General features: G+C 67.1%; 51 protein-coding genes and 1 pseudogene (1 of these 52 running past the window's edge). 34 read left to right on the forward strand and 18 right to left on the reverse strand.

Annotated elements, in window-relative coordinates; translation table 11 throughout:
* The first annotated feature begins 2 nt into the window (after window positions 1-2).
* The 6 genes from ABZU75_RS00005 to ABZU75_RS00030 all read left to right on the forward strand — a co-directional run bounded on the left by ABZU75_RS00005 (window position 3) and on the right by ABZU75_RS00030 (window position 8,250).
* Window positions 3-830, forward strand: a complete 828-nt coding sequence (locus tag ABZU75_RS00005) for an IS982 family transposase (RefSeq protein ID WP_355547202.1) — start codon at window positions 3-5, stop codon at window positions 828-830.
* Window positions 831-1,111: 281 nt separating this feature from the next.
* Window positions 1,112-2,362, forward strand: coding sequence for a serine/threonine-protein kinase (locus ABZU75_RS00010; protein WP_355547205.1), 1,251 nt, complete (start codon window positions 1,112-1,114; stop codon window positions 2,360-2,362).
* Between the two features lie 387 nt (window positions 2,363-2,749).
* The gene (locus ABZU75_RS00015; RefSeq protein WP_355547208.1) at window positions 2,750-3,337 is read left to right on the forward strand and encodes an RNA polymerase sigma factor; all 588 of its coding nucleotides are present in this window, start codon (window positions 2,750-2,752) and stop codon (window positions 3,335-3,337) included.
* Window positions 3,334-4,278 (forward strand): CU044_5270 family protein, encoded by a 945-nt coding sequence (locus ABZU75_RS00020; protein ID WP_355547211.1) that lies wholly within the window; start codon window positions 3,334-3,336, stop codon window positions 4,276-4,278. Before ABZU75_RS00015 ends, ABZU75_RS00020 begins: the two co-directional genes overlap by 4 nt.
* 277 nt (window positions 4,279-4,555) lie before the next feature.
* The gene (locus ABZU75_RS00025; RefSeq protein ID WP_355547214.1) at window positions 4,556-6,388 is read left to right on the forward strand and encodes an ABC transporter ATP-binding protein; all 1,833 of its coding nucleotides are present in this window, start codon (window positions 4,556-4,558) and stop codon (window positions 6,386-6,388) included.
* Window positions 6,388-8,250, forward strand: coding sequence for an ABC transporter ATP-binding protein (locus tag ABZU75_RS00030; protein WP_355547217.1), 1,863 nt, complete (start codon window positions 6,388-6,390; stop codon window positions 8,248-8,250). The genes ABZU75_RS00025 and ABZU75_RS00030 overlap by 1 nt, the downstream gene beginning before the upstream one ends.
* A 69-nt stretch (window positions 8,251-8,319) precedes the next feature.
* On the opposite strand, the gene ABZU75_RS00035 is transcribed toward ABZU75_RS00030, so the two are convergent.
* Window positions 8,320-9,249, reverse strand: a complete 930-nt coding sequence (locus tag ABZU75_RS00035) for a superoxide dismutase (RefSeq protein WP_355547220.1) — start codon at window positions 9,247-9,249, stop codon at window positions 8,320-8,322.
* 211 nt (window positions 9,250-9,460) lie between these two features.
* Here ABZU75_RS00035 and ABZU75_RS00040 point away from each other — a divergent pair, with 211 nt between their 5' ends.
* Window positions 9,461-9,949, forward strand: coding sequence for an aldo/keto reductase (locus ABZU75_RS00040; RefSeq protein ID WP_355547223.1), 489 nt, complete (start codon window positions 9,461-9,463; stop codon window positions 9,947-9,949).
* 27 nt (window positions 9,950-9,976) lie between these two features.
* Here the strand turns inward: ABZU75_RS00040 and ABZU75_RS00045 are convergent, their stop codons facing one another.
* Window positions 9,977-10,426, reverse strand: coding sequence for a MarR family transcriptional regulator (locus ABZU75_RS00045; RefSeq protein ID WP_355547226.1), 450 nt, complete (start codon window positions 10,424-10,426; stop codon window positions 9,977-9,979).
* A 69-nt stretch (window positions 10,427-10,495) separates the two neighbouring features.
* On the opposite strand from ABZU75_RS00045, the gene ABZU75_RS00050 reads away from it, so the two are divergent.
* The 5 genes from ABZU75_RS00050 (at window position 10,496) to ABZU75_RS00070 (ending at window position 14,447) form a co-directional block, all read left to right on the forward strand.
* Window positions 10,496-10,966: a MarR family transcriptional regulator gene (locus tag ABZU75_RS00050; RefSeq protein ID WP_355547229.1), complete on the forward strand. Its 471-nt coding sequence runs from the start codon at window positions 10,496-10,498 to the stop codon at window positions 10,964-10,966.
* 163 nt (window positions 10,967-11,129) lie between these two features.
* Complete coding sequence (locus tag ABZU75_RS00055) at window positions 11,130-11,930, forward strand: tetratricopeptide repeat protein (protein WP_355547232.1); 801 nt, start codon at window positions 11,130-11,132, stop codon at window positions 11,928-11,930.
* Window positions 11,931-12,123: 193 nt separating this feature from the next.
* Window positions 12,124-12,696 (forward strand): hypothetical protein, encoded by a 573-nt coding sequence (locus ABZU75_RS00060; protein WP_355547235.1) that lies wholly within the window; start codon window positions 12,124-12,126, stop codon window positions 12,694-12,696.
* 175 nt (window positions 12,697-12,871) lie between these two features.
* Window positions 12,872-13,675 (forward strand): GNAT family N-acetyltransferase, encoded by an 804-nt coding sequence (locus tag ABZU75_RS00065; RefSeq protein ID WP_355547238.1) that lies wholly within the window; start codon window positions 12,872-12,874, stop codon window positions 13,673-13,675.
* A 148-nt stretch (window positions 13,676-13,823) separates the two neighbouring features.
* Window positions 13,824-14,447, forward strand: a complete 624-nt coding sequence (locus tag ABZU75_RS00070; protein WP_355547241.1) for a DUF1707 domain-containing protein — start codon at window positions 13,824-13,826, stop codon at window positions 14,445-14,447.
* Between the two features lie 105 nt (window positions 14,448-14,552).
* Here the strand turns inward: ABZU75_RS00070 and ABZU75_RS00075 are convergent, their stop codons facing one another.
* Together ABZU75_RS00075 and ABZU75_RS00080 are read right to left on the reverse strand one after the other, a co-directional pair.
* Window positions 14,553-15,200, reverse strand: coding sequence for a DUF6461 domain-containing protein (locus tag ABZU75_RS00075; RefSeq protein ID WP_355547244.1), 648 nt, complete (start codon window positions 15,198-15,200; stop codon window positions 14,553-14,555).
* 358 nt (window positions 15,201-15,558) lie between these two features.
* Entirely contained in the window at window positions 15,559-16,353 is a 795-nt protein-coding gene (locus ABZU75_RS00080; RefSeq protein ID WP_355547247.1) for an MOSC N-terminal beta barrel domain-containing protein, read from the reverse strand.
* A 478-nt stretch (window positions 16,354-16,831) separates the two neighbouring features.
* On the opposite strand from ABZU75_RS00080, the gene ABZU75_RS00085 reads away from it, so the two are divergent.
* Genes ABZU75_RS00085 through ABZU75_RS00095 form a run of 3 tightly spaced genes read left to right on the forward strand, consistent with a single transcriptional unit; the run spans window position 16,832 to window position 18,201 of the window.
* The gene (locus ABZU75_RS00085) at window positions 16,832-17,227 is read left to right on the forward strand and encodes a metalloregulator ArsR/SmtB family transcription factor (RefSeq protein WP_355547251.1); all 396 of its coding nucleotides are present in this window, start codon (window positions 16,832-16,834) and stop codon (window positions 17,225-17,227) included.
* Window positions 17,160-17,642 carry an SRPBCC family protein gene (locus ABZU75_RS00090; RefSeq protein WP_355547254.1) on the forward strand — a complete coding sequence of 161 codons (483 nt, stop codon included), beginning with the start codon at window positions 17,160-17,162 and terminating at the stop codon, window positions 17,640-17,642. Before ABZU75_RS00085 ends, ABZU75_RS00090 begins: the two co-directional genes overlap by 68 nt.
* A complete protein-coding gene (locus ABZU75_RS00095; protein ID WP_355547257.1) occupies window positions 17,629-18,201 on the forward strand; it encodes a maleylpyruvate isomerase family mycothiol-dependent enzyme in 573 nt (190 codons plus the stop codon). The genes ABZU75_RS00090 and ABZU75_RS00095 overlap by 14 nt, the downstream gene beginning before the upstream one ends.
* A 103-nt stretch (window positions 18,202-18,304) precedes the next feature.
* Here ABZU75_RS00095 and ABZU75_RS00100 read toward each other — a convergent pair whose 3' ends face one another.
* From ABZU75_RS00100 to ABZU75_RS00110, 3 genes and pseudogenes are all read right to left on the reverse strand, one after another.
* Window positions 18,305-18,400 carry a DUF418 domain-containing protein gene (locus tag ABZU75_RS00100; RefSeq protein WP_355547260.1) on the reverse strand — a complete coding sequence of 32 codons (96 nt, stop codon included), beginning with the start codon at window positions 18,398-18,400 and terminating at the stop codon, window positions 18,305-18,307.
* A 73-nt stretch (window positions 18,401-18,473) separates the two neighbouring features.
* A pseudogene (locus tag ABZU75_RS00105) lies at window positions 18,474-18,587 on the reverse strand (DUF418 domain-containing protein); the annotation flags it as partial.
* Window positions 18,588-18,612: 25 nt separating this feature from the next.
* Entirely contained in the window at window positions 18,613-19,494 is an 882-nt protein-coding gene (locus ABZU75_RS00110) for a hypothetical protein (protein ID WP_355547263.1), read from the reverse strand.
* Window positions 19,495-19,755: 261 nt separating this feature from the next.
* On the opposite strand from ABZU75_RS00110, the gene ABZU75_RS00115 reads away from it, so the two are divergent.
* Window positions 19,756-19,947, forward strand: coding sequence for a hypothetical protein (locus tag ABZU75_RS00115; protein WP_355547266.1), 192 nt, complete (start codon window positions 19,756-19,758; stop codon window positions 19,945-19,947).
* Window positions 19,948-20,025: 78 nt separating this feature from the next.
* Entirely contained in the window at window positions 20,026-20,631 is a 606-nt protein-coding gene (locus ABZU75_RS00120) for a response regulator transcription factor (RefSeq protein WP_355547269.1), read from the forward strand.
* Here ABZU75_RS00120 and ABZU75_RS00125 read toward each other — a convergent pair.
* On the reverse strand, window positions 20,600-22,705 hold the full coding sequence (locus tag ABZU75_RS00125; RefSeq protein ID WP_355547272.1) for a histidine kinase: 2,106 nt from the start codon (window positions 22,703-22,705) through the stop codon (window positions 20,600-20,602). The genes ABZU75_RS00120 and ABZU75_RS00125 overlap by 32 nt on opposite strands.
* A gap of 175 nt (window positions 22,706-22,880) precedes the next feature.
* Between ABZU75_RS00125 and ABZU75_RS00130 the strand changes: the two genes are divergently transcribed.
* Both ABZU75_RS00130 and ABZU75_RS00135 read left to right on the forward strand, forming a co-directional pair.
* Window positions 22,881-24,038 (forward strand): epoxide hydrolase family protein, encoded by a 1,158-nt coding sequence (locus ABZU75_RS00130; RefSeq protein WP_355547275.1) that lies wholly within the window; start codon window positions 22,881-22,883, stop codon window positions 24,036-24,038.
* A gap of 163 nt (window positions 24,039-24,201) precedes the next feature.
* Window positions 24,202-25,449 (forward strand): alkyl sulfatase dimerization domain-containing protein, encoded by a 1,248-nt coding sequence (locus ABZU75_RS00135; RefSeq protein ID WP_355547278.1) that lies wholly within the window; start codon window positions 24,202-24,204, stop codon window positions 25,447-25,449.
* Between the two features lie 87 nt (window positions 25,450-25,536).
* Here the strand turns inward: ABZU75_RS00135 and ABZU75_RS00140 are convergent, their stop codons facing one another.
* The 4 genes from ABZU75_RS00140 to ABZU75_RS00155 form a co-directional block, all read right to left on the reverse strand.
* On the reverse strand, window positions 25,537-27,048 hold the full coding sequence (locus ABZU75_RS00140) for an NAD(P)/FAD-dependent oxidoreductase (RefSeq protein ID WP_355547281.1): 1,512 nt from the start codon (window positions 27,046-27,048) through the stop codon (window positions 25,537-25,539).
* A 65-nt stretch (window positions 27,049-27,113) separates the two neighbouring features.
* Complete coding sequence (locus tag ABZU75_RS00145) at window positions 27,114-27,878, reverse strand: amino acid ABC transporter ATP-binding protein (protein ID WP_350925526.1); 765 nt, start codon at window positions 27,876-27,878, stop codon at window positions 27,114-27,116.
* Entirely contained in the window at window positions 27,875-28,819 is a 945-nt protein-coding gene (locus tag ABZU75_RS00150; protein ID WP_355547285.1) for an amino acid ABC transporter permease, read from the reverse strand. Before ABZU75_RS00150 ends, ABZU75_RS00145 begins: the two co-directional genes overlap by 4 nt.
* Window positions 28,820-28,845: 26 nt before the next feature.
* Window positions 28,846-29,703, reverse strand: coding sequence for a transporter substrate-binding domain-containing protein (locus ABZU75_RS00155; protein ID WP_355547288.1), 858 nt, complete (start codon window positions 29,701-29,703; stop codon window positions 28,846-28,848).
* Between the two features lie 166 nt (window positions 29,704-29,869).
* On the opposite strand from ABZU75_RS00155, the gene ABZU75_RS00160 reads away from it, so the two are divergent.
* Both ABZU75_RS00160 and ABZU75_RS00165 read left to right on the forward strand, forming a co-directional pair.
* A complete protein-coding gene (locus ABZU75_RS00160; protein ID WP_355547291.1) occupies window positions 29,870-31,489 on the forward strand; it encodes a helix-turn-helix domain-containing protein in 1,620 nt (539 codons plus the stop codon).
* A gap of 542 nt (window positions 31,490-32,031) precedes the next feature.
* Window positions 32,032-32,700, forward strand: coding sequence for a GNAT family N-acetyltransferase (locus ABZU75_RS00165; RefSeq protein ID WP_355547294.1), 669 nt, complete (start codon window positions 32,032-32,034; stop codon window positions 32,698-32,700).
* 158 nt (window positions 32,701-32,858) lie between these two features.
* On the opposite strand, the gene ABZU75_RS00170 is transcribed toward ABZU75_RS00165, so the two are convergent.
* Window positions 32,859-33,878 carry a cysteine synthase family protein gene (locus ABZU75_RS00170; RefSeq protein WP_355547297.1) on the reverse strand — a complete coding sequence of 340 codons (1,020 nt, stop codon included), beginning with the start codon at window positions 33,876-33,878 and terminating at the stop codon, window positions 32,859-32,861.
* Between the two features lie 63 nt (window positions 33,879-33,941).
* Here ABZU75_RS00170 and ABZU75_RS00175 point away from each other — a divergent pair, with 63 nt between their 5' ends.
* Window positions 33,942-34,619 (forward strand): helix-turn-helix domain-containing protein, encoded by a 678-nt coding sequence (locus tag ABZU75_RS00175; protein WP_355547300.1) that lies wholly within the window; start codon window positions 33,942-33,944, stop codon window positions 34,617-34,619.
* 105 nt (window positions 34,620-34,724) lie between these two features.
* Here ABZU75_RS00175 and ABZU75_RS00180 read toward each other — a convergent pair whose 3' ends face one another.
* The gene (locus tag ABZU75_RS00180; protein WP_355547303.1) at window positions 34,725-35,153 is read right to left on the reverse strand and encodes a VOC family protein; all 429 of its coding nucleotides are present in this window, start codon (window positions 35,151-35,153) and stop codon (window positions 34,725-34,727) included.
* Between the two features lie 724 nt (window positions 35,154-35,877).
* Between ABZU75_RS00180 and ABZU75_RS00185 the strand changes: the two genes are divergently transcribed.
* Both ABZU75_RS00185 and ABZU75_RS00190 read left to right on the forward strand, forming a co-directional pair.
* Window positions 35,878-36,621, forward strand: coding sequence for a dienelactone hydrolase family protein (locus tag ABZU75_RS00185; protein ID WP_355547305.1), 744 nt, complete (start codon window positions 35,878-35,880; stop codon window positions 36,619-36,621).
* A 14-nt stretch (window positions 36,622-36,635) separates the two neighbouring features.
* Complete coding sequence (locus ABZU75_RS00190) at window positions 36,636-36,908, forward strand: DUF6295 family protein (protein WP_355547307.1); 273 nt, start codon at window positions 36,636-36,638, stop codon at window positions 36,906-36,908.
* A gap of 36 nt (window positions 36,909-36,944) precedes the next feature.
* Here ABZU75_RS00190 and ABZU75_RS00195 read toward each other — a convergent pair whose 3' ends face one another.
* Both ABZU75_RS00195 and ABZU75_RS00200 read right to left on the reverse strand, forming a co-directional pair.
* Entirely contained in the window at window positions 36,945-37,478 is a 534-nt protein-coding gene (locus ABZU75_RS00195; protein WP_355547310.1) for a dihydrofolate reductase family protein, read from the reverse strand.
* Window positions 37,479-37,552: 74 nt separating this feature from the next.
* Window positions 37,553-38,755, reverse strand: a complete 1,203-nt coding sequence (locus ABZU75_RS00200) for an FAD-dependent monooxygenase (protein WP_355547313.1) — start codon at window positions 38,753-38,755, stop codon at window positions 37,553-37,555.
* A 141-nt stretch (window positions 38,756-38,896) separates the two neighbouring features.
* Between ABZU75_RS00200 and ABZU75_RS00205 the strand changes: the two genes are divergently transcribed.
* Window positions 38,897-39,844: a TetR/AcrR family transcriptional regulator C-terminal domain-containing protein gene (locus ABZU75_RS00205; protein WP_355547315.1), complete on the forward strand. Its 948-nt coding sequence runs from the start codon at window positions 38,897-38,899 to the stop codon at window positions 39,842-39,844.
* Window positions 39,845-40,101: 257 nt separating this feature from the next.
* On the opposite strand, the gene ABZU75_RS00210 is transcribed toward ABZU75_RS00205, so the two are convergent.
* A complete protein-coding gene (locus tag ABZU75_RS00210) occupies window positions 40,102-40,548 on the reverse strand; it encodes a hypothetical protein (RefSeq protein ID WP_350925467.1) in 447 nt (148 codons plus the stop codon).
* A 221-nt stretch (window positions 40,549-40,769) separates the two neighbouring features.
* Between ABZU75_RS00210 and ABZU75_RS00215 the strand changes: the two genes are divergently transcribed.
* Entirely contained in the window at window positions 40,770-41,186 is a 417-nt protein-coding gene (locus ABZU75_RS00215; protein ID WP_355547319.1) for a hypothetical protein, read from the forward strand.
* Window positions 41,187-41,200: 14 nt separating this feature from the next.
* On the opposite strand, the gene ABZU75_RS00220 is transcribed toward ABZU75_RS00215, so the two are convergent.
* Window positions 41,201-43,369, reverse strand: coding sequence for a transglycosylase domain-containing protein (locus ABZU75_RS00220; protein WP_355547322.1), 2,169 nt, complete (start codon window positions 43,367-43,369; stop codon window positions 41,201-41,203).
* Window positions 43,370-43,921: 552 nt separating this feature from the next.
* Here ABZU75_RS00220 and ABZU75_RS00225 point away from each other — a divergent pair.
* The 8 genes from ABZU75_RS00225 to ABZU75_RS00260 all read left to right on the forward strand — a co-directional run.
* The gene (locus ABZU75_RS00225) at window positions 43,922-44,269 is read left to right on the forward strand and encodes a hypothetical protein (protein ID WP_355547325.1); all 348 of its coding nucleotides are present in this window, start codon (window positions 43,922-43,924) and stop codon (window positions 44,267-44,269) included.
* 1,151 nt (window positions 44,270-45,420) lie between these two features.
* Window positions 45,421-46,281: an alpha/beta fold hydrolase gene (locus ABZU75_RS00230; protein ID WP_355547328.1), complete on the forward strand. Its 861-nt coding sequence runs from the start codon at window positions 45,421-45,423 to the stop codon at window positions 46,279-46,281.
* Between the two features lie 33 nt (window positions 46,282-46,314).
* Window positions 46,315-47,199, forward strand: a complete 885-nt coding sequence (locus tag ABZU75_RS00235; protein WP_355547331.1) for a TauD/TfdA family dioxygenase — start codon at window positions 46,315-46,317, stop codon at window positions 47,197-47,199.
* A gap of 9 nt (window positions 47,200-47,208) precedes the next feature.
* Window positions 47,209-47,799 (forward strand): FcoT family thioesterase, encoded by a 591-nt coding sequence (locus ABZU75_RS00240; RefSeq protein ID WP_355547334.1) that lies wholly within the window; start codon window positions 47,209-47,211, stop codon window positions 47,797-47,799.
* 35 nt (window positions 47,800-47,834) lie between these two features.
* Window positions 47,835-48,146: an acyl carrier protein gene (locus tag ABZU75_RS00245; RefSeq protein ID WP_355547337.1), complete on the forward strand. Its 312-nt coding sequence runs from the start codon at window positions 47,835-47,837 to the stop codon at window positions 48,144-48,146.
* A gap of 17 nt (window positions 48,147-48,163) precedes the next feature.
* On the forward strand, window positions 48,164-54,538 hold the full coding sequence (locus tag ABZU75_RS00250) for a type I polyketide synthase (RefSeq protein ID WP_355547340.1): 6,375 nt from the start codon (window positions 48,164-48,166) through the stop codon (window positions 54,536-54,538).
* Window positions 54,535-56,136, forward strand: coding sequence for a long-chain-fatty-acid--CoA ligase (locus ABZU75_RS00255; RefSeq protein WP_355547343.1), 1,602 nt, complete (start codon window positions 54,535-54,537; stop codon window positions 56,134-56,136). The genes ABZU75_RS00250 and ABZU75_RS00255 overlap by 4 nt, the downstream gene beginning before the upstream one ends.
* A 968-nt stretch (window positions 56,137-57,104) precedes the next feature.
* On the forward strand, window positions 57,105-57,671 hold the 5' portion of the coding sequence (locus tag ABZU75_RS00260) for a hypothetical protein (protein WP_355547346.1). The gene runs 222 nt beyond the window's last position; the window shows 567 of its 789 coding nt (coding positions 1-567); its start codon is at window positions 57,105-57,107; the stop codon falls past the right edge of the window.

Consider the following 57,671-nt stretch of genomic DNA (forward strand, 5'->3'; position numbering starts at 1 on the left):
AGCTGCCTCCAGCTTCACCTCACCGCTACGACGGCGAGGAGATGGTGGTCTTCCACCTCCATCCGGACAAATCAGCGCCTCGTGGCGCACTGCCCCGGGTGACGCCGACCCGAGTGGAGGGCCTGTCCGGCATGTTCCCCTACCTCCCGCAAAGACCGGGCTACAACAAGCGCCTACGCGCTGCGCTGCTACTGGTCAAGCGGATGATCCGGGAGCTGGCCACCGACAGCGACTTCTGGTTCGACAACCATTGGATCGTCGACTCCACCCCTGTGCCCTGCGGCATGTCGCGCCCAACCGTGCAGCGCTCGAACCTGGCCGGCTGGGCCGGCTACGGCTACTGCGCCTCCCACTCCCGATTCTTCTGGGGTCTGCGCCTGTACCTGGTGTGCACCCCGATCGGCATGCCGATCCTGTGGGCGCTGGCCAACCCGAAGATCGGCGAGCGCGAGGTACTGGCCGCGATGCTGGAGGTCGACGCCGACCTGATCGCCGAACGCGAGGGCATCTTGCTCATCTCGGACAAGGGTTTCGCCTCGAAACCGTTCGAACGCTCCCTCGCCGAGCAGGGCATCGAACTGCTCCGGCCCTCCCGCAAGAAAGAGAAGGCCCGCTATGGCGAACCGATGCTCAAGAAGGTCCGCCAGCTGATCGAGTCGGTCAACGACACCCTCAAAGGGCAACTCGACCTGGAACAACACAGCGGACGGACCTTCGAGGGCGTCGCCGTACGCGTCGCCCAGCGCATCCTCGCGATGGCCGCAGCGATCTGGCACAACAACAAGACCGGAGCCCCGGTCACCCGCTCACTGATCGCGTACGACCACTGATCACATCGGAACTACTCGTATAGGGGTCATCGCCTGTACGTGAGCCTGCCAACCTCAACGTGTCCCACAGCCCTACCCTCTCCACGCGTTCCTCGCGCAGGGTATCCGTCCTTCTTGTCCCGAGGCATCTCAATTCCATGCCACGGTCAGCCCTTGTTCCGCTGGTCAAGCCCGCCGGAGCCGTCGGCTCACGGTGAGACGCTCCGTCGTCCCGATTTCCGCCATGCCTGCTGCTTCGCAGCCACTGGTCCTTTGTCATCCAGAATGGTTATCGTCCGATAATGACGGAGACGAACGGCGAACTCATCGGCAGGCGATACCGCCTGGTCGAGCCAGTCGGCACCGGTGGTATGGGGCGGGTCTGGCGAGGCCGGGATGAGTTGCTGGACCGCGAGGTGGCGGTCAAGGAGATCCTGTTCCCGCCCAGCATGGACGCCGCCCAGCGCGAACTGTCCGGTAAGCGGGCGATGCGTGAGGCACGCGCGGCGGCTCGGCTCAACCATCCGGGCGTCATCACCGTCTACGACGTGATCAGTCGGGACGGGGTCCCGGTGATCGTCATGGAGTTCATCCGTGGGCTGTCGCTACAGCAGCGAATCAACCAGCAGGGACGGCTGGCTCCGGCCGAGGTGGCGCGGATCGGCGCGATGATGGCGGAGGCGTTGGGCGAGGCTCACGCGGCCGGGATCGTTCACCGTGACCTGAAGCCCGCCAACGTGCTGCTGACAGGGAACCGGGTGATCATCACCGACTTCGGGATCGCCAGCCTGACCGGGGACGCCACGCTGACCGATTCCGGAATCCTGTTCGGAACCCCGGCGTACATGGCGCCCGAACAGGCCCACGGCCTGGTCGACGCCGCGTGTGACCTGTGGTCGCTGGGCGCGACGCTGTACGCGGCGGTCGAGGGCCGTCCGCCCTATGTCGCGCCCAGCCATGTGGCGATCCTGGCGGCGCTGCTGAGCCAGGAGCCGGCACCGCCGAGACATGCCGGCCCGCTGACGCCGGTGCTGACCGGTCTGCTGCGCAGGAATCCCGACCAGCGTCTCAGCGCCGCCCAGGCACTCACCGCCCTCGCCCGGCTGCCGCACGCGAACCCGGCCACCGCGTCGCTGTCCCGGCGTCGCGTCCTGCTCCTGTCCGGGCTAGGCGCCGTCACCGCCATCGGCGTACCGGTCACGATCGTCCTGGCCGGCCCTGACCACGCGTCGCCGTCCACCACCCCCGCGAACGCTCCCGGCACCCCCGACCTCGCATCGAACGCTCCCGGCACCCCCGACGTGGCATCGAAGGCCCCGCTCCTCGGCCACACCGGCGACGTCCGCTCGGTGGCGTTCAGCCCGGAAGGGACGATCCTCGCCACCGGCGGCGGCGACAACACAGTGCGATTGTGGGACGTGGCCGACCGCGAAGCCGTCGCCACCCACACCGGACACACCGGCTGGGTCTACGCGGCGGCCTTCAGCCCGGACGGGGCCGTCCTCGCCACCGGCGGCGGCGACCAGACGGTGCGTTTGTGGCGGCCCCGCTGAACCTGCGGGTATCGACGGTGAGATTCGCCTGCGCACAGCCGCCCCCACCGCAAGGGGGTCATGGCTTGCACGTGGGCTGGCCAACCTCGACATGTGCCACTGCGCTTTCCTCTTTCCAGGTCCCCGCGCAGGCTACATGCCGGTTTCAGGTCCAGCATCCCGGTTTCCAGCCGGTACGGCCTGGCGATCCGGTCGTCACGCCCACGGCGGGCAGGTCTCCCCGATGCTCGTGAGCGGGTGAACTCTCCCTGAGACACATCGCCGCCAAGCCGGACGGGATCCCGCGTGGGCCCTCGCCGCGTTCACGGACGAGCATCCCGTCTCTCTCCTGCGAGAACCCGTTCCGGCTCTCCGGGAGACAGCAGGCATGGAACCACGAGGACTGAAATGACCGCGCAGCCGGTGGAAACGGTCGAGACGGATGACGCCGAGCTGATCCGCCGCTCGCGTGATGATCCTGAGCAGTTCGCCGCGCTGTTCGACCGCTACGCCCACCAGATCCACCACTACGTCGCCCGGCGGCTGAGCACCCAGGCGGCCGACGACATCACCGCGGAGACGTTCCTGACGGCTTTCCGCCGTCGCGACTCCTACGACCTGGCCCGGCCGCTGGCCAGGCCCTGGTTGTACGGCATCGCGACCACCCTGGTCGCCAGGCACCGGCGCGACGAGGAGCGGTTCCTGCGGGCACTGAGCCGTACGGGGGCGGACCCGCTGCCGGAACCGATGGCCGACACGGTGATCAGCCGCGTCGCCGCGCAGGAAGAGGAGCGACGGATCGCGAAGGCGTTGGCGGGGCTGTCGCGCGGTGACCGTGACGTGCTGCTGCTGGTGGCGTGGGGTGACCTGTCCTACGAGGAGGTCGCGCAGGCGCTCGGCGTCCCGGTAGGGACCGTGCGCTCCCGGCTGCACCGCGCGCGCAAGAAGGCAAGGACCGCCTTCGGCGGCGACCCGACCCGGGAGGAGAAGCAGTGAAAGAGATCCAGCGGTTCCGCGCGTCCGTTCCGACGATCACCCGCGAGGCGGAGGAGTCGGCCCGTGCCCGCCTCCTGCACGAGATCCACGCCCTGCCCGCGCCCGCGCGGCGGCGCCTGCCCCGGCTGGCCTGGAGGGTCGCGCTCGCCGGTGCGTTCTCGGTGGTGATCGGTCTCAGTGCGGTCCGATTGCAGACGCCCCCGGCAACGCCCGTGGCCAGCGTCCAGGAACTCAGCGAGCGCGCAGCCGAGGCGGCCGAAGCCCGCGGCGGGGTGAAGCCCTCGCCGGGCCAGTGGCTGTACATCAGGGAGAAGCTGGCCGCGCCCGGCGACGGGTTCGGTGTGAATCTCGATGAGCGCACCACCAATGAGATCTGGACCAGCGTGAACGGCGAGCAGACCGCCTGGTATCAGCCCGGCGGCGAACTGCTCGTTCAGGGCACCCATCCCGGAATCTCCGCAGCCGACCTGGCCGAACCTCCCGTCACCCCGCAGGAACTGCTCAGCCGGATCGACAAGGTCACGGCGGAGTCCATGGCCAGGATGTTCAACAGCGATGGCAGCCCTCATGAGGAGTCCAGGGAGCAGCGGCTCTTCCAGGCGATCTACCAGCTCATGGGCGAGCAGGCTCTCAGCCCGGAGGTACGCGCCGCCCTGTTCCGCGCACTGCCCCTGATCGAGGGAGTGGCCGTGCGTCCGGATGCCGTGGACGCCGAGGGCCGGCACGGGGTGGCCTTCAGCTACACCGACGACTGGGCACGCTACGAGCTCATCCTGAGCCCGGATGATTTCCGCTACCTGGGGACGTACGGGGTCACTGTCGCGGACCGCACGATCAGGTACACGGACTCGGACCCGGTCTTCGTAGCGGCGGGCACCTCTCTCGTGCTCAGCGCCCAACTGGAGGCCCACCTGGTCGACAAGGCCGGGCAACGGCCTTAGGACATCCTGGCCGATCGGCCCCCTTCCAGAGCGGGAAGGGGGTCATATCTTGCATGTGGGCCGCCCGACCTCAACGTGCGCCACGACGATTCCCCTCCTAAGGTCCTCGCGCAGGGCACCCGCCGATTTCGCCTGACGGCATCCCGATTTCCGGGTCGGCCCGCGTGTCCGCCCGTGACGGGCAGGGCGGGGCCGAGAAAATGCATGGGAAAGTGTCGGCGCCCGGTGATAGAAAGCAAGTTCGACTTTCATCCTCGATCTGCTTGGGAGCGAACCTGTGACCATCAGCAGTTCGGAGTTCTCCGTCTCCGGTCGCCCGCATGACAGGCGAGGTCCGGTGCGCTGGTTCTGGTCCCATGTTCGCCGCCATCCGCTCCAGCTGACCGGATTCCTCGGCGCATCGCTGATCATGGTCGTGCTCAACGCCACGGTCCCCGGGCTCACCGGCGCGGCCTTCGACACCGTGCTGGGCGAGAACGGTGGCGGGGCACGGGAACTGGGCCTGATCTCGCTGGGACTGCTGGCGATCGTGCTGGCCCGCGGCGCCTTCGACCTCATCGCACGCCTGGCCAGCGAGGTTCTGGCCAAGCGGCTGGAGCGGGACACCAGGGACGAGCTCTACGTCAGCCTGCTCGGCAAGAGCCAGACCTTCCACAACAGACAGCGGGTCGGCGACCTGATGGCGCGGGCGGCCAACGACATCCGGCAGCTCTCCATCATGATCTCCCCGGGCATCGACCTGATCGTCGACTCCAGCTTGACCGGCCTGGTGCCCCTGGTCTTCATCGCCACGATCGACCCGCGGCTGCTGCTGGTGCCCGGCGTCTTCGCGGTCGTCTTCGTTCTCGCACTCTGGCACTACATGGGGCAGCTCAACCCGGTGGCGACCCGCATGCGCGAGCAGTTCGGCGATCTCAACGCCGGGCTGAACGAGGCGGTCCGCGGCATCGAGGTCATCAAGGTGTCCGCGCAGGAGGACCAGGAGCGGCGGCGGTTCCGGGCGCGCGCGCGACGCTATCGCGACTCCTTCGTCCGCAACGGCCTGGTCCAGGCCCGTTACCTGCCGACCCTGCTCTTCGCCTTCGCGATGGCCGGGGCGCTCTGGCACGGCCTCTACCTCCAGGCCGCGGGCGACATCACGATCGGCGAGCTGGTCGCCTTCATGAGCCTGGTGAACATGATCGGTTTCCCGACCAATATGTCGATCTTCACCTTCTCACTGGTCCAGCTCGGCATCGTGTCCGCCCGCCGGATCCTGAGCATCATGAACACCGAGACCGAATTCGGGCGGCGCGCCGACGGCCACGCCGCACCGATCAGCGGGGCGATCCACTTCGAGAACGTGACGTTCGGCTACGGGGAGGACGATCCGGTGTTGCGCGGGGTGACGTTCACCGTGCAGCCGGGCGAGACCGTGGCGATCGTCGGCGAGACCGGCTCGGGCAAGAGCACCCTGACGAAGCTGGTCCCCCGGATCTACGACGTCACCGCCGGCCGGATCCTGGTGGACGGCGTGGACGTGCGCGAGTGGGACCTCGACTCGCTGCGCTCCCAGATCTCCACCATCGAGCAGGACATCGTGCTGTTCTCCAGGTCGGTGGCCGAGAACATCGCCTTCGGGCTTGGCCAGCAGGTGGAGCGGAGCGCCGTCGTGAAGGCGGCGGAGGAGGCCCAGGCCGCCGAGTTCATCGGCGAGCTCGACGACGGCTACGACACGGTCATCGGTGAGCGCGGCATCACCCTCTCCGGCGGCCAGCGCCAGCGCCTGGCCATCGCACGGGCACTGCTGACGGATCCGGCGATCCTCGTGCTCGACGACTCGACGAGTGCGATCGACTCCGCCACGGAGGACAGGATCCAGCAGGCCGTCGATCGCGTTCTCGACGGGCGCACCACGCTCCTGATCACCCACCGGCTCTCCCAGATCCGCTGGGCCGACAAGGTTCTGCTGCTCCGCCGAGGCGAGCTGGTCGACTACGGCACGCACGACGAACTGCTCGCCCGCAGTCGCCTCTACCGGCGGATCTTCGCCCACTACGACGAGGTCGACCTGGCAGGCACCACCGACCCGGGCGTGGTCCTCGCGGGCGAGCAGGGAGGGCAGGGCTGATGGGCTTCATCATGGACGGCCTCGACGCCGAGGACTACGACCGCACCTACAACGATCGTGATCTACTCCGCCGGATCCTGTCCTACTTCCGGCCGAAGCTGGGCGCGATGGTCCTGGTCGCGATCATGATCGTGCTCTTCTCACTGACCCAGGCGGCCATGCCGTTGCTGGTCAGCCGGGGCGTGGACGGGATCGAGGACGGCACGATCGCCGATGTGGGCCGGCAGCTCGCCGCCGGCCTGCTGCTCGCCGGGGTGCTCGGCTGGCTGTTCAACTTCGTCCGCCAGTGGTACAGCGCGAAGGTCACCGGAGACGTCGTCCTGCGTCTCCGCGAGGACGCGTTCGACGCCGTACTCAAGCGTGACCTGTCGTTCTACGACGAGAACCCGTCGGGCAAGATCGTCAGCCGGGTCACCTCCGACACCGATGACTTCGCGACCGTCTCCACCCTGACGATGGACCTGATCAGCCAGGTGTTGATGGTGGGCTTCGTCACGATCCTGCTCTTCCTGCGCAGCGTCGAGCTCGCCTTGCTGACCCTTCTCGTGGTGCCGGTCGTGGTGGGCATCGCGCTGCTGTTCCGACGGGTCGCCCGCAGCAGCACCCGCAGGGCGCAACGCTCGCTGAGCCGGGTGAACGCCACCCTGCAGGAGACCATGGGCGGAATCACCGTCGCCAAGAACTTCCGCCAGGAGCAGCGGGTCTACGACGAGTTCCGGCCCATCAACGAGCAGAGCTACCAGGTGACGCTCAGGCAGGGTTTCGTCTTCTCCGGCATCTTCCCGGTGCTCTTTCTCGTCGCCGGGCTGGCCACGGTCGCGCTCGTCCAACTGGGCGGTACCACGGTGCTCGGCGGCGGTCTGTCCGCCGGCGACTGGTATCTCTTCCTCCAGGGGGTCGCGCTCTTCTGGTTCCCGCTGACCTCCATCGCCGCGTTCTGGTCCCAGTTCCAGCAGGGCCTGTCCGCGTCAGAGCGGGTCTTCGCCCTGATCGACGCGCCACCCCGGGTCGTGCAGACCGCCCCTCAGCCGGTCGGCAGGCTGGCGGGCCGCATCGAGTTCCGCGACGTCCGGTTCGGTTACGAAGCCGACAGCACCGTCCTGCGGGACTTCAACCTCACCATCGAGGCGGGCGAGAGCGTCGCGCTGGTCGGTCACACCGGTGCGGGCAAGTCGACGCTCAGCAAGCTGATCACCCGGTTCTACGAGTTCCAGGACGGCCGGTTGAGCATCGACGATCGTGACATCCGCACGCTGGATCTGGCCGGGTACCGGCGGCAGATCGGCGCGGTTCCACAGGTTCCGTTCCTGTTCAGCGGCACTGTCGCCGACAACATCAGATACCCGAGGCCGGAGGCGAGCGACGAGGAGGTGCTCGCCTCCGCCACGGCGGTCGGCGGCGGCGACTGGATCGACGCCCTGCCCGACGGCCTGCGGACCGACGTCGGCGAACACGGCCGCGCCCTGTCCATGGGCCAGCGCCAGCTCGTCGCGCTGGCCCGCCTGCTCATCCAGGATCCGGCGATCGTGGTCCTGGACGAGGCCACCGCCAGTGTCGATCCGCTGACCGAGGCCCAGATCCAGGAGGGCCTGGACCGGGTGCTGGCCGACCGCACCTCCATCGTCATCGCACACCGGTTGTCCACGATCGAGCACGTCGATCGCATCATCGTGCTGGATCACGGCCGGATCGTCGAGGAGGGCGACCACAGCACGCTGCTGGCTCGCGGTGGTCACTACTGCCAGGTCTACAACACCTACTTCAGGCACCAGTCCCCCGACTACCGTCCCGGTTCCGGGTTCGTCTCCGTCACCGGCCCCGTCACCGGCCCTGTCACCGGCCCTGTCACCGGCTCCGCGTGATCAAGGCTGCTCGAACCGGGGCCCGGGCACCGGCCGGGGATCCACGATTCGAGCAGCCCGCCAGGACGGTCAGCGTGCCCGCGCCGCGCGGATCCCGACCACGTCGTAGGGGGTGTTCGGCTCGGGTGGCGTCGTGAAGCGGGCGTTCGGCAGGTAGAGCCGATCGCCGAACCTCGCCACCGTGGTCGGCACGTCGAAACGCTGGTCGGTGAGCCGGTCGACGACCCGCCCCGAGGAGTCGTCCCGGCTCATCCGTACTGCGGTCACGACGTTGAGCCGGTTCTGCACGACGTACAGGGTGCGGCCGACCAGCAGCAGGCCGTCGCCGTTGACGAGGGATTCACCGCCCAGGTCCACCGACGTGGTCACGCCCGTCACCGGGTCGGCCTTGAACAGCCGTCCGGTGTTGGACTGCACGATGAGCAGCGCTCCACCGTCGGGGGTCTCGGCGATGCCGTTGGCGTTGATACCCGGGCCGTACTCGATGGCACCGGTCAGCGGCACCGTGTCGGCCGTGGCCGGCAGGGTGCCGCCCGCGCCCAACCTGAGCCGGTAGAGAACGGGATTGGTGGAATCGGTGAACCAGGCCGCCTTCCGGGCCAGTACGACGTCGTTGACGAAGGCGGCTCCGCTCACGAGCGAGTAGCTCTTGAGCAGCCTGCCGGTACGGGTGTCGATCACGCGTGCGTCGCCGCCGGTGCCGCCGGCGACGAACAGCCGTCCCGTCGCGTCGGTCTTCAGCCCGAGCGACGGGGTGCCCGGCCCGTCGCTGAGCACGCTTCCCCTGCCCGTACGCAGGTCGGCCCGGTAGATCGCGCCGGTCGCCCGCGAGCCGAAGAAGGCCACCGGTCCGGGTCCGATCGCGATGCCCTCGGGCTGGAATCCCGCGGGCAGCGGGAAGCCCACGGGGGGAGTCGTGGTGGTGTCGGCCTGTGCGGGAGCGCCTAACAGGCCGACGAGCATGGCGCACAGTGCGGTCGTGAGGATCACAGGTCTCATGAATCTCACTATTCCTCCCCATAGCGTTCCGGGAAAGGCGGCTCACAGAACGCGATCTCGCACCGCGGCGCAGAAGATCGCGAACTTCGGACCGCCGGGAGACCGGTCGTAGCCGGCTCACGTCGTTGGGGTACGGAGCCCCGCCCGGATCGGCCAACCCCGACGTACGCCACCACGAGCACCGGCTCCATTCGAAGGTCCGGAGAAGTGCTTGACGTATGACGTCAAGTACTTGATAGTTGGCGACTTCTACGGCCCGCACGTGGCCAACGACCTCATCCGCGAGGCACTCCACCCCTACCCCGACGACCTCGTGATCGCCCCCGTGGTCGCGGTACAGAACCGGTTCCACCTCTTCGACCGGGACAGCGAGGACGTCCTCACCGCCTGCGAGGAGCATGGCATCGCCTTCGTTCCCTACTTCCCCCTCGCGGCGGGAATGCTCAAGCCGGGACTGGACACCTCACAGGCCCCGCCGGGCATGGCGCCCACCGAGGAGCAGCAGCGGACGCTCGACCAGGTGGCCGGGCGTCATGGCGCGACCCGCACCCAGGTGGCGCTCGCCTGGCTGCCGGCCCGTTCCCCGGTCATCCTCGCGATCCCCGGCACCGGCTCCGTGGCACACCTGGAGGAGAATGTCGCCGCGGCCGACCTGCGGCTGACCGAGAGCGACATCGCCCGGCTGGACGAACTCGCCTGATCGGCGGACCCACCGCGGAAAGAGGAGTCAGCCTTCCCGGTGGCGTCGGCCCAGCTCCGCGACGAAGGCCGTGAGCAGGCGGGCGAACTCCCGCCTTTCGTGCTCGGACCAGCCGCACATCGCCGCGTCGAAGACCTCACCGCGGAAGCGGTGGACCCGCTCGGCGTGCCCGGCGCCCAGTTCGGTGAGCTCCAGCGTGCTGCGGCGGCCGTCAGCCGGGTCGGCCACCCTGCGCAGCAGCCCCGCCTCGACGGCCCTGGCCACCAGTCGGCTGGCGCGGGGCTGGTCGACGCCCATCCGACCGGCGACGGAGGTCACCGTCGCGGCCTCCGGCCCCTCCTCCACAGCGTCGATCACCCCGAAGAGTGCGGGGTCGAGCTCGACGTCACCCGCGAGGCGCTGGAGGGCGCGGCGGGTCTGGCTGCGCCGGATCGCCACCATCGCCCGCTCGACGGCGGCCACCTGAGGATCTTCCATGCCCCAATGATACATGTACTAATACATGTTATTGTCAAAGTACATGTATCGGGCAGGGAAGGCGGCACCGTGAACATCTCCGAGATCACCGGCCAAAGACGTCCCATCGGCTACTGGATCAAGCACCTGCACGGCCTTGTCGAGGGCTCCCTCGACGGCCTCCTCGCCGACCGGGGCCTGACCCGCCGCCACTGGCAGGTGCTGAACGTCATCGCCACCGACTCCCCCACCCTCGCCGACCTCGACATCGCCCTCGCCCCCTTCCTTGACGACCGGCGGTCTTCCCTGCGCCCGGTGGCGGACGACCTGCGCGAGCGGGGCTGGCTGGAGGGAGCGGAGCGGCCGACCCTCACCGCCGCCGGGATCCGGGCGCACGAGGAGTTACGACGGCAGGTGAACACCGACCGTGCCCGCCTCACCGAGGGGATCAGCGCCGAGGAGTACCTGGCCACGATCGACGTCCTGACACGGATGTCGGCCAACCTGATGGACCCGGCGGAGCCCGCAAAACAACCCACCAATCCCGGAAATATCACCTAAAATATATTAGGCAACACTTAAATATCTATTATTGCCCTGCCGAAGGGTGGCAGAAAACCGATCTCCGCGAGATGACAGAATTACTTATGTCACCTTAATATCGTCTATCTTCGCCGTCCGCAGGCTCCACACGGAGTGATGATATTGCGACGAGTGGCAATGAATGATGAGCCGTGACGAGAGCGGCGGTCAGCTCCGGCGGCCGCCCGACATCTCCAACCGGACCGCTGCTCTCCCCATTGGGGCGGGACAGCCCGGAGACCACGACCGCGCCGCCGGCGCCGGACGCGTCCGCAACGGCCGGCGGCCGGTCGAGCCGCAGGAGACGGGCAGGACCGAAGAGGCGATCACCGCCTACCGGCACGCCGCGGAAGCCGGGAACACCGACGCCTGCTGGCAGCTGGTCGAGTTGTTCCAGCGGGTGGGCCGGACCGAGGAGGCGATCACCTGGCTGCAGACCCGGGCGGAGACCGGCGACATCGACGCCCTGTGGAAGGCGGTCGAGTTACTCCAGGAGTCCGAGCGGGCCGAGGAGGCGATCACCTGGCTGCGCACCCGCGCCGAGGCAGGCGACACCCACGCCCTCAGGCGGCTCACCGTCCTGCTGTACCAGCTGGATCGGGCCGAGGAGGCGATCACCTGGCTGCGCACCCGCGCCGAGGCGGGTTACCCCGACGCCCTGGCGCACGCGGTCGACCTGATGCACGAGACGGGCCGCACCCAGGAAGCGATCACCTGGCTGCGGACCCGGGCGGAGACCGGCGACGTGCACGCCCTGATATGGGCGGTCCTGCTGCTCTGCGAGACCGGTCACGCGGAGAGAGCGGTCCTTGCCTACCTGAGCGCCGCCGAACTGGGCCGCCCCGACGTTCTGGCCCAGGCGATCGGCCTGCTGAGACGGCTCGGCCACACCGACGAGGCCGAACGGCTCCGACGGTGCGGGATCACCCCCGGCAGGACGTGACCCGTATCGGCCCTCGCCGATCGGCTCAGCGCTCGACTCCTCGGCCGAGGACCGGCTTCGCTTCCACGACAGATGTTCCGTCCAGCGCCTCCAGGCCACATACGTGCACCCGTGCCCCGTCTATCGCGATGATTTCCATCAGGTGCCAGAGAGATCCAACCAGCGCACAAGTGCACTGGACCATCCTCACGCCATGAACATCGCAAGAATCTCCCTCATGACGCTCGCGGTCGGCGTTCTCGCGGGATGTACCTTCACCGTCGAAGCGGATCAGGAGGACGCCTCATCGGCCCAGAACCCGCCGAAACCCCCGGGAACCTTCGCGACGCCCTTTCCCACCGCGATCGGAGCACTGGATCTGGTATCGGCGACCCCCGCCGAGGAGCGCTTCAAGCTCCCGGACGGGCCGCACCACAAGATCCTCGGCACCCAGCTCACCACGTTCTACCAGGACGTCCCGCGCCTGAAATCCTTCTACGCCACCGGGGCGCAGGCCGAGGTGACCGATCCCAAGGCCGCCGTGGACTGGCTGACCGCTCAGGACCGCGAGAGGGAGAACCCGCAGACGGACTGGGTCTACGTGGGAACCGGTCCGCTCCGCGGCGCGGCCTCCTGCCGGAACACCGACGACGGGACCTACTGCTACTGGGCCGACGCCGACACGGTGGGCTTCCTTGAGATCCCGCGCGGCCTCGCCGGGAAGATCACGGAAAGCTTCGCCATGATCAGGAGCGCGCTGGAAGGAGAGCCCGCCAAGAGCCGGTGACCGAGGAGCCATGCCGGTCTGTGGGCCGGCAGGTAGGTCTGCTGCGTCGTCTCTGCTCTCATTGGGCTCGCGCAGCAGCCGGGCACGCATGACCAGCCCGGCCTGGCTCAACAGGCCGGCGATCTGGAAAAACTGGGGTCTGGTGAGGCGATGAGGGCGCCGGTACGGTTTGACCATGGCTGTGCGGTCGTTGGGATACCAGAGTGATCTGATGTTGCTCGGGCTGCAAGGCAGCGTCGTCGACCGGCGCGACGGTTACCTGGCTGTCCGGACGCCCGCCAACCCGACCTATCACTGGGGGAACTTCATCCTGCTGGACACCCCGCCGGCCCCCGGAACGGTGGCCTCGTGGGTGAGCACCTTCCACCACGAGTTCCCGGACGCCGGCCACGTCGCCCTCGGTGTCGACGGTGTCACCGGCGACGCCGGCGAGCCGGAGGAACTGGCGGCGGCGAGCCTCGATGTCGAGCGGAGCACCGTGATGACGGCCAGTGCGGTGCACCCGCCGCCGCGCCCCAACCGTGACGCTCACTTCCGCGTCCTGAACGGCGACGAGGACTGGTCCGCCGCGCTGGCACTGCAGGAGGCCACCAACCCCGGTCCCGACATCGAGGGATACCGGGCGTTCGCCCAGCGCAATCTGGCGGCGATGCGCCGGCTGCAGGAACGCGGGTGCGGCGCGTGGTTCGGAGCCTTCGTGAACGACCGCATGGTCTCCGGGCTCGGCCTGTTCACCGATGGTTCGGGGCTCGCGCGCTACCAGGCCGTCGACACCCACCCGGCACATCGAAACCAGGGCCTTTCCGGAACCCTCGTGTACACGGCCGGCCGGCACGCTCTGGAACATCTGAACGCGCACACGCTCGTCATGGTGGCCGATCCGAGCTACGTCGCGATCCGCGTGTACCGCTCGGTCGGATTCACCGACGCCGAGACACAGGTCCAACTGGAGCCGTCAACGGCTTCCACCCCTCGCTGACCGTCACCGGCGTGCTGTGCGTCATCGGCGCGCTCGCCGCGGTGCGGTACGTACGACGCAGCCAGGTGCCCGTCGACATCCCGGCCGCCCACTGACCAGTGATCGGCAGTAGCCGCGTTTGTACCCACATCTCCGTATCATCGAATACATGACCGCTGAGTACCCGGAATCCTTCCGTCGTGGTGAACTGCGCGTCTCCCATGCCGAGCGCGAAGCGGTGGTGACACGGCTGAACGAGGCGGCGGCTGAGGGCCGTATCGAACTGACCGAGCTCGACGAGAGGCTGGAACGGGCGCTGACCGCCAGAACCTACGCCGATCTGACGCCCCTCACCGCCGACCTGCCGCCCGTGGTTCCGCCGGACCCGGGACAGCCGCTGGTCCTCAAAGGAGGCCTTCACGGCGCGTCGCGCGTCGGGCGCTGGCAGGTACCCGCGAAAGTGATCGCGTACGGCGGCATGGCCGGCGTCAAGATCGATTTCACCCAGGCCGACTGCCGGCTGCCCGAGGTCGAGGTGGAAGCACACGGCCAGATGGCCGGGGTCACGATCATCCTCCCTGACGGCTGGGCCGTGGAGACCGGCGGGATGGATCCCGGCCTCGGCGGTCTGAGGGACAAGACCACTCCCGACCGACTGCCGGGCACGCCACTGATCCGCCTCACCGGCACCGGCGGCCCGGCAGGCGTGGTCGTCCGCCATCCCAACGCCCTCGAACGCCGCAGGCTGAAGCGCATGTCCGCACATGTAAGCCCGCCTACGACACGTCCTTGATTTCATCCTGATGGCCTGGTGCGGCAGGCCCACGGAGGACGGTGCCCCCGTGGAGCCCGCAGGAGCCTGCAGCGGAGCGATTCACCGGCGGACGGCGGGTTCTGCTCACCTCGGTCTGGAAACGACTCCGCACAGGTAGGTGGACTCCTCCAGCAGCTGCGGCGTCAGTGTGATCCCGGTGAGGCGCTCGGCCAGGAGGAACGCCGGCCCTTCGTAGGGGTCGGCGCCTGGGTAGACGGAGTCGATCCGCTCCATGGTCTCTGCGAGTTCGTCCGGCATCTCCTCTGAGTAGCCTTCCTCGTACGGGAACTCGAGCTGGATCCTTCCGTCTTCGATCCAGTGGGAATAGCCTTCCTGGTGCGCGAACTCGAACCGGATCTTTCCGTCTTCAATCCAGTAGAAGTGGTCGATCAATTTGACTTCGAGGAAAAAGTGGGAGACGAGGCGGGTGCCCGCCGACAGCGGCATGGTGATCTCTTCGGTGATGCCGAGCCCGCCGAGGGCCTCGACGATGAGCACCCAGTCGCCGACGGCGACGGCACCGAAGAACAGGTTCTTCCCGTCGTAGCCGGAGTAGGCGGTCTTCGTCAGCTCATCAAGCGTCATGCGAGAGCAGTCTTCAACCCGGACGCCGAGCCGGGTCACCAGTTCCTCAGGCGTCAGGCCGCGGACGTAGGTGAAGCAGTAGGCATCCGCCAGCTCGGGGAAGCGCTCGCGGGAGAACCAGGAATAGTCATCAGGAGTCGCGATCACCCCGGCATGTTCGCAGCACCCACCGACACAATGAGCTCTCCTCATGGCGAATTGCTCCCATTTCTTATCGTCGGGTTCGCCCCTCGGGGCGTGGGCGCAGCAACCCGGTGATCTGCTCGGCGTCGGTGTACAACCGGATGCCGCACACTGTCATGAGCAGCCAGGACGGCTTCAACGCCTGGAACGCGTTCACCGAGGAGCTGCACGCCGACTGCCGCGCTCGTACCGGTCCGCTGTACGACCGTCGACTCCGTCGACGTCGCCCGTGACATGGACGTGCTGCGCGCCGCTTCCTGCTCAACTCGCTCCCGCCTTACGACCCCGCGGTGGTGAAGGCGGCCCTGAAGCGCCTGACCGGCTAGCCTGGCCGGACTTCGTCGCCGACTCTCAGCTCGCCGAGGTTCCTGGGTACCAGGCGGATGCCGAACCAGGTCTTTCCGTCCCAGCGGCGGTGTTTGGCCAGGGTTCTCAGGGGTTCCTTGCCGCGGTCCTGAGTGGCCGGGTCCCAGATGGTGGCGGCGCAGCGGTCGCACAACCCCGAGACGCGGAAGTCGACCTCGCCGATGCGGACCGACGTCCAGGCGTCCTCCGCGAAGGGTTCCGCGCCGTCGATGACGGCGTTGGGCCGGAAGCGGGCGACGTCGAGGGGGTCCGGGGGGTGCTCCTGGCGTTCCATGGCGCCTTCGGCGATCCAGTCGTCCAGGCGCTGGAGCGAACTCCTGGCGACGAGCAAGAGGGGTCCGTCCCAGAGACCGCCCTGTTCCTCGGTGATGGTCCGGCGTCTGGGGTCGTCCAGCCAGATGAGGCGGGCGGGCTTGCCGAGCAGGCGGGTGAACCATTCATGGGCGTCGGCGTGGGCGAGCACGGCTCGGTCGAGGTTGGAGCAACCTAGCGGGATCGCGTCGCCGGTGGCCGGGGGGACCTTGAGTTCGCCCATGCTCTTCGCCGACAGGCGAAGGCCGCCTTCGGGGGTTTCGGCGGCCGAAACCGAGAGAAGCTGGGGATGTTCGCCTACCCAGATCAGTTCTCCCAGCGGGTCCACCACGGCCCAGCGGCGGTCGCCTTCCAGACCCCGGGGGAGGACTTGGGCGGATGGGCGGGAGATGCCTTTGGTGGACTTGATGGAGTAGGTGCGGATCTCCGCTAGTTCCATTGGGCAAGGATAGGAGAAAGCGCTCTCTTGGGGTATGGGAGCGTGCCCACGGGGCGTCCGGAGCGGGGTATTGGGCCCCCTCTGGGATGCGGGTTTCGCATGCTCTTCGATGAGGCGGCGGGGTCCGTTCGCCGGAAGCCCTGTAGCGGCTTCTGGTGAAACACTCATTGCGGGTGCCGTCGGAGGACGCGGCTTGGCACCTCCTCTCCAAGCGGGGCCGGCGGCATCGCCCAGGTCTGCCGCTTTCACTCACGACAGGCTCGGAGGTCTTGCCGGGCCGGAGAAGGGCAGCGATTTCGCGGGTTCCGTAAAAGTCCGGCTCGGAGCCGCTTGTACGGGTCGCGGTCACCGGTGAACAGCGAAATCCCCGCGCCGGTTCAGGGGATGGTACGAGGGACGCGCACTTTCAACCACCGGGTTGACCGATGGGCGATCTATGGCCTACCGTCCTTTAAACCATTGAGTTGAAACTAGGGGGATGACCACGGACACGCTGTCCCGAGTCTTCGCTGCCCTCGCGGATCCGACCCGGTGCGACATGGTGGCCCGGCTCGCCGAGGGCGACGCGACCGTGAGCCAGTTGGCCGAGCCGTACCGAATGACGCTGCAGGCCGTCTACAAGCACTTGCGGGTGCTTGAGGACGCCGGGCTCGTCAGCCGACCGCGAGGGCCGCAGCCCCGGCCGGTGCGCCTGGAGGTCCAGGCCCTCGACCTGATGGACACCTGGATCGAGCGCCACCGGGACCGCGTCGAGCAGCGCAACCGCCGCCTTGACGCCGTCCTGGCGGAGATGAACGGAGACGAACATGAACAGGATCACGGAGACAGCCATCGAAGCCGACCCGAGGCTGCCGGTCATCCGGATAACTCGTGACTTCGCGGCCACGCCCGAGCAGCTGTTCCGCGCACACACCGATCCCGCGTTGTTCGCCCGGTGGGTGGGCCCCAACACCACGGCCACCCGGATCGAGCACTGGGACGCGCGTACCGGCGGCAGTTGGCGGTACGTCTCGGTGCACGACGGCACGGAGTACGGGTTCCACGGCTGCTTCCACGAGGTACGGCCGGACCGTATCGTGCAGACCTTCACGTTCGACGGCGATCCCGACGGAGTCGCGCTGGAGACGTCGTGGTTCGAGGACCTGGGCGACGGCCGTACGCGGCTGCGGACACAGTCGCTGGTCGACAGCTTCGAAGGCCGCGATGCGTGGTTGCGCAGCGGTATGGAGGTCGGTGTCAACGAGGGTTACGCGAAGCTGGAGAGGATGCTCATCGATGGCACTGTCTGAGCGCCCAGCCGAGCGACACCTGCAGGTTGCCGGGCTGTTCACGGACCGGGTTCGCGGTACCAGGTTCTGGGACGCGCCGTCCCCGGTCGCCGGCTGGGCCGCTCGCGACGTCGTGCGTCACCTGACCGAATGGTTTCCCGGGTTTCTTGCCTCCGGTGCCGACATCGAACTGCCCCGCGGACCGTCGGTGGACGAGGACCCGGTCGCCGCGTGGCAGGTTCACTGCGACGGTGTGCAGGCGGTGTTGGACGATGCGGAGACGGCGCACCGGGAACTCGTCAATCCACACGTCGGCAGCCTGCCTGTGGAGACCGCGATCGACCGGTTCTACACCGCCGACGTGTTCATGCACACCTGGGATCTCTCCAGGGCCACCGGCCAGGACGACCGGCTGGACCCCGACTTCTGTGCCCAACTCCTCGGTCCGATGGAGCAGATGGAGCAGGTTCTCCGCTCTTCCGGCCAGTACGGCGCCCGGGTCGAGGTACCCGGCGGTGCGGATACCCAGACCAAACTGCTGGGTTTCATCGGCCGGGACCCGTTCTGGTCGGGGCGGTGAGCCGGACGCTGATCTCGGCGTGTCGGAGATCAAGAATGGGCGAGGTCTTTCCCTGTATCCCCGGATTCTGGGTGCGGAACGCTCGGGAGTACTTCGACCGGTCTCAGCGCGAAAAGGGTGGACGGTGGGTCCAGGTGGACCAGCGCCAGAGCCATTGCAGGGGGCCCTGGCGATGGCGGCACAGCCAGAGCGTGGACACCAGCCACTGGGCCGGCGATCAGGAGCACCGTCGCCGAGGACCAGCCGTCCGGCGAGCCGCCGACGAGGCGGGCGGCCAGCAGGACGAGGACCGTGGCGGACAGGTAGTCGGTCAGCGCCATCCGGCCCAGCGGCGCGAAAACCCGCTGAAGCGCCGGGCGAAGCGGCGTTCTGAGCAGGAGCAGCAGGGCGCACCCGTAGCGGCCGGGCCGTCTAGGAGGTGGATGGCCTGATGAGGAGTTCCTTGGGCTCGGGAAGGTCGAATGGGTCCGAGGAGAGCTCCGTCTCGTCGGCGACCTGGTCGGCGGGCGGGGCGAGAACCACGACGTGCGATCCCCATTCGCTGTAGCGGGTGTCGGTCCGATGGGTCACCGGCGTGCTGCTGTCCCACCATGTCGCCTCGGTGGTCATCAGACGGGTGGGCAGGCCCGTGCCGTCGGTCCACAGCCGCCATGCGATCTTCTGGCCGCTGTCGCCGAAAAGCGTTTCACGCAGCACCACGGCGGAGGGGTTCTTGGACGACTTGGCCAGCTGCCCGTAGCCCACCGTTCCTTGATAGAAGAAGCCGCCGGAGACCGGCTTGGCCTTCGCCCTGCCGAGCATGGCCTTCAGGACGGCGGGCTCGAACGCGTCGATCGTCTGGAGGCTGGCGACATTGTCCGTGTCCCGGTATCCCGCACGCACCCAGGTCTTGCCACTGGGCAGGAGCCCCGCGTAGAGCGGGTGGGAGGTGTAGCGGTGCCCGCCAACGACGATCATCTCCTGCGGATCCTCGATTCCGGCGCCCCGCAGTTCCTCTCCGTCCTTGCCCTCAAGCAGTTTCCTGAGGGGCGGGTCGATGACCAGCCGCATGGTCGCGTCGGAGGCCGCCCGCCCGGAGGGACCAAGCTGCACCCTGCCGTTGACCCGGAATCTCAGTGACCGCTCGTCCTCGAAGAGAATGCGGGTCACCTCGGCGATGTGGACACCGCGTTCGAGGCGGAACTGCCGCTTGAGCGCCTGGACCGGGTCGGGGGGGCCGACCTGCGCCGCGGCGGGAGCAGCAGCGACCGACGCGGCCAGCAGAGCGCCCAGCAGGGCGGCCCATCGCTTCATGGATCTTGATCCTTCTCGAAAAGATGATGTTTCGGAAACATCATCTTTGCAGTTGGTCGCGCCAAACCGAGGGATACCGGTAACAATCGCCGAAAATCCCACGAAGCTGTCTCTGATCTGTGGAAACAGCGATCCTTGCAGGCCAGAGGGGGCTGGGGTGGTGGGCTCGCATCGGATACCAAGCCCAGCACGGCTATCCACAAAAACGTCAGGCTGACCGACACTCGGACCGGGCGCCGGTATCTGCCCGGCCGCCTTCAGGTGCCTGCCGACAACGGCGGCACCGACCTCTACTGTGCCTGCACCGACGTGTCCGGCGTACGGCTGAGCACCGAGAAGTTCGGACCGGGCCAGGTACGGGAGTTCTGGAGCCTGTTCGCACTGCCGGAGGACGCCGCCACGCTGAACGTCAAGATCGCCGACTTCGGGGAACTGGAGGTGCCCGTCCAGTAGTGCCGAAGGCGCGGGTCCGGCGGCTCTTTGGACCTCCCTATCCTGACAGCGAAGGATTCATCACCGTATGGGGGCCGAGTGATCCGCGTTCTGCTGGCCGAGGACATGACCATGCTGCGCCAGGCGCTGGCCGCCCTGCTGTCGCTGGAGGACGACATCGAGGTCGTCGCCGAGGTCGCGGCCGGTGACGTGATCGTGGCCACCGCGCTGCGCACCCGCCCCGACGTGGCCGTGATCGACATCGAGCTGCCCGGGATGAACGGGCTCAGTGCGGCGGCCGAGCTGCACGAACAGCTGCCCCAGTGCCGGGCTCTGATCCTCACCGGCGTGGGGCAGCCGGGCAACCTGCGGCGGGCGCTGTCCGCGCACGTGGCGGGGTTCATGGTCAAGGACTCCCGGCCGAAGGAGCTGGCCGAGGCGATTCGTACGGTCGCCGGGGGCGGCAGGGTGGTGGATCCGCAGCTCGCCTTCGCCGCCCTCGACCTCCCGGCCAGCCCGCTGACCGAGCGGGAGGCCGAGGTGCTGCGGCTGACCGCCTCCGGCGCCGAGCCACCGGAGATCGCCGCGCAGGTCGGTCTCTCCTACGACACGGTCCGCAACTACCTGGCCTCCTGTGTCACCAAGCTCAACGCGCGCAACCGGGTGGACGCCATCAGGATCGCGACCGAGGCGGGCTGGCTCTAAGGCCCGCGGTCAGCGTGAAACGGTCTCCGTCGCGCCGTACGGCCAGGCTCCCGCCGACCTCCTCGGTCCGCGCCGCGAGGTTGACCAGCCCGCTGCCCGCCCGGCCGCGCGTCTCGGGGAGCGCGCCGTCGTTCGACACCCGCAGCCAGACGACTCCCGCCTCCAGCGACGTCTCGATCTCGCACACCCGAGCGCCGGAGTGCCGTACCACGTTGGTCACCGCCTCCCGCAGCACGATCGCCCCCAGCGAGCCGACCGGCGTCGCGTCGAGCCGTACCCGCGCGTCGATCCCGGCGGCCGACAGCATGGAACGCGCCGTCTCCACCTCCTCGCCGAACGCCAGACCTGCCTCCTCCTCGGTGATCGACCGCACGGATGACAGCGCCTGTTCCGCGACCGTGACCAGCTCGGCCAGGTGCGCCCGCGCCGCGCCGGGGTCGGCATCGGCCAGCCGTACGGCCAGCTCGCCCTTGACGACGATCGCGGAAAGCTGGAATCCCAGCAGGTCGTGCACATCGCGGGCGATCCTCAGCCGTTCCCTGACCACCGACATCCGGGTCAGCTCCCGGCGGGCCTGTTCCAGTTGCGCGGCGGTGACCGGGAGGCGGCAGAGCGCGTACACCATGACCATGGACACGAGGCTGAGCAGCACCGTCACGTGCACGTTGGAGCCGGGTGACAGCGGCAGGGGCAGACAGACGAGGAGCGCGGCGAACGCCCACGACCAGGGGGCTCGCATGTGGAAGAGCACCACGCCCGCGACCAGCCCGGCATAGGACGGGGGCACGATGTCGCCGACGAGGGCCATCGGGGTGAAGAGCAGAACGACCTGCAGGAGCAGTGTCCACCGCCAGGCCAGGTGTTCCCGCGGGAGCACATGGCGCAACTGCAGCACCGCGACCAGCGGCAGGCAGACCACGACCACGATGATCTGGATCACGCTCGGCGCGGCGAGCGCCAGGTCTCGGGCACCGAACAGTTTCAGCGCCACCGTACCGATGTGATCGATCTCCAGGACCAGCAGGACCACCCAGGCCAGCCAGCGGGGGGTGTAGATCCTTTCCGGGGTGCGCGGGCCGAGCGGGACCCGCGCCTCCAGTGACACCGTGCCGCCGAGTTCGACGACCTCCGCCTCCACCGGTGCCGCGGCCTCGCGCAGCGGCGCCCCGGGCAGGCCGGTGAAAGTGACCTTGAGCCTGCCCGTACCGTCCACCTCGATCAGGCAGTGTTCCGGCGTGCCGTGCCGCAACCCGGCGATCACCGTACGCCTGAGCAGTGCGGCCAGGACGGCGTCAGCACGTTCCGGCAGGCGAAGCTCGGCAGCCTCGACCGTGGCCGACACCCCGGCCGCCGCCAGTACCGCCCGCGCGGCCTCGACCTCGGCCGCCAGTGACCTGTCGCGGTAGTCGTCGGCCACCGACCTGACCCGGTCCAGTGCCTCTCGCGCGACCTCGACGATCTCGGTCGGCCGGGTCCGCGCCCCCCTGATGATGACGGCGAGCCGCTCGCCCAGGATCGTGCGCAGCTCGCCGGCGATCCGCAGCCGCTCGCGCGCCACCTCGAACGAGGCACGTTCCGCGCGGGTCGCGCGCAGTTCCTCGACCAGATGGGCCAGCCTCGCCATGGCGAAGAAGCCCAGCCCTATCGCGCCGGTCGCGAGCATCGCCCAGGCCGCGTGCGTGAACCCGCCTCCGGGGAGCCACCACACCCGGACCAGGAACTCGGCGAGCGCGACGAGCGCCGCCGACAGCCAGGACACCCGGCCGGTGAAGCCGAGCAGCACCGAGGCGAGCAGCAGCGCCGAGATCGGCCCCCAGGACTCGCCGATGACGGCGTACGGCCCGAAGGTCAGCAGCGCTTGGACCGCGATGAGCAGGCGTGTCCAACGGCGGGACGGGATCCGCAGCACGACCAGGGCGTACAGGCAGCCGAGGGCGATCACGACGGACGCGCCGAACGCGAGGATCGCCGCGTCCGGCGGCCTGCCGAACGATGTCCCGATCGTCAGGACGCTGATCCGGAAGGCGCCGTACATCAGGAGGCAGGCGAACGACGGCAACAGGGCCCACCGCATGCGCCGCCCCCTAACCGAATGCCCGGAATGGACATTATGTCCGCCGCATATGACGGATGTGCGATTCGCATGGCGGGGGGTGCGAACCCCATCGGAACCGGTGCGGGAGGCACTACCGGCACGATCACGCTCCTTGCCAGGATTGTGCAGGTCAGAAGCTATCGAGGAGGCATTCGTGAGCACTCACGAGAAGATCGAACCGTTCCGTGTCGAGATCCCGCAGGCCGACCTGGACGACCTGCGGGACCGGCTGGCCCGCACCCGGTTCGCCGAGGAACTGCCCGAGTCCGAGGTGACCGACGGGGTGCAGAAGGGGCCGGTGTCGCCCGGCTGGGAGTACGGCGTGCCGGTCTCCTTCGTCCGTGACCTGGTGGCGCGGTGGCGGGACAGCTACGACTGGCGGGCGTGGGAGGCGAAGATCAACGCCTTCCCGCAGTTCACCACCGAGATCGACGGGCAGAACATCCACTTCCTGCACGTCAGGTCGCCCGAGCCGAGCGCCACCCCGCTGATCCTCACCCACGGCTGGCCCAACACGTTCGTGGAGTACCTGGGCCTGATCGGCCCGCTCACCGACCCCGCCGCGCACGGCGGCGACCCGGCCGACGCCTTCGACGTGGTCATCCCGTCCATACCCGGCTTCGGCTTCTCCGGGCACACCGCGAGCAAGGGCTGGAACATGGCCCGCATCGCCGACACCTGGGCCGAGCTGATGAGCCGGCTGGGCTACGAGCGGTTCGGCGCGCACGGCAACGACGCCGGCGCGATGGTCAGCCCCGAACTGGGCCGCCGCCACGCCGACCGGGTCATCGGCGTGCACGTCAACCAGATCTTCTCCTTCCCCTCCGGCGACCCCGCCGAGTTCGTGGATCTCTCCCCGGAGGACATGCAGTACCTGGGCTTCCTGCAGTCCTTCGTCGCACACTCCATCCACGACACCGCCCAGCAGGCGCAGCCGCAGACCCTCGCCCACGGCCTGGCCGACTCGCCCGCCGGTCAGCTCGCCTGGATCGGCCAGTTGCTGGCCGAGGTCCCGGACCCGGACCTGATCCTCACCAACGCCACGATCTACTGGCTGACCAACACCGCCGCGTCGTCGGCGCGGCTCTACTACGAGAACCACCACGCGGAGCAGGACACGTCGCAGACCACCTTCCCGATCGGCCTGTCCTCCTTCGCCTACGACTTCCGCCCGCTGCGCCGGTTCGCCGAGCGCGACCACGCCGACATCGTGTCCTGGAAGGAACACGACCGCGGCGGCCATTGGGCCGCCCACGACGCCCCCGACCTGCTCATCGACGACATCCGCGAGTTCTTCCGCATGTTCGCCTGACGGTGTCGGGCCTCCTGGGCGATCATCGACCACCCGCCGCCGTCCTCGTCGCGGCCCTGACCCTCGACCCGCACCTCGACCGGCAGGAGGCGAAGCGGGTGCGCTCATGATGGTGGTGGGGGTCGTCGCCCCCCGAGCGGGACAAGGAAAGGCCGGCTTCCTCATGAACATCGTCGAGTACGCCGACACCGTGTGGCGGGGCGAGGCCCCCGACAGCATCGTGCACGTGGGGCTCGCCGGGCAGGGCTTCGTGGAGGTCGTCGACGGAGTCGGCTTCCGCAGCGGTTTCGGCAACGTGATCGCGCTCCGGCAGGGCGGGGAGGTGACGCTGTTCGACACCGGCAACCCGTTCGACGCCGACCGGCTCCACGCCGACCTGCGGGCCTGGACCGACGAGCCGGTGAGCACGGCGATCTACTCCCACGGGCACATCGACCACGTCTCGGGGGTCGGGCCGCTCGACACGGAGGCCGAGGCGGCGGGGCGGCCCCGGCCGATGGTGGTGGGGCACGAGGCGATCACCGCCCGGTTCGAGCGCTATGTGCTGACAGCGGGCTACAACGCCGTCATCAACCGGCGGCAGTTCCAGGCGCCCGACCTGACCTGGCCCACCGAGTACCGCTACCCCGACGTGACCTACCGCGACGAGCTGACGGCCGGCCACGTCGAGCTCTTCCACGCCAAGGGCGAGACCGACGACGCGAGCGTGGGCTGGATCCCCTCCCGGCGCATCCTGCTCCCCGGCGACCTGTTCATCTGGGTGACCCCCAACTGCGGCAACCCGCAGAAGGCACAGCGCTACCCGCGCGAGTGGGCGATCGCGCTGCGCCGGATGGCCACGCTGCGGCCGGAGATCATGCTGCCCGGTCACGGCGCCCCGATCTTCGGCGCCGACCGGGTCGAACAGGCGCTGACCGAGACCGCCGAGTGGCTGGAGTCCATGGTCGAGCGCACCCTGGGGATGCTCAACGAGGGCGCCCGGCTGGACGACATCGTGCGCGCGGTACAGCCGCCCGCTCATCTGGCGGAGCGGCCCTACCTGCGCCCGCACTACGACGAGCCGGAGTTCGTGGTCCGCAACATCTGGCGGCTGTACGGCGGCTGGTACGACGGCAACCCCGCCCGCCTCAAGCCCGCCCCCGACGTCGAGCTGGCCTCGGCGATCGCGGAGCTGGCCGGGGGCGCGGAAAAGCTGGCCGACGCCGCGCTCCGGGCGCTGGCAGGCGGAGACCAGCGGCTGGCGGGACACCTGGCGGAGATGGCCGTGCAGGCCGCGCCCGACGACGCGGCGCTGCACCGGGTCCGGGCCGAGGTGTACGCGACCAGAGCGGAGTCGGAGGCGTCCCTGATGTCGAAGGGCGTGTTCACCTGGGCGGCCGAGGAGTCCCGCAGGACCGCCGGAGAACTCTGACCGAGTTCGGTCCCGGAGGACGGAACATGTTACGGCTCCGACGGAGGTGGAGGATCAGATCTTCCGGGCCGAGCTCGTCGAGCGGGCTCACGGCACGGAGACGTGCCTGTCGTCCGGCGACGCCGGTGCCATCGGAGCGCGGAAGAACCGCGCGGCGCGGGCGTGCTGGGTCCGGGTCAGCAACCAGTAGACCGAGGCGCCGTCCGGCCACTGGGTGACCACCCGGCCACTCGCCGAGCGGAAGTAGTTCGGTGCCTGGGCGAACGAGCTGGCGTCCAGCCGGCGCTTCAACCACCGGTTCAACCGCCTGACCGCCTCGGGCCGGACCTCGACGGCCGAGGCCCCTCGGCGGCGCATCTCCCGCAGCGACCGGACCACGAACTTCGCCTGCTGCTCGAAGTTGAACACCGGGGCGTAGTAGTTGGTGTTGGGGCCGTACATCATGAAGAGGTTCGGCATCTCGTCCACCATGATCCCGAGGAACGCCATGGGGTCGTCGCCCCACTTCTCCCGCAGGTCACGCCCGCCGCGTCCGCGTACCTCCAGACCGCAGAGGAACTCGGCCGCGCGGAAGCCCGTCGCGGTGATCACGACGTCGAGCTCGTGCTCCCGGCCCGCGGCGTCCACCACCCCGGTCTCGGTCATCCGCTCCACCGCGTGGGGGACGAGGGTGACGTCGTCGCGGAGCAGGGTCGGGTAGAAGGTGGAGCTGTGGATCGCCCGCTTGCCCAGGTAGGCCGAGTTCGGTGTCAGCGCCGCCTTGAGGTCGGGGTGGTCGCCGAACACCTCTTCGAGGTAGTCCTGGCAGACCTTGACCGCCCGGGTGTCGACGGTCCCGCCGGGCCGGATGATCCGGCCACCGAGCCACTTGCGCTCCAGCTCCAGGAAGAGCCGCCACCGGATGAGCCGCCGCGTCACCGGGTGGCGCCGCCGGGCGCGTTCCTCCTCGGTGAACGGGAGCGAGACCTTCGGGTCCACCCAGGCCGGCTGGCGCTGGAACACCGTCAGGTGCCCGGCGCGGCCACCGAGCTCCGCGACGATCTGGGCGGACGTCGAGCCGGTGCCGACCACCCCCACCCGGCGTCCGTCGAGCGCCACGTCGGGGCGCCACCGCGCGGTGTGGAAGATGTCGCCGGTGAACAGCTCGCGGCCGGGCCAGGCGGGCTCGTTCGGGACGTTCAGCAGCCCGACTGCGGTCACCACGGCGGTGAAACGCCGCACCTCCCCGGTGTCGAGGTGCACGGCCCACTGCTGGCCGTCCTCCTCCCAGACCAGCCGCCGGACGGTGCGGCCGAACCGGAAGTGCGCCCTGAGGTCGAATCGGTCGGCCACGTGCTCAAGGTAGGACTGCAGCTCCGCCTGGCCGGGGTAGGACCGTGACCAGTCGTACGGGGCGAATGAGAACGAGTACATCGGGGCCGGCGTGTCGACCTCGGCACCGGGGAAACGGTTGACCCGCCAGGTGCCGCCGGGCCCGTCCTCGGTCTCGAACACGGTGAACGAATACCCGTGCCGCTTCAGCTGGTGGGCCGCCGCGAGTCCGGCGAACCCACCGCCGATCACGGCCACAGAGGGCATGGCTCCGCCCGTCGATGGCATGACTGCTTCTCTCTGTCGAGTTCGTGCCGGGGCACGATGGTGTGCGGCGCTCGCGGGCGCCGGGGCTAGAGGACCTTGCTGAGGAAGTCGCGGGTGCTCGGGTGCTCGGCCTCGCCGGACAGCCGGCTGGACGGACCCTCCTCGACGATGCGGCCGTCCTCCATGAACACGAACCGGTCGCAGACCTCGCGGGCGAATCCGATCTCGTGGGTGACGATGATGGTGGTCATCCCGTCGAGCACCAGGCCGCGGATGACCTGCAGCACCTCGTTGACCATCTCGGGGTCGAGCGCCGAGGTCGGTTCGTCGAAGAGCAGCACCTGGGGCTTCATGGCCAGGGCGCGGGCGATCGCGACGCGTTGCTGCTGACCGCCGGAGAGCTGGGCCGGGTAGGCGTCGGCCTTCTCGGCCAGGCCGACCCGGTCGAGCAGCTCGTGCGCGTCACGGCGCGCCTCGTCGGCCGGGCGGCGCAGCACCCGGATGGGCGCCTCGACCACGTTCTCCAGCACGGTCTTGTGCGAGAACAGGTTGAACTGCTGGAACACCATGCCGAGGCGCTGGCGCTGCCTGGCCTCCCGCTTCGCCGACAGCCGGTGGATCTTGCCGCCACGCTCCTCGTAGCCGAGCAGTTCGCCGTCCAGCATGACCACTCCCGAGTCGGTGCGCTCAAGCAGGTTGAGGCAGCGTAGGAAGGTGCTCTTGCCGCTGCCGGAGCGGCCGAGCAGGCAGACCGCCTCCCCCTGGTGGACGTCCAGCGACACGTCGTGCAGGACCGTGTGCTGGCCAAAGGACTTGCGCACGTGCAGCGCGCTGATCAGCGGTGTCGTCATGGCTGGGCCCTCACTCGTCCGACGCGGCGCGTCGTCGTGGCGGTGCTCCGGCCGAGCACGCGCTCCAGGTAGTACTGGCCGACCGACAGCACGCTGACGAGGATCATGTACCAGATGGTCGCCACCATGAGCAGCGGGACGACCTCGAACGTGCGGTTGTAGATCTGCTGGACGCTGTAGAGCAGGTCCGAGACCGAGATGAAGGCGACGAGCGAGGTGGCCTTCATCAGGTTGATGAGGTCATTGCTCACCGGCGGCACCGCGATCTTCATCGCCTGGGGGAAGACGATGCGGCGGAAGATGTCGAACGGCGTCATGCCCAGGGCGAGCGCCGCCTCGCGCTGCCCTTTGGGGACCGCCAGCAGCGAGGAGCGGATGATCTCCGAGGTGTAGGCGGCCTGCTGGAGGCCGAAGGCCAGCACCGCCGACCAGTAGGCGGTCATCAGGTTGCGCGTCTGCAGCGCGAACAGGTCGCCGCCGAAGGGGTTGGGCAGGCTGAACGTCGGATAGATCAGCGAGATGTTGAACCAGAGGATGAGCAGGACCAGCAGCGGGATGGACCGGAAGAACCAGACGTAGGTCCCGCTGACCGCGCGCAGCACCGGATTCGCCGAGAGCCGCATGTTCGCGATGACCACCGAGACCACCAGGGCCAGCCCCATCGACAGGGCGGTCAGCGTGATGGTGTTGAGCAGGCCGTTCAGCACCCGCTCGGAGAAGAAGTAGTCGGCCACGGTGGCCCACTCGAAGGCGGGGTTGCGGGCGACGCTGACCGCGAGACCGGCGACCGCGACCACCATCAGCACCGCGACGGTCAGCCGGCCGAGGTGGAGCGGGCGCCCGTGCGGGAGCCGCGAGATCTCCTCCATCCGCCGGCGCCAGTCCACCGCCGCCCCGCCTGGCCCGTCCGGCCCGGCCTGGCCGGTGGGTACGGCGCTCACGCCGGCCCCACCTGTCCGGATCTCACTCATGCGTTCGGTTCTGGGTTGATCACCGAGGTGGTGATCGCCATGTTCTCGGTGCCGTACCTGGCGAGGATCTCGGCGTAGCTGCCCTTCTTGATCAGCGCCTCGGTGGCCTGCTGCAACTTGGCCGCCATACCGTCACCCTTCATCGAGGCGAACCCGATGTCGATCGCCTGGTACGTCGGCCCGGTGATCTTCCACACGCCGGGTTCGGTGCGCGTCTGGTAGCCCAGGCCGCTGGCGGTGGCCGTGGAGGTGTCGGCCCGGCCGCTCTTGACCGCGAGGTCGGCGGTCGCCTGGTCGGCGAAGGTCTGCACGTCGATGGGCTTCTTCCCGGCGGCCTCGCACTTCCCGGACTGGTCCTGGAGGGCCGAGACCGGGCTCGAACCCGCGGTCACCGCGACGGAGAGCCCGCACAGGTCGTCGAGTGAGTCACCGATGGCGATGCCGTCGGCCTTGACCCGGAAACCGTAGCTCTCGACGAGGGTGGTGGCGAAGTCGAACTTCTCCAGCCGCTCGGCCGTGACGTCGGCGCCCGGCACCCAGGCGTAGGTGCCGCGCTGCAGGCCCAGGAGTGAGTTCTCGAACGACGCCTGCTCGTTCTTGACGGTCACCCCCATCTCCTCGCCGAGCGCGGTGGACAGGTCCGGCAGCAGGCCGACGAGCTTGCCGCCCTCGTCCAGGAAGCTGTACGGCGGGACGCCGATCTGCTGGGGGATGGTGTAGACCTGCGAGCCGGAGCCGGCGTCGGGGCCGGACGCGGAATCGCTTGAGGAACTGCCACACGCTGAGAGGACGGCGGCGCCGAGCACGCCTGCGGCGACAACGCGGAGGGCGCGCCGGGTGCGAACCAACGTCATGTCGGTCCTCCTGATTCCTGGGTTCCGGCCGGTCGGCCGTGGTGAGTGCTGTCACCCTAAAATGCCGAACGACCCAAGGGCTTTGTACGGCTCTCTATATTTTTGTCCAGTTCACTGGATACTCGGACAGGTAGGTTTCATCCAAATCACAACGTGCCGGAGTCCTGTGAAAACTAGGTACCCACGCTGGTCATCCACCCTGGCCGAGCTCCTCGACGCGGTACGCGACCCCTTCGTGTCGGCGGTCCACGCCCCCGAGGGGCTGGATGTTCCCATCGGCGGCTGCGTCGTCCTCGACCTGTCCGACGGGACGGACCTGCCCGATGACCACGAGCTGGACGGCGCCGTCGTGCTGCTCCTCGGCACCGGCGGGCCGGCGGCGGTCGAGGCGGTCGCCGACCTCGCCCGCCACCGGCCCGGGGCGCTCGTCGTGAAACTCGGGGACGTCGATCCGTGGTCGCTGCGCGACGTGCCGGTCCCGGTCCTCGGGGTCACCGACCGGGCGCCGTGGTGGCGCTTGGTCGCCGCGGTCGAACGCTTCGGCCAGGAGTCCGAGGAGCGGTTCCCGCAGGGAGCCGGTCCCGCGCTCGGCGAGCACAACGACCTCTTCGGACTCGCCAAGGCGCTCGGCATGATGACCGGCACGCTGATCTCCATCGAGGACGTGCAGGGGCGGGTGCTCGCCTTCTCGCCCTACAGCGACCAGGCCGACGACATCCGGCGCCGCACCATCCTCGGGCGCGAACCCCCGGCCGGGCACATGGCGGAGCTCCAGGCCATGCGGGTCTACGACCGGCTGCGGCGTCCCCGTACCACGGTGACGCTGAACGAGAAGATCGGGTTCCGGCGCAGGCTCGGGGTCGGCATGCACGACCCTCGGTCCGGCGAGTACCTGGGCACCATCTGGGCGCAGGAGACGGGCCGGCCCTTCTCCCGGCAGACCGAGGAACACCTGGTCGCGGCATCGGTCTTCGCCGCGCGGCTCGTCGGCCAGAGCCGCCTCATCCACAGCATGGGCATCGAGTTCGTGCAGCGCATGCTCGCCCCCAACCCGCAGCGCGACGACGCCGGGTTCGTCCGGCAGCTGAGCCTCGACGCCCCCGAGGAGTTCGCCGTGGTGGCCTTCGAAGCGGTCGGCGACGCCGGCGCGCGCCAGTGGCTCTCCTCCACCGAGGCGGTGACGATGCTGACGGTGCACGCCCACTCCGTCCGCGACGAGTCGATGGTGGCCCCGGTCGGGCTGCGCCTGTACGCCGTCCTCCCCGGCCGGGTCGAGGTGGACCGCTACCTGAACTGGGCCCGGCGCACCCTGACGGCGTTCGAGCGGCACCGGGGGTCCACCTTCCGGGCGGCGATCGCCTCGTCCCTGTCGGTGCCGACCGTGGCCGCGGCCCGCGCGGAGGTCGACCGGGTGTGCGAGACCGTCGCGTACACGCCCGACCGGCCGGTGATCAGTCTCGACGGCCAGCTCACGGCGGTGCTGCTCTCCGAGGCGCTCACCACGCTGGGGGTGACGGATCTGCTGAGCGACGAACGGTTCCGCCGTCTGGTCGAGTACGACCGGAGCCACCACAGCTGTCTCATCGAGACCATCGCCGCCTACCTCGGCACGTTCGGCGATGTGGGCGCCACGGCACGGACACTGCTCGTGCACCCCAACACCATCCGCTACCGGCTGACCCGGCTGGAGCAGGTGGGCGGCTACCGGCTCGACGACCCCGATGACCGGGTGGTGCTGGACCTGCAACTCCGGCTGTGGAACCGCGAGGGGCCGGGCACCACCTGATCCCTCCGCAGGTCCGCACGGTGCCGGACCCGCGACCGCGCCCCTCCGCACCACCGGATCGGCGCGGGTCAGGACGGTCGCTCGACGCCGACACCCCGACCACCGCGGCCACCCGCTCGATGCCCAGGTGACCGCAGAGGTCGCGGACCACATCGGCGAAGGCGGCCGGTGTCGCACCGGCCGACAGCGAGGTCCGGCCGTAACCGGGCCTGGACGGCACGAGCACGCTGACCTTGGACAGGTCGGCCATGTCCCGGGGGCCGGTGGTGTCGTAGCCGAAGGCTGCGAACTCCGGTGGGAGCAGTTCGGCTCTCCACGCGCCGCCGACGTGCAGATGGCCGTGCGCGCGCCGGCCGGCGACCTGGAGGAAGGACGCAGTCGAAGCCAACGTGCCGGAGCCATGACGCGTTCACGCTCCGGTCGGTGAAACAGGGGCGGCGCCCTTACCCGCCCTGACGGGGACGGCTTGGAGGGGGCAGGCTTATTGCGACCTACTTGCAATAAACTGTCGGAGGCAGGAAGCCACCCCCCAGGAGGACGTCATGAGCGTGATCGATCAGGAACAGCCCACGGCAACACCCGAGGTGGTCCGGGCCTGGGTCGGCGGCTGGGCCGTTTCCCGTTCGGTGCGGCCCCCGGTCGAGGTGACCGGTGGATTCCGGCTGGATGTCGGGCTGCCCGGACATCGCGTCCGCTACGTGCTCTTCGACGTCGACCAGGTGGCCGAGCTGGCCCTGATCAGGACTGCCCCCGGCACCTGGATCAAGACCTCCGCGCCCGCCGAGCGGGTGGTGCCCCTGCTCACCCCGGCCTGGACCGTCGGCGAGCCGGAATACCTGATGACCGTGCCGCTGCGCCGGGCCACCGCGCTCGCTCCGGACGGCTACACGCTGCACACCGCGACGGACGGCGGAGTCACGACCGTACGGATACACGACGCCGACGGAACGACGGCCGCGAGCGGCCGGATGGGAGTGGCCGGCCCGACAGCCGTGGCCGACCAGATCCTGACCGATCCGGCACACCGCCGCCGGGGCCTGGGCAGCGTCGTGATGACCGCGCTCGGCGACGCCGCCGCCGAGCAGAGCGCCACGACCGGAGTCCTGGGCGCCTCGCGGGACGGCCTCGCGCTCTACCGCGCCCTGGGATGGACCCTGTGCGAAGTGCTCACGCCCGCGTACATCCCCGAACCGGACCCGGCGGACGCGTAACGAGAGCCCCGCACGCCCCGCTTGAACCGGATACCGCATTGCGCGAGTCCGCCCTCAACGGCACCGATCACGCCGGCCACCGCGAGGTGGGCAGCATGATCCGCCGTTACGCTGCCTGGCGGAACCGCAACACCGACAACTCCGTCTGCGCCGGATCGTCACGAGGGCGAACCTGGCCTGACACGGTACTGACTCCGGTACACCTCGGTGCTGAGATACTTCAGCCCCGAGTCCACCAGCAGGGTGACGACCCTGGCGGCCGGCCCAAGGCGTTGTCCGGCCTGGATCGCGGCGAGGACGTTCGCCCCTGACGACGTTCCGGCGAACAGGCCCTCCTCCCGAGCCAGGCGCCTGGCCATCTCCTCCGCGTCGGCGGTGGGGATCGGAACGATCTCGTCTACCAGGGTGGGGTCCCACATGGGCGGGAGGTAACCGATGCCGATGCCTTCGATGCGGTGGGCGCCGGGCCGGCCTCCGGACAGCACGGCGGACTCGGCCGGTTCGACGGCAATGACCCGAAGCCCCGGATGGCCGCGCCGGAGAGGGGCCGCCGCCCCGCGCAGCGAGGCCGCCGTGCCGATCGACTGAACGAACGCGTCGATCCGCCCGCCTGACTGCTCCCAGATCTCCTCGCCCATCGGGTGATAGCCGGCGACGCTGTCGGCGTTGTTGAGCTGATCGGTCCAGTAGGTGCCCGGCCGGCGGCCGAACTCCCCGGCTTTCTCGATCATGCTCAGGATCAGCGCCTTCGTGATCAAACCCCCCTCACTGGGAATGATGGTGAGTTCCGCGCCGAACGCCGCCATCTGAAGGAGTTTGTCCGCACTGAACGCATCCGAACTGACGATCTGCAGCCGATATCCCTTCGCCGCGCAGACCAGGGCAAGGGAAGCACCTGTGCTGCCGCCCGTGTACTCGACAACGGTGTCGCCGGGCCTCAGCCGCCCGTCGCCTTCGGCCCTGGCGATCATCGCCTGCGCCATGCGGTCTTTCATGCTGCCTGTCGGGTTCTGGCCTTCGACCTTGACCAAGATCTCCGCACACCCGGGCGGCACGACCCTGCGCAGCCTCACCAGCGGCGTGTTTCCGATCGTCTGCAGTACGTCGCCACTGAGGCCCATGATGCCGCCGGTCCTTTCGATGCCCTCACTCATGACCTCGATCGTCGAGCCGACCACGCCGCCACCACCAGTTCAACTTCTGAACCAGCGCCTCCGGCGCATGGTGCGTACCATGCACCAGTGAACGGATACGGGCAGTTCTGCGCGATGGCGCGCGCTCTGGAACTTCTGGGCGAGCGGTGGACACTGCTGATCGTGCGGGAGTTGCTGCTGGGCGCTTCAACCTTCACCGGCATCCGCCGCGGCCTGCCTCGCATCCCGCGAGCGACGCTGTCCGCACGACTACGCGCACTGCGCGCCGCCGGCATCGTCGACGACGACTACCGGCTCACCGAGGCGGGCGCCGCCCTGGCTCCGGTGGTGCGGGAGCTGGCCCGATGGGCGGTCGCCACCGACAGCGCCGCCCTGACCGAGGACGATCTCGACACCGCCGCACTGACCTGGGACATGCAACGCCGGGTGGACTCCACCGCCCTGCCCGAGCGCACGGTCGTGCTCGCGATCGAGTTCACCGACCGCAGGCCGGCCGACAGCAGATACTGGCTGCACCTGTCCCGGACGAGCGTCAACCTGTGCCGGCGGGACACCGGGGCACCCGTCGACGTCTGGCTCACCGCCCCGACGGCAGCGGCGACCCGGTGGTGGCTCGGTGACCTGTCCTGGGCGCGACTGCTGCGACAGCAAGGAGTACGCGTGCACGGTGACCCGGCCCTGCGGCGCCAGATGCACCGCTGGTTCAAACGCTACGTGTTCACCCCGGAAGCCCTCGGCCTGAATCCAGGCTCTCCTTACCACTGATCGTTGTCGAGTCCGGTTGCCCGAACGGGCCGGGTGGGCGGACCCGCCCGCGTCACGCACCGCACGGCCGGTACGAAGGAGGGCCCGCCCTACCTCAGTACCTGTCTACGGTTGCTCGGCCTCCTTGGCCGCCCTGTATTCACGCTCGGCCACCGCACGTTCCGCCGCGCTGCCCTCGACGCAGAACTCGTTCCCGGCCGGATCCGCCATGACCACCCAGCCCCTCCCGTTCGGCTTGCGCCGGTCCTCGACGATGATCGCGCCGAGGGCCGACAGCCGCTCGACTTCCTGGTCCCGCGACCGATCCGGTTCCAGGTCGAGATGGAGCCTGTTCTTCAGCGACTTCTTCTCCGGCACGCGCACGAACAACAGGATCGGCTGACCGGCCGGCATCGCCAAGGCCACCTCGTCGTCACCCGATTCGTCCACTGGATCAACCGGATGATCGAGCACCTTGCTCCAGAACTCTGCCAGCTCGTATGGTTCGTGCGGCTCCGCGCAGTCGAAAGTGATGTGTCGGATGATGGACGTCATGTGATCTCCTTGGGCATGGCCCGGCCATCCTGCCGAGGGGTGACTGAACCTCGTGCTCGGTGGCGGGGCTTCCCCCGAGACAGGGGCATCGGTTGTTGGGCGGCTTGCCGCCGCCACTTCCGGCGAGAGATCCACCGTGAGCTGGTCACATCCCGGCCACGACTCGAACCCGACCGGCTCACCGAGCGTCGCCGCCCACCACGAGCACGGAAGATTCCGCCGATGCTGAGAGAAACCGACGCACCGGGGGCACGCGCTCGAAACGAGCGTCTCACCTCACCGTCAGCGGTAGTCGGCGCTCACGAACCTCAGCCCCCGCACCCCCAGAAATCACAGACCAGACGCGGTGCCCGAACAGCGTCCCAAAACCATCAAACCATGGAAGATCACGAATGTAGAGGGCCACGCGGCAAGTACGGCGAGAGAATCCCCGAACGCGGCAGTTCGCCGGGACGTGGCCCATCCTCCACGCGAGCCGTACGAGCCGGGCATCTAGCATCTGTCTTGAGCCTTGAAACAGATGTGGCAGTAGAGACGGGTGATGATCGCGTCCGGCGGGCTCGCGGCTGATCACCGCCATCGCCGACGAGCTCGCCGATGAGGAGACGTCTCGATTGCGCGACGCGGCGAGGCCGCCGAACAAGATCATATATAGGAGCAAGGCAGTGGCACCTGACGGATCCGGCTCCGCAGCCGCTCCTGTGGGGCACCGGGAGGCAAGAACATGAACGATGCGATATGGGCCGGGACGGTCACGGTCACCGGGCACGAGCAGGCCGAGCTGGAGGCGTACCTGGCCCGGCCGCTCGGCGAAGAGCCGCGCGGCGGTGTGGTGGTGATCCACCACCTGCCCGGGTACGACGACGCGACCAAGGAGATCGTCCGCAGGTTCGCGGCGCGCGGGTACGCGGCGATCTGCCCGAACCTGTACTCCCGCGAGGGGGCCGGGGTCAGCCCCGACGACCAGGCCGCCGCCGTACGGGCCAAGGGCGGGGTCCCGGACGAGCAACTCGTCGGGGACGTCGCCGGAGCCGCGGCGTACCTCAACTCCCTCGACCACGCCAACGGCAGGATCGGTGTGATCGGGTACTGCTCGGGCGGGCGGCAGGCGTTCCTGGTGGCCTGTTCACTCCAGATCGACGCGGCGGTGGACTGTTACGGCGGCTTCGTGGTGAACACCCCGCCCGCGGACTTCCCGCTCCAGAAGAAGCCGCTGATCTCCAAGGCCGCCGACCTGTCCTGCCCGCTGCTGGGGTTGTTCGGCGCCGAGGACAAGTACCCGGGGCCGGAGGAGGTCGCGGCGCTGGACGCCGAGCTGGAGAGGCTGGGCAAGGAGCGCGAGTTCCACTCCTTCGAGGGGGCGGGGCACGCCTTCTTCGCCACCGACCGGCCCGCCTACCGGCCCGCCTCCGCGGTGGAGGGCTGGAAGAAGATCTTCAATTTCTATGGCCGTCACCTCAGCGCCTGACCGGAGCGATCAGCATGTGCACCTATCTCACCGAGAAGATCGAACTCGACGGCGCGGGCAAGGGCGGCAGCGGCTGGTTCACGCTCAGCCAGGGCGCGGTCTATGTCGACCACCCCTACCATGCCTGTCACGAGCACACGGTGAACATCGACTTCACCAACCCGGCCGAGGGCCCCTCGGCGCGGGTCGCGGTCGAGCTCACCGAGGAGTCGGCGCTGGCACTGATCGACGCCATCCAGAAGGCCCTGGCCGCGGCGCCTCCGGGACTCGCCTCCGGCCGCCGCTGAGGCGTGTCTCGCGGGTCCTGCCGCGGCCGGGATCGGTCAGGGTCTGACCCGGTACGTCACGTGGGTGGCCTCCGGGGTGTCCACCGTGTCCAGATGTTCCAGCCGGGGTCCGGCACCGTCGAACAGGACGGTGCCGGACCCCGGCAGCAGCGGGACGATGTGCAGCCGCAGATGATCGACCAGGCCGGTCCGCAGCGCCTGCTGGACGATGGACGCACCGCCCATCACGTGGACCCGCCTGTCGCCGGCGGCGGCCGCGGCCGCTTCGATCGCGGCGGCGACCCCGCCGGTCACGAACGTGAACGTGGTGTCGCCCTTGCGCACCGCCTCGTGCGGCCGATGGGTCACCACGAAGACCGGCATCCGGTAGAAGCCGTCGTCGCCCCAGCCGCCGGTCGCCTCGTACACCGACCGGCTTGTCACGACGGCGCCGGACGCGGCGAACGTCGCCTCGCTCAGCCGCCGCCCCTCGTCGTGCTCAAGCCACGCGTGCAGCCGCTCGCCGCGATGGACGTGTTCGAAGCACCCGGCCTGTTCACCGCGCTCGGCCTCCCGGCGAGTCTGGACCACTAGGGTTTGGGGCGGCCGGGCTCGGTACGTAGCCAGATGATTTTGAACGGCGCTCCAGGGGCCGTACGGAACGCTCAGGGTCGCGGGGAGGCGGCGAAGCCGTAGTTCTTAAGGGTGATGGCGTCGGACCTGCCGGCCATTCTCTCGACCAGACCGGCCCATGGCATGTGGGGTAGCAGTCTGATCGACAGGTTGCGCAGCCGGATGACCGACCGCGTCTTGGGCACGAAGCCGTTGACGCCGCCCGGCGGGAGCTTCTGGCTCTGCTGGACGAAGTCGCGCATCTCCCGCTCGTACGCGGCGAAGGCGGCCGGATGGTCCCCGCCCGCCTCGGCCAGCTCTCCGGCCAGCACGTAGGCGCCGACCACCGCCAGCCCGGTGCCGCCGCCGCCCAGCGGCGACGGGCCGTATCCGGCGTCGCCGAGCAGCACGACCCTGTCGCGGGACCAGGTGTCCATGACGACCTGGGTGGCCGCGTCGAAATAGAAGTCGGTGGCCGCCGCCATCTCCCGGAGCATGGCGGGCACCTGCCAGCCCGCTCCGGCGAAGACCTCGGCCACGATCTGTTTCTGCCTCCGCACATCACCGTGGTCGAGCGGCTTCGAGGCGAAGCCGAACAGGACCTTGACCTCCTCGGCCCGCCGGGACGGGCGCAGCGCCGCCACCCTCCTGCCCGGCATGTTGTGGAACAGCTCCCAGTCCTGGATGCCGAAGACGTTGGGCGCGGTGAAGTACGCCAGGTAGCAGCCGAGCTCGCGGCCGAAGCGCGACTCCTCGCCGAAAGCCAGGGACCGGGTCACCGAGTGCGCGCCGTCCGCGCCCACCACCAGGTCGAAGACGCGCGACGCGGACCGCTCGAAGGTGACCCGTACGCCGTCGTGGGTCTGGGTCAGCGAGGTGATCGTGTCGTCGAAGACGTACTCCACCTCGTCCCCGGTCGCCCGGTGGAGGATGTCGACCAAGTCGCCGCGAAGGATCTCCACCTCACCGACCAGGCCGTTTCCACCGAGGAAGGAGGCGGGCATGTCGGCCACGCGCCTGCCGGTGGCGTCCACGTAGGACATCCCGCCGGAGTCGACGGCCGCGCGTCGGACCTCGTCGAGGAGCCCCATCCGCCTGACCACGTCGACGGAGACACCGCGCAGGTCGACCGTGTGGCCCTGGGCGCGCGGAGCCGGGGCTCGCTCGATCACGGTCGGGGTGAAGCCGTGGCGATGTAGCCAGTAGGCCAGGGCGTGCCCCGCGATACCGGCACCGGAGATCAGAATGCTCTTCATAAGCGCTCCCTGCTTGACAATGTGTATACCGTACGCATAGTGCGCTTACGTTGTAAATTATGTACTAGTGCACCAAGATTACGGCAGTATGTGACCGGGTCATTGGAGAAATGGTGCACTAGAGCACTGGGAGGACGGACAGTGGACGGGACAGAGCCTCCGTACCTGCGGATCGTCGCCGAGCTGCGGCGGCGCATCGCGACGGGGCGGCTACGCCCGGGCGACCGGGTGCCCTCGACCCGGCAGATCATCCAGGAGTGGGGCGTGGCGATGGCGACCGCCGGCAAGGTGCTGGCGACCCTGCGCCGGGAGGGGCTCGTGCGGGTCGCCCCCGGCGTCGGGACCCTCGTCGCGGACGGCGCCGTCGCGGACGCCGGCCCCTCCCGCAGGCCCGTGCCCGAGCTCACCAGGGAACGGATCGTGCGCGCCGCGATCGGGATCGCCGACATGGAGGGGCCGGCGGCCCTGTCCATGCGCCGGATCGCAACCAGCCTGGAGGTCTCGGCGATGTCGCTCTACCGGCACGTGTCGGGCAAGGAGGAGCTGATCATGCTCATGACCGACACCGTGCTGGCCGAGTGCGCGCTCGATGAGCCGCCACCGGGCTGGCGGGCCCGGATGGAGCTGACCGCCAGGGCACAGTGGGCCCTCTACCACCGCCACCCCTGGCTGGCCCAGCTCACCTCGTTCACCCGCCCACTGCCCACGCCCAACGCGATGGCCCAGGCCGAGTGGGCGATGCGCGCGGTGGACGGCCTCGGTCTCGACCCGGCCACGATGGTCCACGTGTACGCCACCGTGGCCAACTACGTACGCGGGACCGCGATCAACCTGGAGGCCGAGACCGAGGCCGCGCAGCAGACCGGCATGACCGACCAGGAGTGGCTCGACTCGGCGGTGCTCCCGCGCATGGCGGAATTCCCGCTGCTGTCGAGCATCCCGCCCGACTCCCTCGACCTGGACACGCTCTTCGAGTTCGGACTGCGACGCCTGCTGGACGGCCTGGAGGTGTTCATCGAGGCCCCCGGTCCCGGCCTTTCTCGCGGCCAGGACGCCACGTCCCTTCATGGAGATCGTCAAGGCACGTAGAAGTTCCACTCCTTCGGACCCCGGCGAATGTGGGCGGTCACCGCGCCAGAGGGGGTCCGAAAGTCACGGTCGAAGTGCTCCGAGGAGACGTGGACGACATTCTCGGAGCTCGTGCGAGGTCGATGATCTGAATTCCGGGCTTCAACCTCGGTAGCGGCACGGGACCTTCGCCTATAACTTCAATGTCCCCTCGACGAACAATGCTCCCGCCAGGTGAGCGGGGGCATTGTCATCATGTCCTTGAGACGATCGTTGGCTCAAACACCCCGGCAGGTATAGGAGTTCAGCTTGACCGTCTGATTGGAGGAGAAGGAGAACCACAGGTTTCCGTTGACCGTGTTGTTGCTCCTGACATAGCTCACACCATTGACGGTGAGATTCACCGAACAGCGGTAGGGGATACCGTACTGGTCCCAGTCGATTCCATCGTTCCAGTAGCCGCCCTTGTGCTGGCCCGGGCCGATCGATGAGGTTATCCAGGGGCCGCTGTCACTATCTTTCCGGCGAATGGGCCACCATGTATTGGTGTAATTATAGATGTCGCCACATGGCGGCACCGTGCACTTCGAAAGTACCTTGGCCTGCCCCGCCGAAGCGGATGTGACCAGCCCCGCCGAAGCGGACACGGTCGGCAGGATCGCGGTGAGCGAGGCCACCATGACCACGATCATGGCGAGACGAGAAGTGAAACGACGTGCGTTCATCGGACTCCTGGACGTCTTCATTGGGCGAGATCGCTGGGAGACATGTGGCGGATCGGTGCTCGTCGGACCCGCCAGGTCCGGCAAGGTGATCAGTTCAGCGATCTGCGAGTTGTTCGGAGGGTGATCACTCCGTCAAATAATCGGTTACAGAACAGGCGTACGGAAACCTGGAAGCTTCCAGGGTTGACGAAGAACCGTCCAGACACCCGACGACGGCACCGATGCGTCCGGAGCGGGCCAGGCGCAGGGGCTCCGGGCTCATCGAGGCCGAGGGCGGCAGCTTCCTCCACATCCGGGAGCTCGGAGTCGACGTCTCCGGCATGGAAGATCACGAACGGGCGACGCTCGACCGCTTCCACCGGTGGTCACTGCCCGAGCTTCGGAGCACCGCCGAGCGGGTCGTCCCGCTCGGCCTGGCCGGGCTGATGGAACGTCTGCTCGCCGGCGACATCCCACGCGAGCCCGTCAACTTTCCCTGGCACCACCCCGACCCACTCGGCTGGAAGCCCCCTCCGGAGATCCGCAGGACACTCGGCCGGATTACCGTCGCTCCGACGGCCTCGCTCATTGACCAACAAAATCCCGCCGGTGGACCCAACCTGCGACAAGGGCCCGCACCGGCGATCGGACCGGTGTGAGCCCTCGCGTCGCGTCAGTCGCCGTAACCGTCGAGGGGGATGTTGATCTGCTCGTTGCCGTCGGGGGCGTCGTCGTTCGACGGGGGCTGCGCGGGCCGGCAGCTCTGGCCGCAGCCGCCGAACCGTGCCGAGTTGATCGGGGTGAACGACGTCGGCTCGACGTTCCTCAGCGCCGCCAGCATCGTGTCCTTCCAGATCGGGCCCGGAATGCTGCCGCCGAAGACCGAGCCGTAGTAGCGTCCGCCGATCGTGACGCCGGTCAGCTTGTACTTCTGCGAGCCGCGCGGGTCGCCGATGCTGACCGCGCCGGCCAGGTCCGGGGTGAACCCGGCGAACCAGGCGGTGGCATAGCCATCGGTGGTGCCGGTCTTGCCCGCCGCGTCGCGGCCGATGCCGCCGACCGCCCGCATCGTGCCCTTGGTGAACACTCCGGACAGCACGTCCGCCGCCGCGTCGGCGACCTCGGGGTCGAGCGCCTGACGGCACTTGGGCTGGTATTTGGAAATCTTGCCATCGCGGTCGGTGATCTGAGTGATCGCCATCGGCGCGCAGTACTTACCGCGCGCGCCGATCGCGGCGTACGCGTTCGCCACGGTCACCGGGTCCATCTCGTTGATGCCGAGCGTGAACGTCTCGTACTCCTGGAGCGCGAGCCCGTCGGAGCGGTGGATACCCAGCGACTTGGCGATCTTGACCGTGTCACAGAGCCCGACGTGCTGCTCCAGGGTCATGAAGAACGTGTTGACCGAACCCCAGGTGCCGGTCTGCAGGGTCCGCCAGCCGGGGCTGCCCTCGTCGTTGGTCACGGTGTGGGTCGGGTCACCGATGTTCTCGCCCTTGCAGTTCTTGAACGCCGAATAGCCCGAGGCGAGGTAACCGGCGCCGACGTTGAAGCCGTCGTCGACCTTCATGCCCTTGTTCAGCGCGTTGAGCAGCGTGAACGTCTTGAAGGTCGAGCCGGCCTGGAAACCGACGCCGCCGCCGTGCGCGGCGTCCGCGACGACGTTGTAGGAGATCTCGTCCCTGGCCTTGCTCTGACCGTACGCCCGGCTGGCCGCCATGGCCTTGATAGCCCCGGTGCCCGGCTGGACCAGGGCCTCGGCCGCCACCGGGTTGTCGGTGGGGTTGACCCACTTCCTGATCGCCCGGTCCGCCGCCGCCTGCATGGTCGGGTCGATGGTGGTCCTGATCGTCAGACCGCCGCGGTTGAGGAACGCCAGACGCTCCTTGGCAGTCTTCCCGAAGTCAGGATTTTTCAGGATCTCGTTGCGGACGTAGACGCAGAAGTACGGATAGTCGCTGGCCTCGCAGCCACCGGGCAGCTTCGTACCCTTGTAGCCGAGCTTGGTGGCCTTCGCCTCGGCCGCCTCGGCCGTGGTGATCTTGCCCAGCTCGGCCATCCGGTTCAGCACCACGTTGCGCCGGTTCAGCAGCCGCTCACGCTGCTTCACCCCCAGGTTGGGGTCGGTGGCGTTGGGGTCCTGCACGGCGCCGGCCAGCGTCGCCGCCTGCGGCAGGGTGAGCTTGGCCGCCGCCACGCCGAAGAACCGCTTGGCCGCCGCCTCGACGCCATAGGCACCCGCGCCGAAGTAGGCGATGTTCAGGTACTTCTCCAGGATCTCGTCCTTGGAGTACTTCTGCTCCACCGCCATCGCGTGGCGCAGCTCGTTGAGCTTGCGCGCGTAGCTGGCCTCCAGCGCCTTGTCCTTCTCCGCGTCGGTCTCGGCGGAGTTGAGCAGCACCTGCTTGACGTACTGCTGGGTGATGCTGGAGCCGCCCTGGCTCACCCCGTCCGCCTGGAGGTTCTTGGCGAACGCGCGGAGGGTGCCCTCGATGTCGATCGCACCGTGCTCGTAGAACCGGTAGTCCTCGATCGAGACGATCGCGGTCTTCATGACCTCGGACACCTTGTCGAGCTTGACGACCTCGCGGTACTCCTCGTAGAACCGGGCGATCTCCCTGCCCCTGGCGTCCTGCACGACGGTGACCTCAGCCGGCGGAGGTTCGACGAGCTCCTCGGGGTTGAGGTTCAACCCGTTGGTCGCCGACACGATACCGAGCCCCGCACCCCCCACGGCCGGTAGTGCGATCCCCGCGACCAGCACACCCGCCGCCGTCCCCACGGCGGCAAGACGCATGATCTTCGACGCGGCCCCCGACTGATCCTTACCCCGTTCCGACATAAGCGTAGATTCTAGACTTCAACCCTGTTTGGTGCACATAAAACGCTTTCTGCCACATAGGGCACAGCGCCGACCATCCCCCGGGGCGGCCCAGATCACCCGGCGGGAAGAGGGCTCTAGATCATCTGCGAACACACAGCCTAGGGGAACTTCCTGACGCCGCGGGCGAGGATGGCGGCGGCGCCCCGGGAGCGCCAACCGCCCGGCGGGAGCCTTGGCTGTCCCGCCAAGACGCCCGGCAAAGACTCCTGCGCATCGTGGCGAAACCGATCCTCAAGCGAGATCCAAGCTACATCCAAGACGCCGGGAGCAGGATCCTCCGTGAGATCTTCCGGGGGGAGGAATCATAAAAGTCGCCTTTCAGGCTGGATGTCACATTCGCCGTCGGGCCGGTGAAAAGAAGTCCGGAGGCCCTTCGACCACCACGGCGAGAGCCTGGTGGTCCGCACCGCCTCATCATGTGTTCGCATGACAGGCCGCTTGCCGCGCCCGTTCCCGCCATTCCGGTACGGCTTTCCGCGCCCCGGAAAACACAGCACAAGGAGAAATATCATGAGAGTACGCAGAATCACTGGTGTAGCGGCCGCCGCCGCCCTGGCCGGTGGGCTTCTCAGCACCGCGCTCCCGGCCGCGGCCGCCGCCGGACCCGACACGGTCACCATCACGACCAGCAAGCTCCTGGCACCATGGGCGACCGCCACCCTGTGGCTCAAGTGCCCCGACTCCCACCCGTACTTCAAGAGGACCTGGTGGGAGGGTCCCTACGTGCGCTCGGTGTCGCCGCCGGCCGGATTCCCGGGATACAGGCAGCAGGCGACGTTCTTCTTCAACAACTCCGGGACCACGCAGTCCAAGACGGCCTCGATATGGATGGAGTGCACTCCGGTGATGCCGTCCTAGTTCCGGTAAGGGGTGACACCGGCGTGGCCACCGTGAACGGCGACCCGGTGCCCGCTTCGCACTGACCGGATGTATACCGCACCGGGAGCGCCTCCTGAGAGAAGGCGCTCCCGCAGGTCAGAGCGAGGCCTTCTCCTCGGTCTATCCGACCGTTCCCGGCAGGACAGCCGGTACCACGGTCGAAGATCGTGTCGATTCCGGCAAGGACACGCTCGTCCGGGCCGAAGGCGCTGAACCGATAGGGCCACACGTGGTGATCCGGTCGCCGCACCGCGCTGTGAAACCAAGCTCGGGATGGGACCGGAACCGCGGAGTTTCCACTGAGACCGATGTCGGCCTGCGGGCCCGGGTAGGCGCGCAGCAGGACCGGGACGTTCGCCGCCGGGACGAGCGTATGGGAGTAGCACGAGTTCGGTGTGAAGGCGGACCTGCCGGCCGGTGCAGTCGACGACGATCCACCCGGCTGCCGCCCTGGGGAATCGAACCCCAGCCCCCTTCATCACGCGGAAACCGCGGGCGCGGCCGCCTCGACGGCCGGTGCGCCTCCCCCGGTCGGCCGATCACGTGCGTCGATTCCCACCCGCGTCCTGTCGATCGGCGACGCCGACTCCCGTGGCGAGCGGGTCGACCACTCCTCGCAGAGGCCCTGACGCCCGCGAACCGGACCTCGTAACACCTCGCGGTCAAAGACCGGAAAGCCGCTCTGACACTCTCAAGTTCCTGGTCGCGCGTTCACAACCCCCATTGAGGAACAGTTCACAACTGATCCACAAGTGACCTGCAAGTGGGAATCCCAGGTAGGCAGATAAACTACGGATCCGCTTCCGTACAGCAGATCCACAAGATCTTCATGCCTCTTCGATGGGAAAAACCAGCGGAGTGTCGCGGCAGGAGACATACGGGGCGATCGAGGGCTCATCAAGGCCATGGGCAACACCAGGTCTTGATGCCAAAGACACATGGAGTGATTAGGAGTTCGTCCTATAGGGCGGGGTTGCAGAAGTGCGAACCGGACGGCAAACAGACCGAAAGCCAGCCGGGGATAGCGCGGGCCGATGCCAGGGCTCGCTTTCCGGTGCTGCGACGTAGTACCGGCGGCCAAGCAGGGTCGGCGTGCGGCCGTGACCACTCGAAGTCGGACTGGATCATTCGTGGTCGATGCGAAAAAATCCCACACGTATCGACTGATAGTCACCACACGTCAACCCATGATTATCTTGAACACATTCCTTGAGAGGCAGTCGCAATACATGCTTGATCCACGACGGGCTAGTGATCTTTGGATCAGGCGATTTACGGCAAAATCCGGCGGACAAGTTCGATTGGTGTGCTTCCCGCATGCGGGAGGGTCCGCCGGATTCTTCTATCCACTCTCAAGGAACCTGGAGCATCCCTATGAGGTCGTAGCGGTTCAATATCCCGGTCGGCAAGACCGCCGGAGTGAGGACATCGCCGGCGGCGTCGAAGAGCTGGCCGATCGTATATTCGAGGCACTGAAGCCCTGGGCGGACGTTTCGCTGGTTCTCCTGGGGCACAGCATGGGGTCGATCATCGCTTTCGAGGTGGCAAGAAGGCTCGAAAGCTCGGCGACCGGCACACTTGCCGGATTGATCGTCTCTGCGAGACGCGCGCCGGCGGTACACCATGAGTACGACAAAAGCCCATGGACGATGCATGACGCACAAGCCGTCTCCGAAGCGATGGGCGGAACGGATCCCGTGTTGGCAGCCGATCGAAGTTTCATGGAGCTGACCCTTCCGGTCCTCAACGGTGATTATCTTGTCGATGCCTCCTATCGCTATCGTCCAGGCCCTCCGCTCAGGTGCCCCCTCACGTTGTTCACAGGGGATTCCGATCCGTTTGTCAATGATGAGGAAACGAAAGGATGGGGGGAGCACACGGCCGGCCGATTTCAACATCGCAGGTTCACCGGCGGGCACTTCTACCTGACGGAACAGCGGGACACCTTCTATAGCGCATTGTCCGAAGAGTTGTCCGGCTTCACCATGTAATCATCGGGTTCACATCGACGGAGAGAATTCCTTATGTATATTGAGAGACAGAAGTTCGGATCAATAGGGGTTTCAGTATGCGATTTCGACGCCTCCCAGGCCTCCGGTGAGATAATTGAGAAAATCAAGGGTCTCATCTACTCCGAGAAGATCGTTGTTCTTAAAGAGCAGCGCCTGGACCCGGTCGAATTCATTGCCCTGGGCCGGCTCCTGGGAGAGATCGAGGCCTACTACGAACCCATGTACCACCACCCGGACCACAAGGAGATCTTCGTCTCCTCGAACGTCCCGCAGGATGGCGTGAAAATGGGAGTCCCACAGACCGGAAAGTTCTGGCACGCGGACTACTCGTTCATGCCGCGCCCCTTCGGCATTACGATGATCTATCCCCAGGTAGTGCCCAAGAAGAATCGGGGAACCTACTTCATCGACATGGGCAAGGCTTACGCGAGACTCTCCGACGAGTTGAAGTCGCGTGTCGCCGGAAAGCGGACGCAGCATAGCCCGCGGCGATACTTCAAGATCAGACCGGAGGACGTCTACCGTCCTGTCTCCGCGCTGTTGGCGGAGATCGAGGAGAAAACCCCTGCGGTGAATCATCCCCTCACCTTCACGCACCCGGCCACCGGGGAAACGATCCTCTACATCAGCGACGGATTCACCGAACTGATCGAGGGGGCCCAGGGCGAGACGGTTGACGATGCGCTGCTGCACGAGCTCCTCGAAGGCAGCGGTCAGCGGGATTCAACGTTCAAGCACGAGAACATCCACCTCCAGAATTTCGAGGAAAGCGATATCCTGCTCTGGGACAATCGCAGCCTCGTTCACCGGGCGCTGCACACGACGGAACCCGAGCCGACGGCTTCCTACCGCCTGACCATGCACGACCAGTACGAATTTTTCGGGCACGTCTCATAGGGAGAGGTAATGTCGGAGAATGCATCTGGGCGGGTCCCGAAGGAAGAAGCCGTCGTATCACCGAATGATCCCGACCTCATGGCCCAGGTACTCAAACCCTATAAGGAGAACTGCCGCTATCTAAAGGCGGCAGACCTTTTCCAGCAGGTCACGGATACCGGCGAAACCCGACTCTACATACTATGCGAGCTCGGGATAGACGAATCCTGCTACATCGATGACACTGGCCACTTCAATGCCGTGGAATACAACATCTCCTTCAATCAGATGATGTACTACATCATCGCGAAGATCATCAAGGAAAGAGCATCCTCGGCGTTTGAAGAATGGACACTCGAAGACTTCTGGAAGAAGCAGCTGCCGGATATTCTGATCGTTGACTACCACGCCTTCTTCCGGAGACCGATTTCTTCATCCAGATACTTCGGCGAGCTGGAGATCACCGACATCATAAAGCGCGACGACAGTAGCGGGACGCAGCCATTGGTTTTTGTGGACTTCGCATGTAGATTCTGGGGCGAGAACGGCGGAAGAGCTCGCGGAAATGTCAGAATGGCCCTTCTGAATCCTCCGGTGCCCGCCTCGGAGGGTAGCGCATGAGAGCGGATACGGCTACTGTCCACAGGTTGCGTTCGATGCCGCTTTCCGAACGCAGGGACGCTCTCTTGGAGTTCTTACAGGAGATGTTCAAGGAAGCGCTGCTCATGCCGGAGGGAGAGGAGATCGGGCTCGATGAGAACTATTTCGACCTCGGCCTGACCTCCATCAGGGCGGTAGAGATAAAGCAGCACCTGGAGGATCGGTTGGGGTGCGAAGTGAACATAACGCTGATGTACAGCAACCCGACCCTGCAGGCTCTCCTGAAGCAACTGACAGACGATGCTCTTGCAGATCTTTTTCCCCAGTCACGCAACGCTCCAGTCGATGGTGCGAGGGCCGTTTTATGATAGGCGATGACTTGCCCATGCAAGTAGATGATCTGGTTGCCTTGACCGATCAGCAAAAAACCCTCATCGAGCAGCTGAGGCGCGAGAAGGATGAGCCGATCGCCATCGTCGGCATGGGCTTACGCTTTCCCGGCGAGAACAGCACTCCCGATGGCCTGGCAGATTTCCTCAGAGCTGGAGGATCCGGGATCGGGCCGATTCCGTCCGAGCGCTGGCACAACGAAGAACTGTTCTCCGACGATCCGCTCATGAGGGGAAAGATACGCTCGGCCGGTGGGGGCTATCTGCGTGACATCTACAAGTTCGATCCCACCTTCTTCAATATCTCCCCCAAAGAAGCGCCCTCCCTCGACCCGCAGCAGCAACTGATCCTGGAAACAGCATGGGAGTCGCTGGAACACGCCAATATCGACCCGGCGAGACTACGTCACACCGACGGTGGCGTGTATGTCGCGGTCAGTGGCACCGACCAGGCCACACGTGTCTCGTCGCTTCCTTATGAAGAGCTGGACATGCACACCGCCATGGGCTCCGCGCACAGTGTGATCTCGGGGAGATTGTCATACTTCCTCGGATTGCGAGGGCCGAGCCTCAGTGTCGACACGGCCTGCTCCTCTTCCCTGGTCGCCCTGCACCTGGCCGTCCAGGGGCTGCGCCGTCGCGAGTGTGAGATCGCCTTGTGCGGTGGAGTCAACGCCGTTGACGACCCTCGGCCGTACATCATGGCCTCGCAAGCCGACATGCTGTCGGCAGACGGTCGCTGCAAGACCTTCGACGACTCCGCCGATGGTTACGGCAGAAGCGAAGGCTGCGCCATGGTGGTGCTCAAACGCCTGTCGGATGCCCAGCGGGACGGGGATCGTGTTCTGGCCCTGATCCGCGGGTCGGCGGTGCGCCAGGACGGCGAAAGCGCCGGCTTGATGGCGCCGAACGGCGTAGCGCAGGAGGCGCTCCTTCGTGTCGCCCTGAAAGACGCCGGGCTCGACCCTCAAGACATCCAGTATCTCGAGGCCCATGGAACCGGCACTCCCCTGGGTGATCCCATAGAGATGGGGGCCATCGCGGCCGTCTTCGGGTCCAGTCATACCTCGGAAGACCCGCTGATCGTCGGATCACTCAAAACCAATCTCGGGCACATGGAAGCCGCAGCCGGTATCGGCGGGGTCGTCAAGACCGTGCTTCAGTTGCGAGAAGGTGCGATCTATCCGCACTTGAACTTCGAGAACCCTTCCAAACGCATTCCCTGGGACCGTTACCCCGTGTCCGTTCCCAGGAAACTCACGCTGTGGCCGGCTGAGGTTCGCCGAGCGATCGTCAACTCCTTTGGATTCGCCGGAACGATCGCAGCGGTCGTTCTCGAGCAAGCGCCGGCCACGGTCGGCCGGACACCCGGCGAAAAGGATGACGGTTCCCCGCATGTGATCACTGTATCGGCGAAGAGCAGTCAGGCGCTGGAACAGCAGCTCACGCGCTATCGGCAGCATGTGGACACACACCCACACGACTCCGTGCGGGATCTGTGCTACACCAGCAATGTAGGTCGTTCGCACTTCAACGCACGATTCGCCGGTGTGGTTCGAAGCCGCGCCGACCTCACCGATCTACTGGATCGCACGCTCAGCCGTGAGAAGAAACCAGGCAATAAAAACCAAAAAGCGCGAAAAATTGCCTTCCTGTTCGGCGGCGGCGGCGCGCAGTATGTCGGCATGGGACGCCCCCTGTATGAGCGATTCCCGGTGTTCCGCAAATGGGTGGACGAGTGCGATCGGCTCTTCGAGCAGCAGCTCGGCTATTCCATCAAAGCGATCATTTTTGGCCACTCCGAAGAGGCCGACAAGGTCCACCTCATCCACTACACTCAGCCTGCGCTGTTCACCATAGAATACGCCCTGGCTCAGTTGTGGATCTCCTGGGGCGTGCGGCCGAGTGTGGTGATGGGTCACAGTCTCGGAGAGATCGTCGCGGCGACAGTCGCCGGACTGATCGACCTTGACGACGCCACCACGCTCATGGCGGCGCGTGGTCGGCTCATGCACACCACGGCGCCGGGCAGCATGGCCGCCGTCCAAGCCACCGCCGCGGACGTCCTTCCCCTGCTCAAGGAGTACGCGGACGTCTCTCTCGCAGCGATCAACGGCCCCGAGCAGAGCGTGATCTCCGGCGGTCGACGGTCCGTGGAGAAGATCACCGCTTCCCTTGACGCCAAAGGCCTCAAGACGAAGACGCTTCCCGTGTCGTGCGCATCTCACTCGCCTCTCATGGCTGAGGTGTTCAACGCCTTTCGAACGGTCCTGGAAGGCATCTCGTTCCACGATCCGGAGATCGCGCTCGTCTCCAATCTGAGCGGCACGGTGTCAGGGCTCGCGGATATGGGCAACGCGGACTACTGGGTGCGCCATCTAGGCGGAACGGTCGACTTCGCAGGCGGCATGCGAGCCATCGAGCAACGCGGCGAGCACATATTCGTGGAAATCGGCCCCTCCACCGAGCTGATCGGCATGGGCAGGCACTGCGTATCCGCGGAAAACCATCTGTGGCTCAACAGCCTGCATGCCGCCGACACCGACGCGGCGGTCATCCGTACTTCCCTCGCGCAACTGTACACCGCTGGAATACCGATCTCCTGGGCCGCCTATCACGACGCGTGGGAAGGCCGAACCGTCGACCTGCCCGCCTATGCCTTCGATCGGAAGGATTACCGGCTTCCCGTAGAAAAGCAGCACCTCGGTCCCATGCGTGGTTCCGGTGTCATGGGCCACCCACTGCTCGGCACCGAGATCTCCACGGACGAGCAGCGCCGTGCGGGTATACGAGAATTCTCGGCCAAGCTGTCCGAAGATTATCCCGGGTATCTTCAAGACCATAAGGTGTTCGATCGGGTGGTCTTTCCAGGCGCGGGTTACGTCGAAATAATCTTCGCACTACAGGAATCGGTCTTCGGCCTTACCGGGCTGCCGATATCAGACCTACGCATTCATGAAGCGCTCTTCTTGGAGAAAGCCCCGGCGACCCTGCGTACGCGGCTGCACATCCATGCGGACGGCCGGGCGACGGTCGACATCGTCAGCCGCTGGGAGGAGGCCCGTGCGGCGTCCGAACGATGCCACGCCACCGCCGTCATCGAAATCGACTCCGACCAGGAGAGCCCCCTTAGAGAGCTGACCCTCGATCTGAAAGCGGCCTCGGAGGCGACGGGCACGCCGAAGGCGGTATGGCGGGCGGAGGATCTGTACCTGGACTTCGCAGATCACGGTATCGACTACGGACCGGCATTCCAGGGGATCAAACGCGTGATCCGGCTCCCCGACGGCACATCCGTCGCGGACCTCACCGGGCACGACACTCCGGTTGGGGAACACCTTCCGCCCGCTCTTCTGGACGCCGCGCTCCAGACTGTGGCGACTCTCGTCGTGAGCGACGCCACGTGCGTGCCGGTCCGATTTGACCGTTGCAGGTTGCTCAAGAAGCCGATGGGTTCGGAACTGGTCACGGTTGCCCGGCTGTCCTCTGCCGTCAATGCCGACGCCGACTTCACCGCCGACATCCTGGTACTTGAGGGAAAGCGCCCAGTTTTCATCCTCGAAGGACTGGGCATCAAGCGGCTGGAGACCGCCACGCCGCGATCCGGTCAATCGTTGTTCCACGACGTACGCTGGCTGAAACGCTCTTTGCCCGATACGGAGCGAGAGCCGCGGAATGTGCTCGTCGTCGGCGGGCCGGGCGCCGGCTCAGCGGACTTCATCCGAGAAGCCACCGCGGCCGGGGTCGAACTGTCCTTCGCCGAGACCGCCGAAGAGATCGCAAGCGCCCTGTCCGGCAAGCCCAGCGATGTCTGCTGGTTCTGGCGGGCAGGTGCCGCGCCGATCAACGTGTCGGATCTCAGACACGAGTGCCAGGCCAATTATCTGGCGCTGCTTGACCTGCTCCGGCTGCTCAACGAGGCGGGCTTCGGCCACTCGCAGCGGCTGTGGCTCGTGACAGAACGCGCGCAATGGTTGCCCAGTGATTCCGCGGGCGACGGGAGCGGCCTGGCGGCGGCGACTCTGTGGGGTTTCGGCCATGTGATGTGGAGCGAGTATCCCGCCTACAAGGTCACGCTGGTGGACATGCCCGAGGGAGGCGGGGGTTATCAGAGCCTGGTGCGCGAATGGCTCGATGGGAATCCGGATGAATTCCAGGTCGCCTACCGAGCCGGGCATCGCTACGTCCGGCGTATCACCACAGTCGACGCGGCGCTTTCCCGGAACGGTTCTCCGGTCAAGCTCATCGTCGGTGAATACGGAAACTTTGGCAGGATAATTCCCGTACCGCTGGAGGACCGGAAGCCGGAGGGAGACGAGATACAGGTACAGGTTCACGCCTCGGGCCTGGTGTTCGAAGACGTCTTCAACGCCCTGGGACTACGGCGGCAACACGCGCGAGAGCACGGTCTTGAACACGAAGACGTACCTCTCGGTTCCGAGTGCGCGGGCACGGTCATCGACGCCGGCCCCGAGGCGGACTACCAGGTCGGTGACGAGGTGGTCATCCGCCACAGAGGTTGTCTCAGCCAGCGGGTGACCGTCTCGTCGAAGTACGCCCTGCGCAAGCCGGTGTCCGTGAGCTTCGCCGAAGCCGCCGGCCTTCCTACCGCCTACCTCACCGCCTACTACGCGCTGCACCACCTCTGCGACATCAAGGCGGGTGATCGTGTTCTCATCCATTCGGCAGGTGGCGGTGTGGAACAGGCCGCCGTCCAGCTCGCGAAGCTCGCCGGTGCCGAGGTTTACGCGATGGCCTCCCCTGGTGAGTGGCCACAGCTCCGGGCACTGGGCGTGCAGCGCGTCATGGACCCTCAGACGCCTGACTTCGCTGAGGAGATCCGGCGGCTGACAGGCGGTGAGAGTGTCGACATCGTTCTCAACAGCCTGAGCGGCGATTTCATCCCTTCGGTTTTCGCATACGTCGCGCCTGGTGGCCGCTTCGTCGATCTGAGTAAAATCAGCGCCTGCTCCGGAGAAAATGATCAGGCCGCGAGAACGGACGTCGCCTATCACGTGGTCGATCTCGACGAGATCCCCGAGGGGGGCCTTCCGCAAGTCACCACCGATATCCTGAAAGAGGTCTTCAGGCTCCTGGACGAAGGACTCCTGCAACCGCTCGTAACCACGGTCTACACCCTTGACGAAGTCGAGGAGGCCTTCAGTGTGGTCAGCCGGGGGGCGAACGCAGGAAAGCCGGTCATCGACCTTCGTCCCGATACCGGGATGTCGAATCCCCCGGTGAACATCAGCTCCGAAAAAACCTATCTTGTCACGGGTGGATTCGGCGCGCTCGGTATCGCGACCGCCCAGAAGCTCGTTGATCATGGTGCTCGCAAGCTGGCGCTGGTGAGCCGCTCGGCCATACCCGAAGATGAGGTGGCAGAACTCAGGGACCGCCTGGGACCGGACGTCCGGCTCACCGCGTACCAGGGTGACATCGGTGATCCCGAAGACGTGCGCAGGATCTTCGACTCGCTGGGGCGTCACCCACTGGGCGGTATCATCCATGCCGCGGGAATCCTTGCGGATACGCCGATCGAGACTCAGACCTGGCAGAACATCGACAAGGTGTTCCAGTCCAAGGTCTATGGAACCTGGTTGCTGCACCAGGCCTCTGAGATGCTCCCGGACCTTGACTTCTTCATCGGATATTCTTCGATATCCTCCGTCGTCGGTCATCCGGGGCAGTCTAACTACGCGGCGGCGAATGCTTTCGTCGATGGCCTCATGCACTGGCGCCACCGGCGTGGCCTGCCCGGCAAGAGCATCAACTGGGGGGCCTGGGGCGAGATCGGCCTGGCGGCGAACCTGAACGAGCAGCACATCAAAGCCATCGAGCGTCAGGGGGTGAAATTCTTCAGGCCATCGGTCGGTCTGCGCGCCCTGATCAAGTCGTCAGGCTGGGATGTTCCTCAGATCATGGTCGGCGACATCGACTGGACGACGTCCGCCGCGGCACGGCCGTTGGACAACGCGCTGTACGAGCTTGTCGCGAGGCGCGACGAGGGCGCGGTCGCCGACATCGACTCCGAACTGCTCCTCGGACTTCCCGAGAACGAGCAGGAGGAGGCTGTCAACTTCTTCATCCGCTCTCACATCGCTCAACTTCTGCACTTCGACGGACCGGAGTCCCTGCCGCCTGACGTCAGATTCTTTGAGGTGGGCATGGACTCCCTCACCTCTGTGCAGCTGAAGAACATCCTGGAGATCACCTTCCAGATACCGCTGTCCACCGCGATCATCTTCGATCACCCCGCTGTCGATCTGCTCACCGCCTTCGTGACTCAGCAGATTCGACAGAATCGGGAAGATCCCGACGAAGGCCAGGCGCCGGACAGCGGTACCCGGCCGAAGAGCGAGGTCCTGTGAACCGGAACACCGATACCTTTCCGCTACGAACACTCGCATCGGTTGCGGCTCACCATTCGGCCTCGATCCCTCAGGCGGTGGCCGTCATGTGCGAGGGGCGTCGAACGACATATGCGGAACTTGATCACCGAAGCGGTCGGACAGCGCATCATCTCGTAGCACTCGGGGTCGTCAGGGGTTCCCGGGTGGCATACCTGGGAAAGGACTCCGAAGACTACTACGAGCTCCTTCTCGCCTGCGCGAGGATTGGGGCTGTCCTGGTCCCGATCAATTGGCGCTTGACCTCCCCGGAGATTCAGCACATTTTACGGGACTCTGATGCCAAACTTGTTTTCGTCGAATCGGCCCTTGTCGGTACGGTGGATCAGGTCAAGGAGTCACTGCCCGCTCTGGAAGGCATCATTCCGTTGAAGCAGCCTGGTCGCCAGGAGGACGGGCTACAGGGCTGGAATGCAGGAACGCCGGAATCCACCTTCCTCTCGGAACCATCAGCGGAAGATCCACTCGTTCAAATTTACACAAGCGGCACCACCGGCATGCCCAAAGGCGTGGTTCTCACGCAGCAAGGTTTCTTCGTGGTACGGGAGCTGCTGGCACGAAATGGACTCGATTGGATCGATTGGCTGCCGGACGACAAAAGCCTGGTGGGCATGCCAGGATTCCACATCGGCGGCTTATGGTGGTTCATACAGGGGTTCTGTGCCGGTGTGACCAACGTCATCATGCCGACCTTCGACAGCCGTAAGGCCGTCGAGCTGATCCGATCCCATCACGTCACCACGATATGCGTTGTTCCCGCGATGCTTCAGATGATGCTCTCAGAGCGGGAGACAGAAGCCGGGGGTTTCCCGAGTCTCCGCAAGGTGACCTATGGGGGGTCCCCGATCTCCGGCAGGTTGCTGCAGGAGTGCATGGACGTCTTCCAGTGCGGTTTCGCACAAATCTACGGACTGACGGAAACGGGGAACACCGCCGTCTGCCTGCCTCCCGAGAGACATGTTCCCGGAGGTTCCCATACGGAGGCGGCAGGTATTCCCTATCCAGGTATACAGCTGGAAATCAGGGACGAGAAGGGCGTTCCACTGCCGGTCGGCGCGGTAGGGGAGGTCTGCATCAAGACCCCCGCACGGATGCTCGGTTACTGGAAGCTCCCGGAGGCGACCTCGGAAACTCTCGTCGACGGCTGGATCCGAACCGGCGATGCCGGATACCTTGACGCCGAAGGGTATCTGTTCATCTGTGACCGCATCAAGGATATGATCATCACTGCCGGGGAGAACATATACCCAGCAGAGATCGAGAATGCCCTGGCCACGCATCCTTCCATCAAGGAATGTGCCGTGATCGGTATCCCCGATGATCGATGGGGCGAGGTCGTCTCGGCATACGTGGTCCCGAGGCCGGGAGCCCACGTGACGGCTCGCGACTTAATGCTCTTCTTGCGGGGGCGTATCGCCGACTTCAAGATCCCGAGACAGTTCAATATAATTGATCAAGTGCCTCGTAATGCGAGCGGGAAGATTCTTCGCAGAAAGCTACGAAGCACCGTCGCCGATATGCCAGGCAGGTCCCCTCACATCGCGGATGAGCGGAAATGATCGATCCCGATCTCTCTGACGACCGGGGCTCCGGATAAGGGTCGAGGTCGGAACACCTTCCTCCGTATCAGCAGTCGCCTGTTCACTTGGAGTGATCCAGCGCCAAGTGAACAGGCGTCGCCGGTTCGCGGGAGTCCGAGATCGATCGGCTCGTCCCACCCGGTCAGGCGCTTGCGGGTGTCGACGTCACCGACTGAGCACGATCAGGGGTGCCGGCCTGATCCTGGTGCTGGAGGGTGACCGGGTCGTCGAGGGCGGCGTGCACGACGTCCTGGCCGGCTCAGGTGGCCGTACGCGAACCTCACCCGGGCCACGTCGAGCCGGCGTACACCGCTCGCGGGCCCACCCGGCGGCTGCCGCACGACGCTGATCCCTGTCGGTCGCACAGTTGCTGTATTTCGCCGCTGTACGGACATGACGAAGGCCCTCCGAGATCATCCCGGAGGGCCTTCGACCTGCGGAGCCGCCTTGGGGAATCGAACCCCAGACCCCTTCATTACGAGTCAGAACAGGGCCGTCCACGGCCGTCTTCCGGGCCTGATCGGACAAACTCTGTGAGGTCTCTCAGTCCATCTGGTCGCCAGGAAGGCCCGAGAGCTGGATGCGGTAGTCCCATGGGGCCTACCTGGATTCGAACGTTGAAGTCGGCATGCCCCTTCAGGTACTCGGGTCGCGGTGCGCATCTCCACAGCTCGGCGACCGGCTGCGGCAGGGCGAAGTGATCGCGGACCTTGACGAAGTAGACCTCTCGGTGCGGGTAGCCGGCCCGGTTTCGAAGACCGGGCATCCACCACGGCAAGCGGGCTGCAAGCGGGCTGCACACAATGGCTGGCATGAAAGCCTCCCCCACCGGACGCCTCAGCATGCCCCTCCGGCTTGCCGCCGGCGTGACCCTTATGCTCCTGACCGTCACCGGATGCGGTGCCGGCGTTGACACGCTCCAGAGTGATCAGCCCGTTCCGGAACGCGTGACCAGCACAGCGACCGCCGAGACCCCCCAACCCACCGAGACCACCCAGCCCACGGAGAACAGCGAGCCCACGGAGAGCAGCGAGTCGGCCGAGACCACGAACGAGCCGGACGACCCGGCCCAGGCCCAGGCGGCTGTGCAGCCGGGTGGGACCCTCGGCGACGGCAGCACCGTCGCGGCCGAGCTCACCCGCGCCGGACAGCGGGACAAGTTCACCCTGGACCTGGGCGGCACCAGGGAGTTCTATGTCACCGACATGACCGGTGACGATATCCAACTCCAGGTGTTCTCCGAGGTCGACGGCCAGCCGGTCAGCCCGTCCGGCATCGCTCTCAGCTGGGGCACCTCGGTCATCAAGTTGACCAAGGCGGGCAAGCACCGGCTGGAGGTCTTCGGGAACACGAACGTCATCGGGCCGTACAGCCTCAGGATCGCGACGGTGAAGATCCGCACGTTCCCGGCGACGATCGGCCTGCAGATCGGCGAGGGCAACCCGGACGGCGCGGGACGGCTGGACGTCCCAGGACGCATCGACCGCTTCGAGTTCGACGCGGACGGCGCGTCG

The sequence above is a fragment of the Streptosporangium sp. NPDC005286 genome, assembly GCF_040607515.1.
Lineage (GTDB): Bacteria > Actinomycetota > Actinomycetes > Streptosporangiales > Streptosporangiaceae > Streptosporangium.

What these genes read in the sequence shown, in the direction of transcription:
- ABZU75_RS00145 (WP_350925526.1), bottom strand. Translation starts at nt 27,878, where the DNA reads ATGACGACACCGCTGATCAGCGCGCTGCACGTGCGCAAGTCCTTTGGC.
- ABZU75_RS00060 (WP_355547235.1), top strand. Translation starts at nt 12,124, where the DNA reads ATGAACATCGCAAGAATCTCCCTCATGACGCTCGCGGTCGGCGTTCTC.
- ABZU75_RS00110 (WP_355547263.1), bottom strand. Translation starts at nt 19,494, where the DNA reads ATGAAGCGATGGGCCGCCCTGCTGGGCGCTCTGCTGGCCGCGTCGGTC.
- ABZU75_RS00220 (WP_355547322.1), bottom strand. Translation starts at nt 43,369, where the DNA reads ATGTCGGAACGGGGTAAGGATCAGTCGGGGGCCGCGTCGAAGATCATG.
- ABZU75_RS00135 (WP_355547278.1), top strand. Translation starts at nt 24,202, where the DNA reads ATGAACATCGTCGAGTACGCCGACACCGTGTGGCGGGGCGAGGCCCCC.
- ABZU75_RS00035 (WP_355547220.1), bottom strand. Translation starts at nt 9,249, where the DNA reads ATGAGACCTGTGATCCTCACGACCGCACTGTGCGCCATGCTCGTCGGC.
- ABZU75_RS00065 (WP_355547238.1), top strand. Translation starts at nt 12,872, where the DNA reads ATGGCTGTGCGGTCGTTGGGATACCAGAGTGATCTGATGTTGCTCGGG.
- ABZU75_RS00045 (WP_355547226.1), bottom strand. Translation starts at nt 10,426, where the DNA reads ATGGAAGATCCTCAGGTGGCCGCCGTCGAGCGGGCGATGGTGGCGATC.
- ABZU75_RS00185 (WP_355547305.1), top strand. Translation starts at nt 35,878, where the DNA reads ATGAACGATGCGATATGGGCCGGGACGGTCACGGTCACCGGGCACGAG.
- ABZU75_RS00010 (WP_355547205.1), top strand. Translation starts at nt 1,112, where the DNA reads ATGACGGAGACGAACGGCGAACTCATCGGCAGGCGATACCGCCTGGTC.
- ABZU75_RS00210 (WP_350925467.1), bottom strand. Translation starts at nt 40,548, where the DNA reads ATGAACGCACGTCGTTTCACTTCTCGTCTCGCCATGATCGTGGTCATG.
- ABZU75_RS00015 (WP_355547208.1), top strand. Translation starts at nt 2,750, where the DNA reads ATGACCGCGCAGCCGGTGGAAACGGTCGAGACGGATGACGCCGAGCTG.
- ABZU75_RS00225 (WP_355547325.1), top strand. Translation starts at nt 43,922, where the DNA reads ATGAGAGTACGCAGAATCACTGGTGTAGCGGCCGCCGCCGCCCTGGCC.
- ABZU75_RS00030 (WP_355547217.1), top strand. Translation starts at nt 6,388, where the DNA reads ATGGGCTTCATCATGGACGGCCTCGACGCCGAGGACTACGACCGCACC.
- ABZU75_RS00080 (WP_355547247.1), bottom strand. Translation starts at nt 16,353, where the DNA reads ATGGAACTAGCGGAGATCCGCACCTACTCCATCAAGTCCACCAAAGGC.
- ABZU75_RS00055 (WP_355547232.1), top strand. Translation starts at nt 11,130, where the DNA reads ATGATGAGCCGTGACGAGAGCGGCGGTCAGCTCCGGCGGCCGCCCGAC.
- ABZU75_RS00090 (WP_355547254.1), top strand. Translation starts at nt 17,160, where the DNA reads ATGAACAGGATCACGGAGACAGCCATCGAAGCCGACCCGAGGCTGCCG.
- ABZU75_RS00180 (WP_355547303.1), bottom strand. Translation starts at nt 35,153, where the DNA reads ATGACGTCCATCATCCGACACATCACTTTCGACTGCGCGGAGCCGCAC.
- ABZU75_RS00095 (WP_355547257.1), top strand. Translation starts at nt 17,629, where the DNA reads ATGGCACTGTCTGAGCGCCCAGCCGAGCGACACCTGCAGGTTGCCGGG.
- ABZU75_RS00070 (WP_355547241.1), top strand. Translation starts at nt 13,824, where the DNA reads ATGACCGCTGAGTACCCGGAATCCTTCCGTCGTGGTGAACTGCGCGTC.
- ABZU75_RS00250 (WP_355547340.1), top strand. Translation starts at nt 48,164, where the DNA reads ATGCAAGTAGATGATCTGGTTGCCTTGACCGATCAGCAAAAAACCCTC.
- ABZU75_RS00190 (WP_355547307.1), top strand. Translation starts at nt 36,636, where the DNA reads ATGTGCACCTATCTCACCGAGAAGATCGAACTCGACGGCGCGGGCAAG.
- ABZU75_RS00125 (WP_355547272.1), bottom strand. Translation starts at nt 22,705, where the DNA reads ATGCGGTGGGCCCTGTTGCCGTCGTTCGCCTGCCTCCTGATGTACGGC.
- ABZU75_RS00215 (WP_355547319.1), top strand. Translation starts at nt 40,770, where the DNA reads ATGCGTCCGGAGCGGGCCAGGCGCAGGGGCTCCGGGCTCATCGAGGCC.
- ABZU75_RS00235 (WP_355547331.1), top strand. Translation starts at nt 46,315, where the DNA reads ATGTATATTGAGAGACAGAAGTTCGGATCAATAGGGGTTTCAGTATGC.
- ABZU75_RS00245 (WP_355547337.1), top strand. Translation starts at nt 47,835, where the DNA reads ATGCCGCTTTCCGAACGCAGGGACGCTCTCTTGGAGTTCTTACAGGAG.
- ABZU75_RS00200 (WP_355547313.1), bottom strand. Translation starts at nt 38,755, where the DNA reads ATGAAGAGCATTCTGATCTCCGGTGCCGGTATCGCGGGGCACGCCCTG.
- ABZU75_RS00240 (WP_355547334.1), top strand. Translation starts at nt 47,209, where the DNA reads ATGTCGGAGAATGCATCTGGGCGGGTCCCGAAGGAAGAAGCCGTCGTA.
- ABZU75_RS00155 (WP_355547288.1), bottom strand. Translation starts at nt 29,703, where the DNA reads ATGACGTTGGTTCGCACCCGGCGCGCCCTCCGCGTTGTCGCCGCAGGC.
- ABZU75_RS00085 (WP_355547251.1), top strand. Translation starts at nt 16,832, where the DNA reads ATGACCACGGACACGCTGTCCCGAGTCTTCGCTGCCCTCGCGGATCCG.
- ABZU75_RS00165 (WP_355547294.1), top strand. Translation starts at nt 32,032, where the DNA reads ATGAGCGTGATCGATCAGGAACAGCCCACGGCAACACCCGAGGTGGTC.
- ABZU75_RS00140 (WP_355547281.1), bottom strand. Translation starts at nt 27,048, where the DNA reads ATGCCATCGACGGGCGGAGCCATGCCCTCTGTGGCCGTGATCGGCGGT.